Origin of the sequence: Flavobacterium gillisiae (assembly GCF_900107635.1) — a bacterium.
GTDB lineage: Bacteria > Bacteroidota > Bacteroidia > Flavobacteriales > Flavobacteriaceae > Flavobacterium > Flavobacterium gillisiae.
Genome location: NZ_FNRD01000011.1, coordinates 115344 through 164867, shown reverse-complemented (window position 1 = coordinate 164867; position 49524 = coordinate 115344). Strand labels below are relative to the sequence as shown.

General features: G+C 35.6%; 33 protein-coding genes and 1 tRNA gene (1 of these 34 cut by a window edge). 20 read left to right on the top strand and 14 right to left on the bottom strand.

What is annotated here, in order from left to right; translation table 11 throughout:
- The first annotated feature begins 44 nt into the window (after positions 1-44).
- The 3 genes from BLV35_RS15135 (at position 45) to BLV35_RS15125 (ending at position 18811) form a co-directional block, all read left to right on the top strand.
- Positions 45-5456, top strand: coding sequence for a LamG-like jellyroll fold domain-containing protein (locus BLV35_RS15135; protein ID WP_218133011.1), 5412 nt, complete (start codon positions 45-47; stop codon positions 5454-5456).
- Between the two features lie 435 nt (positions 5457-5891).
- A complete protein-coding gene (locus BLV35_RS15130; protein WP_091092138.1) occupies positions 5892-18347 on the top strand; it encodes a PKD-like domain-containing protein in 12456 nt (4151 codons plus the stop codon).
- Positions 18348-18457: 110 nt separating this feature from the next.
- A complete protein-coding gene (locus BLV35_RS15125; protein ID WP_091092135.1) occupies positions 18458-18811 on the top strand; it encodes a hypothetical protein in 354 nt (117 codons plus the stop codon).
- Positions 18812-18891: 80 nt separating this feature from the next.
- Here the strand turns inward: BLV35_RS15125 and BLV35_RS15120 are convergent, their stop codons facing one another.
- Entirely contained in the window at positions 18892-19347 is a 456-nt protein-coding gene (locus BLV35_RS15120) for a DUF4442 domain-containing protein (RefSeq protein ID WP_091092132.1), read from the bottom strand.
- Positions 19348-19543: 196 nt separating this feature from the next.
- Between BLV35_RS15120 and BLV35_RS15115 the strand changes: the two genes are divergently transcribed.
- The 5 genes from BLV35_RS15115 to BLV35_RS15095 all read left to right on the top strand — a co-directional run bounded on the left by BLV35_RS15115 (position 19544) and on the right by BLV35_RS15095 (position 23909).
- Positions 19544-19999: a DUF4870 domain-containing protein gene (locus tag BLV35_RS15115; RefSeq protein WP_091092129.1), complete on the top strand. Its 456-nt coding sequence runs from the start codon at positions 19544-19546 to the stop codon at positions 19997-19999.
- A 203-nt stretch (positions 20000-20202) separates the two neighbouring features.
- Entirely contained in the window at positions 20203-20535 is a 333-nt protein-coding gene (locus BLV35_RS15110) for a PadR family transcriptional regulator (RefSeq protein ID WP_091092127.1), read from the top strand.
- A 2-nt stretch (positions 20536-20537) separates the two neighbouring features.
- Positions 20538-22247, top strand: a complete 1710-nt coding sequence (locus tag BLV35_RS15105; RefSeq protein WP_091092125.1) for a PspC domain-containing protein — start codon at positions 20538-20540, stop codon at positions 22245-22247.
- Between the two features lie 2 nt (positions 22248-22249).
- Positions 22250-22990, top strand: a complete 741-nt coding sequence (locus BLV35_RS15100) for a head GIN domain-containing protein (protein ID WP_091092122.1) — start codon at positions 22250-22252, stop codon at positions 22988-22990.
- A gap of 85 nt (positions 22991-23075) precedes the next feature.
- The gene (locus BLV35_RS15095; RefSeq protein WP_091092120.1) at positions 23076-23909 is read left to right on the top strand and encodes a GIN domain-containing protein; all 834 of its coding nucleotides are present in this window, start codon (positions 23076-23078) and stop codon (positions 23907-23909) included.
- A gap of 95 nt (positions 23910-24004) precedes the next feature.
- On the opposite strand, the gene trxB is transcribed toward BLV35_RS15095, so the two are convergent.
- The 7 genes from trxB to BLV35_RS15065 all read right to left on the bottom strand — a co-directional run bounded on the left by trxB (position 24005) and on the right by BLV35_RS15065 (position 31248).
- Entirely contained in the window at positions 24005-24952 is a 948-nt protein-coding gene (gene trxB, locus BLV35_RS15090) for a thioredoxin-disulfide reductase (RefSeq protein ID WP_091092117.1), read from the bottom strand.
- 291 nt (positions 24953-25243) lie between these two features.
- Positions 25244-26410 carry a pyridoxal-phosphate-dependent aminotransferase family protein gene (locus tag BLV35_RS15085; RefSeq protein WP_091092115.1) on the bottom strand — a complete coding sequence of 389 codons (1167 nt, stop codon included), beginning with the start codon at positions 26408-26410 and terminating at the stop codon, positions 25244-25246.
- Positions 26411-26417: 7 nt separating this feature from the next.
- On the bottom strand, positions 26418-26897 hold the full coding sequence (gene rraA / locus BLV35_RS15080; RefSeq protein ID WP_091092112.1) for a ribonuclease E activity regulator RraA: 480 nt from the start codon (positions 26895-26897) through the stop codon (positions 26418-26420).
- Positions 26898-26995: 98 nt separating this feature from the next.
- Positions 26996-28621 (bottom strand): isocitrate lyase, encoded by a 1626-nt coding sequence (locus BLV35_RS15075; protein WP_091092110.1) that lies wholly within the window; start codon positions 28619-28621, stop codon positions 26996-26998.
- A gap of 85 nt (positions 28622-28706) precedes the next feature.
- Positions 28707-30305, bottom strand: a complete 1599-nt coding sequence (gene aceB / locus BLV35_RS15070) for a malate synthase A (RefSeq protein WP_091092107.1) — start codon at positions 30303-30305, stop codon at positions 28707-28709.
- A 293-nt stretch (positions 30306-30598) separates the two neighbouring features.
- Positions 30599-30724 (bottom strand): hypothetical protein, encoded by a 126-nt coding sequence (locus BLV35_RS19655; RefSeq protein ID WP_262488535.1) that lies wholly within the window; start codon positions 30722-30724, stop codon positions 30599-30601.
- A 449-nt stretch (positions 30725-31173) separates the two neighbouring features.
- A tRNA-Pro gene (locus BLV35_RS15065) sits at positions 31174-31248 on the bottom strand.
- A gap of 443 nt (positions 31249-31691) precedes the next feature.
- Here BLV35_RS15065 and BLV35_RS15060 point away from each other — a divergent pair.
- The 6 genes from BLV35_RS15060 (at position 31692) to BLV35_RS15035 (ending at position 37026) form a co-directional block, all read left to right on the top strand.
- Positions 31692-32459 (top strand): ParA family protein, encoded by a 768-nt coding sequence (locus BLV35_RS15060; RefSeq protein ID WP_091092104.1) that lies wholly within the window; start codon positions 31692-31694, stop codon positions 32457-32459.
- Between the two features lie 4 nt (positions 32460-32463).
- Positions 32464-33366: a ParB/RepB/Spo0J family partition protein gene (locus BLV35_RS15055; protein WP_091092102.1), complete on the top strand. Its 903-nt coding sequence runs from the start codon at positions 32464-32466 to the stop codon at positions 33364-33366.
- A 23-nt stretch (positions 33367-33389) separates the two neighbouring features.
- The gene (locus BLV35_RS15050; protein ID WP_091092099.1) at positions 33390-33926 is read left to right on the top strand and encodes a DUF5683 domain-containing protein; all 537 of its coding nucleotides are present in this window, start codon (positions 33390-33392) and stop codon (positions 33924-33926) included.
- A gap of 58 nt (positions 33927-33984) precedes the next feature.
- Positions 33985-34686: a 4-hydroxy-tetrahydrodipicolinate reductase gene (gene dapB, locus BLV35_RS15045; RefSeq protein ID WP_091092096.1), complete on the top strand. Its 702-nt coding sequence runs from the start codon at positions 33985-33987 to the stop codon at positions 34684-34686.
- A 64-nt stretch (positions 34687-34750) separates the two neighbouring features.
- The gene (lepB, locus tag BLV35_RS15040) at positions 34751-36325 is read left to right on the top strand and encodes a signal peptidase I (protein WP_091092094.1); all 1575 of its coding nucleotides are present in this window, start codon (positions 34751-34753) and stop codon (positions 36323-36325) included.
- 68 nt (positions 36326-36393) lie between these two features.
- Complete coding sequence (locus BLV35_RS15035; RefSeq protein WP_091092092.1) at positions 36394-37026, top strand: WbqC family protein; 633 nt, start codon at positions 36394-36396, stop codon at positions 37024-37026.
- A gap of 114 nt (positions 37027-37140) precedes the next feature.
- Here the strand turns inward: BLV35_RS15035 and BLV35_RS15030 are convergent, their stop codons facing one another.
- From BLV35_RS15030 to BLV35_RS15005, 6 genes are all read right to left on the bottom strand, one after another.
- Complete coding sequence (locus BLV35_RS15030) at positions 37141-38187, bottom strand: endonuclease/exonuclease/phosphatase family protein (RefSeq protein WP_091092090.1); 1047 nt, start codon at positions 38185-38187, stop codon at positions 37141-37143.
- 83 nt (positions 38188-38270) lie between these two features.
- Entirely contained in the window at positions 38271-39134 is an 864-nt protein-coding gene (locus BLV35_RS15025; protein ID WP_091092087.1) for a rhomboid family intramembrane serine protease, read from the bottom strand.
- 52 nt (positions 39135-39186) lie between these two features.
- The gene (locus BLV35_RS15020; protein ID WP_091092085.1) at positions 39187-39933 is read right to left on the bottom strand and encodes a rhomboid family intramembrane serine protease; all 747 of its coding nucleotides are present in this window, start codon (positions 39931-39933) and stop codon (positions 39187-39189) included.
- Positions 39930-41786 carry a DNA mismatch repair endonuclease MutL gene (mutL, locus tag BLV35_RS15015; RefSeq protein ID WP_091092083.1) on the bottom strand — a complete coding sequence of 619 codons (1857 nt, stop codon included), beginning with the start codon at positions 41784-41786 and terminating at the stop codon, positions 39930-39932. Before mutL ends, BLV35_RS15020 begins: the two co-directional genes overlap by 4 nt.
- 162 nt (positions 41787-41948) lie before the next feature.
- The gene (gene ribH, locus BLV35_RS15010; protein WP_091092080.1) at positions 41949-42524 is read right to left on the bottom strand and encodes a 6,7-dimethyl-8-ribityllumazine synthase; all 576 of its coding nucleotides are present in this window, start codon (positions 42522-42524) and stop codon (positions 41949-41951) included.
- Between the two features lie 104 nt (positions 42525-42628).
- Positions 42629-43402, bottom strand: coding sequence for a tetratricopeptide repeat protein (locus BLV35_RS15005; RefSeq protein ID WP_091092078.1), 774 nt, complete (start codon positions 43400-43402; stop codon positions 42629-42631).
- A gap of 246 nt (positions 43403-43648) precedes the next feature.
- On the opposite strand from BLV35_RS15005, the gene recF reads away from it, so the two are divergent.
- The 6 genes from recF to murB form a co-directional block, all read left to right on the top strand.
- Positions 43649-44728 (top strand): DNA replication/repair protein RecF, encoded by a 1080-nt coding sequence (gene recF / locus BLV35_RS15000; protein WP_091092076.1) that lies wholly within the window; start codon positions 43649-43651, stop codon positions 44726-44728.
- 82 nt (positions 44729-44810) lie between these two features.
- Positions 44811-45206: a rhodanese-like domain-containing protein gene (locus BLV35_RS14995; protein WP_091092073.1), complete on the top strand. Its 396-nt coding sequence runs from the start codon at positions 44811-44813 to the stop codon at positions 45204-45206.
- A 243-nt stretch (positions 45207-45449) separates the two neighbouring features.
- Positions 45450-46127 (top strand): DUF2461 domain-containing protein, encoded by a 678-nt coding sequence (locus tag BLV35_RS14990; RefSeq protein WP_091092071.1) that lies wholly within the window; start codon positions 45450-45452, stop codon positions 46125-46127.
- A gap of 9 nt (positions 46128-46136) precedes the next feature.
- The gene (locus BLV35_RS14985) at positions 46137-47204 is read left to right on the top strand and encodes a glycosyltransferase (RefSeq protein ID WP_091092069.1); all 1068 of its coding nucleotides are present in this window, start codon (positions 46137-46139) and stop codon (positions 47202-47204) included.
- A 2-nt stretch (positions 47205-47206) separates the two neighbouring features.
- On the top strand, positions 47207-49054 hold the full coding sequence (gene asnB / locus BLV35_RS14980) for an asparagine synthase (glutamine-hydrolyzing) (RefSeq protein ID WP_091092066.1): 1848 nt from the start codon (positions 47207-47209) through the stop codon (positions 49052-49054).
- Between the two features lie 47 nt (positions 49055-49101).
- A protein-coding gene (murB, locus tag BLV35_RS14975; protein WP_091092063.1) for a UDP-N-acetylmuramate dehydrogenase crosses the window boundary here: on the top strand, positions 49102-49524 show its 5' end (the start). Its footprint extends 591 nt past the window's final position; 423 of the gene's 1014 nt are visible here — the first part of the coding sequence; its start codon is at positions 49102-49104; its stop codon lies beyond the right edge, outside the window.

Here is a 49524-nt window from a genome sequence, read left to right as displayed (position 1 = left end):
TCACTCCAAATCCAACTATTAATGACAACTGCTCCGTTACCAAATTGACTTGGGCTTTAACTGGTGCAACTACAGGAAATTCTTCAGCTTCTGGTATCAATAATTTAGGAACGCAAGTCTTTAATCTTGGAACGACAACAGTAACCTATACTGTTTCTGATGCAGCAAATAACAGTGTTAGCTGTTCTTTTACTGTAATTGTTAGTGACAATATCAATCCAACTATAACTGCTCCCAGCAATATCACAACAATAACCAATTCTGGTTGCAACGCCACGGGAGTCACTTTGGGAACTCCAGTGACATCGGACAATTGTTCGGTCGTCTCGGTTACCAATAACCATCCATCGACAACCTATCCTTTAGGGACAACAACTGTGATATGGGCCGTAACTGATGGTTCCAGCAGAATAGCGACTGCCATACAATTAGTAACGGTATTCGACACAACACCACCAACTATCTCTTGTCCATTTAATGTAACGGTTAATACTTCTGCGGATGGAAACGGTAACTGCAGTACTACCGCAAATATTGGAACGCCAACTATTAATGATAATTGTTCTGTAAGTTCTGTAATCGCTCAAGTAAATGGTTCAACAATAAACGCTGTTACTTATTTATTTTCTAAAGGTGTCACATCAGTTAATTGGATCGTGACTGACGGTGCAGGAAACAAAACTAACTGTACACAAAGTGTTACGGTACTTGATAACGAAAAGCCAATTGCACCCTCTCTACCCGATATAACTGCTCAATGTTCAATAACAGTACCTTTCCCAGTAGCAACTGATAATTGTGATGTTTCGGTTACAGCAACAACGAGTGACAATAGAACTTTTAATTCACAGGGAAGTGGAACCATAACGTGGTCCTTTAAGGACAGTAGTGGAAACGAAACGATTGCGAGTCAAAAAGTTATTATTAAAGATGTAACAGTTCCAGTTCCAAACGTCGCAAATTTACCGGCCCTAACCGTTTCAGGTTGTCAAATTGACAGTTTAACTCCCACTAAGGCAACAGACAATTGTGTTGGAAGTATCAATGGAACACCTAATATTACTTTCCCATTTACAACTCAAGGAACTACTTTAATTACTTGGACGTACAATGATGGAAATGGAAATATAAAAACTCAGACACAAAATTTAACATTAACCGCTCCAGCTATTTCTGAAGGAAATTTATTAGGCAACATTAGTGAAACCTATACATTTACGGCAGCGGAGGCGAAAGACAATATAGCAATAACTTCTTGCCCAGATGACCTGAATCCAATAACATTGCACTTAGAAGGTGAAGTAGGAACTATAGTACGATGGGAAAAATTTGAGGCAGGAAATAGCAATTGGGTAGTTATTCCAAATACAGAGAACACTGACACATTCAATACTGTCTTTGATTTTCAAAATACAAAATCCACTTTATTTAGAGTCTTGATACAAGTGGGAACCTGTACAAAGTATACAAATATGGTTAATGTACACGCAATACCCCCTGATGTCCCTCCAATTTTAGAACAGAATCTTTTTACAATATGTCTAAATGATCCTGTAACTTTAATGGCACATAACGGTTATGAATCGACAGTAAATGTGGGCAATGGTGGAGATTTTAATACAGGTCAATTCCCTGATAAATGGAATCCAACTCAATGGCGTATTGATGGCCAAACCGCAGGAGCTCAATGGACTGCTTCCGCAAATGCCACAAAATTTAATAATTGGTCAGGTACGAATGACGCTAAACTAGTAGGTACAGACTATATCATATTATATGATAACGGAAAACCTGGAAAGAAGTTTGGGATAGCACACGGTAATTATAATAGTACGGAATATGTAACTAAGTATCCGGGCAGAGGAGGCTTTCCAACCACGCTTGAAACTCCAATATTTAGTCTTGTTGGTTTAGGAACAGCAGCAGTTGCATTTGACCAAGCATATAATCTTAGCGCAGGAGATTATGCCAAATTAGAACTATCATTAGATGGCGGAGCTACTTATACCATTACTTTGCAAGAATTAATAGGTAAAACCCCATCTTTAACTTGGGATTGGGCAAATCATCCTCCATCAAAAGCAAATAATTATAAGTTTGAAAATGACGATTCGTCTTTTGATATCTCAGATTATATCGGAAATGATAATGTAAGGGTACGATGGTCCTTTTTTGGAACTACTGATGAAAGTGTCTGGGCAATAGATAATATTACAATCCCAATCAGGCCTTATAGCGATCAACTAGAATGGACTGATGGCATAGGTGATCCAGGGACGCCACCATTAGCAAGCGGTTCGATTGATGTTGCCTACAACTTCACTCCATCATCACCAGGTGTCCATCAATACGGAGCAACGAGTTTGATTAATGCCTGTAGAGCTTATGACCCTACAGGGACCGCTATTGCAACGGTAAATGTAAATTATTCCTATGCTGGGATAGATGTTCTTCCAGCAAATGGTAAATGTGGAGGAACCATAGTGTCATTGAATGCCTATGATAATACTAAAACTGCCATCCAAAATAAAACAGATGGTGCTTATACCAGAATCCTTGATAAATTTAGTGACGATCCCGGTACAGGAACTAAAGGAACATGGTCAGTAGTTTCGTCAACAGGTAACTGTGGAGCAGGCACTTTTTCTAATGTCAACGATTCAAAAGCAACTTTTACAGGTACAGCAGGGACCTATACACTTAGATGGACGGTAGCTACCTGCTCTGACGATGTTCAAGTGACATTAGAAAATTGCAATGTCGTTGATTTTGATGGAGAAGATGATTTTGTAAATTTTAACAATAATTACAATCTAAATAATTCGTTTACCATTAGCGTATGGGTTAAACCAGAAACTCAACCTTCTATGGGAACAACTATTCAAACTATTTTTTCAAAAAGAAATGGAGATAACCTTGCCGAAACAAATGGATATGACTTAAGACTTGACAGCAATAATTTTATTTCGTTTAATTGGAACAATGGAAGTTCGATAAAATCATCTCATCCAATTAGTACTTCGAGATGGTATCACATAGGAGTTACCTATACGAGTGGAACCTATAAATTATATATAGATGGCTTAGAAGTTGCCTCCGCTGCAGGAAGTAATCCAGTCGCCAATAATTTTAATTCTATTTTGGGAGCCATGTATCACAATGGAACTCAGAATGAATCTCTAAATTATTACAGCGGCTGGATGGAAGAACTTCGCATTTGGAATGTTGCTCTTTCTCCTGATCAACTTCATCAAATGATGAATCAGGTAATTGATCCAAATGGTACTGGAGTAAGAGGAGCTATTATTCCTATTGATGTCAACGGATTAACTTGGTCGAATTTAATAGGATATTATAGAATGGACAACTTAAGTTGTGGCTACTTAAAACCATACAGTGGAATAGGAAGTGACGGAAGACTAATTAATATAAATACTGGGCAATCAAAAACAGCTCCATTGCCTTACACTACCATAAGAAATGGAAATTGGAAAAATAGAAGTGGCTCTACAACTCCTTGGAGGTATGGCGACACTGTTTGGGATTATCCAAATAGTACTGGAGTAAACGGCAACGCAATCGATTGGAATATTGTAGTGGAGTCTCATGATTTAAACTCGGATGATAAAGACATCACTTTATTGGGGCTAATTACAAATGCAGGTACAAAATTAAATGTAGTGGCTCCAGGCACACAGAATGAAATAAATAGCGGCCATATGTTATGGTTAACACACTACTTAAAACTGGATGGTTTTATTGATTTGGTTGGAGAATCTCAACTTATTCAAAAAAGATACTACCCTTACCCCGAACAATACAGTGAAAGTATTTTTGCAGAAACTAGTTCTGGATATATTGAACGTGACCAACAAGGTAAAAAAAATAGTTTCAATTACAATTACTGGTCATCGCCCGTAACAATACGAGGAGGAACAAATAATGCACCCTACTCCATTCCAAATGTTTTAATGGATGGTACAACTTCATCTACTCCACGACCGATAAACTTTCAGTATGGGGCATTTGATGCAGATGGAGCAGTCACAATTCCTATTAAAACGACCTACAGATGGATATGGACCTATAATTCAACTACGCCAGATTCTAATTCAGACTGGGATAATTATTATCAATGGAATTATGTGGGAGGTACTGGTACCATAAGAACAGGAGACGGCTTTACCATGAAAGGAACCGGTGGAACTGCAGACGTAGATGAGTTACAAAATTACGTTTTCTCAGGAAAACCAAATTCAGGGGATATCGAAACTACATTTCTTGCCGTCGACCAGACGTATTTAATAGGAAACCCTTATCCTTGTGCCCTGGATGCCGATGAATTTATAAAGAATAACTTGAGTAAAAGTAGCAACAGTAATTTTACAGGAAGTGCCAATGTATTTAATGGCGCGCTCTATTTTTGGGATCATTTTGGATTGACAGATAATCATAATTTAGCTGAATATGAGGGCGGGTACGCAACTTATTCTCTATTGGGTGGTGTTGTAGCTATTTCACTAGGGGACCCATTAACTGCGAATACCGGTGAGTCTGGAACAAACGAACCACAACGTTATATACCAGTAGGACAAGCCTTTTTTGTTGATGCAACTTTGGACCCTGCTACAGAAGGGACAACCTCGGAGGCAACAACGCCTGGAAACCTGTATTTCAAAAACGGTCAACGAGCATTCATACGGGAAACTTCCGGAACTTCTCAATTTATGAAAACAAGTGGCTCTAAAACAAAAATAACCGAATCAGTAACTGACTCTAGACAAAAAATTAGATTGGGCTTTGACTCCAGTATTGGTGCACACCGACAGTTATTAATTGGAGCAGACAGTAATACGACTAATGGATTTGATATCGGATACGATGCAGTCATGTTTGACATGAATGACAATGACATGTATTTGGAGATTAATAACAGTGAGTTTGTAATTGAAGGTATCCCTGATTTTAATAGTAATCAAATAATTCCATTGGGTATTGCAGTAGCTAATGAAGGGCCTATAACTATAAAAATTGATGCCTTGGAAAACATTCCTGGAAGCACTGAAATCTATTTACAAGACACTTTAAGTGCCGTTTATCATAATCTACGGGAAAGTGACTTCGAAATCTCGTTAGATATCGGCGAGTACAACAAACGTTTCTTTTTGCGATTTACGGGAAAAACCCTTAATCAAGATACTAAAATAGAAAACGGTCTATATGTTTACTATTCTGATGAGAATGAAAACTTAATCATTAAAAATAATATTGTCAATTTATTAGTGAATGAAGTTTCACTTTTCAATATATTAGGTCAAACTATTTCAAATTGGGAAATTGAAAATAAAGATCAGACCCAAATTGTTTTACCAGTTAAAAACATAAGCACAGGAATCTATATTGTAAAAATGAAAACTACAAATGGTGAATTAAGTAAAAAAATAATTATTCCTTAACTCGCAAAAAAAAAAGCATCGAAAAGGAAAAAAACTGTCTGAAAAGGCAGTTTTTTTTTGTTATTATTTGGACAAAAAAAAAGAAAATTCTTCCTTCTTTTTTTTTAACACGTGATTCACCGATGGATAAAATCCTTTAATCGGAAATAGGAAAAATATTCAAGCAATATAATCATAAATGCTTAATTTTAAGGTATATATAGTAATTTTTACTTGCAAAAAATAGAAAATTATAAATTTCTAATATGCATCTGCCTTTGTTCTTTCTAGAGGTAAATCATTTCTATTTTGAAATAACATTCGAGCAGATTACTAATTGTTCATTGAAAACAATACCAGTTAAAAAAACGGTAATTCACTTAAAAAACAGCATAGACTTCTCTTGGCCGCTTTTAAAGGAAACTATCAATTGTTTGATTCTAAAATGTAGGTGCCATGAAAAGAAACTACTCTAAATTACATAAAAATTCAACATTAGTAATCTCTGCATTAAGAGCATATCACATGTTTTTATTAGTCATGATTGCTTTATTTATTTGTGACAACGGTATTGCGCAAACAATATCAAGTTTTACTCCTGCTAGTGCTTGTGCCAGTTCAGGAACATTGGTGACTATTAATGGAACAGGATTCACTGGAACATCATCTGTTAAATTTAATGGCGATTCTTCTTCATTTACAGTCGATAGTGATACTCAAATTAGCGCTTCACTTCCCCTTACCGCTACAACAGGACAAATTGAAGTTACTTCCTTATCTGGATATGATACCAGTTCAATATTTACAGTAAATACATTATCAGTTGCTCCAACAAGTATTTCTGGAACTACAATTATTTGCAATGGTAACTCAACTACTCTTACTCTCAATGGAGGATCAGCTGGGACTACAGCTATTGCCGAATGGTTTTCTAGTTCTTGTGGAGGAACTCCTATAGGAACAGGAAACAGTATTCTTGTTTCTCCTAGTACTGCTACAACTTATTTCGTGAGATATAATGGAACCTGCAACACAACTATTTGCGCTTCAACAACTGTTACGGTTAATCCAATTATATTTCCAGCAGTCTCTATCGCAGCCAATACTGGAAGTAGTATTTGCGCAGGAACCACCGTCATATTTACTGCAACTCCAAGTAATGGTGGCTCTTCTCCATCATATCAATGGTTTGTTGGTCCTACTCCAGTTGGAACTAATAGCGCAACATATACAACTTCCACCTTAACTAATGGTAATCAGGTAAAAGTGGTTATGACTTCCAATGCAACTTGTCCTATTCCTACTACTGCAACAAGCAATATATTAACGATGACCATAAATACTTTGCTAGTTCCATCGGTTACTATAGCAGCTACACAAACTACATTTTGTGTAGGAACTTCTGTTACATTTAACGTAAATACTTTAATTAATGGAGGATTAAGCCCAACTTATCAATGGCGTTTAAATGGTAACCCTGTAGGAACAAACAGTGCCTCTTTTACTTCAAACGCGCTTTCAAATAATGATAACGTTACTTTGGATGTTACTTCTTCTGCCACATGTCCGTCTCCTTCGATGGTAACTAGTAACGCTATTCAAGTAACAGTCAATCCAGAGGCGGCAATCAGTTTAACGTCTGGAGGCGGCAGCAACAATCAAACTTTATGTGCTAATTCGCTACTTCCGTCAATTACATTTGCTATTAGTGGTGGAGGAACTGGAGCAGTCGTGACTGGTCTACCAGTAGGTTTAATAGGTAGTTTTAGTGGAGGGGCAGTTACAATTAGCGGCACACCAACAGTGAGTGGCTCTTTTACATACACAGTTACAACAACCGGTACCTGTGTCCAAAAGACAGCAACTGGTGTAATAACGGTCAATCCTATAGCAACAATTAGTTTGACATCAGGATCAGGAACTAATAATCAAAACAGATGTATAAACGTTCCGCTAAGTACTATTTCATTTGCGATAAGTGGTGGAGGAACCGGAGCAGTAGTAACAGGTCTACCTGCAGGCGTAAATGGAACTTTTAGTGGAGGTGTCTTTACCATAAGTGGAACACCTACTGCGATCGGGTCTTTTCTTTATACAGTAACAACTACCGGTTCTTGTGCTCAGACCACAGCAACTGGAACAATTACAGTAAATCCGGATGCGGCAATTAGTTTAGCTTCAGGACCTGGCACAATTAATCAGACATTATGCACCAATACTTTACTAACAAATATTAGCTACGCGATAAGTGGTGGTGGGACCGGAGCTAATGCAACGGGGCTTCCCGCTGGCATATCAGGCAGTTTTAGCGGAAGCACATTCACAATTAGCGGAACTCCAACAGTTAGTGGAACTTTTCCTTATACAGTAACAACCACAGGATCTTGTGTCCAAATAACGGCATCTGGAACAATCACCGTTACTCCAGATGCAGCAATCACATTAGCTTCTGGAGGAGGTACAAATAATCAAACAAGATGTGTTAATGTTGCAATAAGCAATATCACTTTTAGTGTAAGCGGTGGAGGAACTGGAGCGGGAGTAACAGGTTTACCAACAGGTTTATCAGGCAACTTGAGCGGCAGCACATTTACAATTAGTGGAATCCCTACAACAGTAGGAACTTATAATTATATAGTAACCACCACAGGTACTTGTGCTCAGACTACTGCAATAGGAACTATTATTGTAAGTCCAGACGCAGCAATAAGCTTAACATCAGCAGCAGGTACAAATAATCAAACATTATGTGCCAATACCATATTGCCAAATATAAGCTATGCCATAAGTGGTGGTGGAACAGGAGCGGTTGTAACAGTCTTACCTGCTGGTTTGACTGGGATTTTTAACAGCGGAATATTTACTATTAGCGGAACGCCTACAATAAGCGGCTCTTTTCCTTATACAATAACAACCACAGGCTCTTGTATTCAAGCAACAGCAACTGGAACAATTACGGTAAACCCTAATGCGGCAATTAGTTTAACTTCAGGAGGAGGTACAAATAATCAAACAAGATGTATTAACGTAGTAATTAGTACTATCACATTTGCAGTTAGCGGTGGAGGAACTGGCGCAACCGTAACAGGTTTGCCATCTGGCGTAAATGGTATTTATAGTGGTGGGATATTTACAATTAGTGGTACACCAACAGTAGCAGGAATTTTTAATTATACAGTATCAACCACAGGTTCTTGTGCTCAAACAACAGCCACTGGAACAATCACCGTCAATCCAGATGCAGCAATTAGTTTAACTTCAGGTCCAGGCACAAATAATCAAACTTTATGTGCCAATACCTTAATGACAAATATTAGCTTTGCGATCAGTGGTGGTGCAACTGGAGCAGGAATCACTGGCTTACCGACAGGTTTAACAGGTAGTTATAGCGGAGGTGTATTTACTATAAATGGAACACCAACAGTGAGTGGATCCTTTCTTTACACGGTAACAACTGCAGGCTCTTGTGCCCAATCAACAGGAACAGGAACTATAACTGTAAATCCTATTGCAGCAATCAGTTTAACATCAGGAGCTGGAACGAATAATCAAACAAGATGTATTAATTTTGCTGTAAGCAATATCACATTTGCTATAAGCGGTGGAGCTACCGGAGCGGGCGTAACAGGATTGCCAACAGGTCTTTCAGGCACGTTGAGCGGCAGTACATTTACAATTAGTGGTTCATCAACTGCAGTAGGAACATTTAATTATATCGTAACGACCACAGGTTCTTGTACTCAAACTACTGCTAATGGAACAATTACGGTAAATCCAGTACTTGTACCTTCTGTAACAATTACATCGACTACTACATCTATTTGTTCAACAGCAGGAGCAAGCGTTACATTTACTGCTACACCTGTAAATGGAGGCACAACCCCCACCTATCAATGGAGAAGAAATGGAACTGCTATTTCTGGCGCTACAAGCTCAATCTACACAACCTCTTTACTAGCAGATCCTTCAACTATTTCAGTAGTATTGACCTCTAATGCTACCTGTGCATCACCCTTAACTACTACTAGTAATGATATCCTAATGACTGTCTTTAGTGGCTCACCATCAGTTCCCAATGGAAATAATGCCAGTAATAAACCTAGCGGCCCTACCTCAATTTGTCCTCCAGCTACTGGATTAGTATATAACATCCCTAGTAATATGACAGGAGGGGAGACTTATGTATGGTCTTTACCTGCAGGGTTCAATATAACTTCAGGAGCTGGAACTTCTCAGATAACAGTAAGTATTGCAATAAATGCTGCAATAGGTAATAATAATATTTCTGTAACTGCTTATAATCCTTGTGGAAATAGCGGACCTTCACGTGATCTAGTTGTTAGTGTCAATAGTTTCAATGGAGTTACTGTACCATCAGCAACACAATCTGTTTGTTCTAATGGGTCAATCACCGTTGTTGGAACTTTAACAGGCGCGGCAGCATCAGGGACCTGGTCCGCTCCAAGCGGGACTTTTTCAAACATAATAAGTGATTATATTAGTAACCCAAAAACAGTTACTGCAACTTATACTCCAGCAATAACAAGTGGAAATGTCATATTAACAATTACCACTAATACACCTTCTGGTGGAGGCTGCCCAAATGTTGCTGGAACTTCTCAAATTAATCTAACTGTAAACCCGAGACCAACATCAATTATAAGTGGTTCAGCCACTCTTTGTAATAGTTCTTCTACCCCTTTAAGTGTTGCTTTAACTGGTACACAACCTTGGAGTTTAACTTATTTTGACGGAACTACCTCAACAAATGTTACCGGAATTACCACTAGTCCTTATGTATTTAATCCTTCCCCTTCATCGACTAAAACGTATACTGTTACTGCCTTATCAGATGCTAATTGCATCTCTATTGCAGGGGACAGAACTGGAAGCGCTATCGTTACAGTGAACCCACGTCCTACATCTTTAATTAGTACGACAGCCGGGCCTATTTGTAATGGAATTGCAAAACAAATTAGTATTGCACTTACTGGATCTCAGCCTTGGAGTTTAACTTACACGGACGGAACAACACCTGTTATTGTGTCAGGTATTACAACCAGTCCATATACATTTAACGCATCACCTTCAACAACTAAAACTTATTCTGTCACTTCTTTAGCAGATGCAAATTGCAGCTCACAATCAGGAGATAGAAGTGGTAGTGCGATTGTTACGGTCAATCCACGTCCAACTTCTATTATTAGTACACCAGCTTCTGCAATTTGTAATGGAGGTTCTAAAACTATAAGTATTTCACTTACAGGTTCTCAACCTTGGAACCTTACATATACCGACGGAATAACACCTGTAACTGTAACAGGTATCGCAAGCAGTCCCTATACTTTTAATGTGTCGCCAACAATTGCTTCAACGACTTATACAGTGTCAGCTTTAAACGACACTAATTGTACTTCACAAGCAGCTGATAGAACTGGAAGTGCCACTGTTTTAGTTAACGCAAGACCAACATCTATTATCAGCGGGTCAGCCACCGTTTGTAATGGCTCAACAACCCCATTAAGCGTTGCTCTTACAGGGTCACAACCCTGGAGTTTAACTTATTTTGACGGAACCACCTCAACAAATATTACTGGAATTACAAGCAGTCCTTATGTGTTTAGTCCTTCCCCATCTTCAACTAAAACGTACACCATTACAGCTTTATCAGATGCAAATTGTACCGCTATTGCAGCAGACAGGTCTGGCAACGCTTTGATTACAGTAAACGCACGTCCTACAGCTTTAATTAGTACCACAGCTGGAGCAATTTGTAATGGAATTTCAAAACAAATTAGTATTGTGCTAACAGGTTCACAACCCTGGAGTTTAACGTATACTGATGGTGTAACACCAGTACTAGTTTCAGGAATCACAACAAGTCCTTACACCTTTAATACATCACCTTCAAATACTACCACATATACAGTTTCGGCATTAGCAGATGCAAATTGCAGCTCTCAATCAGGAGATCTAAGTGGCAGTGCGATTGTTACTGTCAATGCCCGTCCAACCTCTATTATTACTACCACAGCTGCGGCAATTTGCAATGGAGGGACTAAAAATATAAGTATTACTCTTTCAGGTTCACAACCCTGGAATTTAACATATACAGATGGAATTACTCCAGTATCGGTTATAGGAATCACATCTAGTCCTTATACTTTTAATGTCTCACCGACAATTGCTTCAACAATTTATACGGTGACTGCATTAAATGACGGTAATTGTACTTCGATGGCAGGAGATAGAACAGGAACTGCGACAGTAGTGGTGAACCCACGACCAACCTCAATAATAAATGGATCAGCTACGATTTGTGATGGTTCATCAACCCCTTTAAGTGTTGCGTTATCAGGAACGCAGCCTTGGAGTTTAACTTATTTTGACGGAACCTCCTCAACTAATATTACTGGAATTACAACTAGCCCTTATGTTTTTAACCTGTCGCCAACCACAACCAAAACGTATGCCATTACAGCATTATCAGACGCAAATTGCACCACTATTGCGAGTGATAGAACTGGTAGTGCAACTGTAACGGTTAACCAACCATCTATTGCTTCCACATCGATAGCTACATCCATTTCAACAATATGTAATGGCAGCAGTGTTACATTAACGCAAACTGGGGGAAGTTTAGGAACAGGTGCGAGCTGGAACTGGTATTCTGATGCTTCATATTCAACTTTGGTAGGAAATAGTGTGGCAGCCAATGCTAGCTTATCAGTAAATCCTACCACCACCACAGCATATTATTTACGTGCTGAAAGCTCAACAGCTACGCCATGTGCAACCAATGTTCCAGTAACAGGAAGCGTAACTATTACAGTCAATCAACCGGTAATTATATCTGCCCACCCAGCAGCAGCCCAAACTTTATGTTCAGGAGGCACAGCCTCTTTTAGCGTCTCTGCATCAGGTACAGGTTTAAATTACCAATGGAGAAAAGGCACAATTAATTTGGTGAACGGAGTCAATATAGCTGGTGCAACTTCACCAACTTTAACGCTCTCTAATTTACAAACTACAGATGCTGCAAATAATTATAATGTACTAATTACAGGAACTAGTCCTTGTACTTCTGCAACATCAAACAATTCAATATTGATTATAAACCGTTTAGTAGCTATAAATACTCAGCCATCTAATGTAGGTGTTTGTGTTTCCAACCCTGCAACCTTTGGTATAGTAGCGAGTGGAGACGGATTAACTTATCAGTGGTACAAAGGAACCATAGGTAGTGGAGTCGCTGTTGTAAATTCGGCTAATATAACTGGCGCTACTACTAATGTTTTAAATTTCGCACAAGCTGCTTTAACTGATGACGGCCCATATTATGCAATTGTTAGCGGAATTGCACCTTGCTCAGCTATTACTTCCAACCAAGTAACGTTGAATGTTGATCAATCCATTACCATAACATCTCAGCCAATTTCGAAAACTGTTTGTGAAGACACTCCAAATGTTAGTTTCTCAGTAATAGCAAATGTTGGCGGCGACCCTTTGACTTATCAATGGAGAAAAAATAGCGTAAACATTGTAGGTTCTACAGCACCTACCTTCACAATTTCAACGGCAACATTAACGGCTGCTGGTAATTATGATGTGGTAATTTCTGGCCCTTCAGGTTATACTTGCTCCTCGATACAATCTGTAGCAGCAACATTAACAATCAATCCAAAACCAATAGGATCTGCCACTGCACAAACTATTTGTAGCGGTTCTGCAACAAATGTGGCGTTAAACTCAACCGTTATCGGCACAACATTTACTTGGACTGCAGCCATTCAAACTAATCCAACTGCAGGAACAATTACTGGATTTAGTGGTAATTCAGGAAATCCAATTATACAAACTTTAATTAATACTGGTACAACTACTGGAATTATTCGTTATACTGTTACTCCTACTGCAAACTCTTGTATAGGAATAGCTTTTACAGTTGATGTTACAGTTAATCCAGCGCCAATAGGTTCTGCTAGTGCTCAAACTATTTGTAGTGGTTCAACAACAAACGTAGCGTTAAATTCTACTGTTATTGGCACAACATTTACTTGGATACCAGCCATTCAAACTACTCCAACAGGCGGTACAATTACGGGTTTTAGCAATGGTTCGGTAAATACAATTGCTCAATCTTTAAGCAATACTGGGACAACGGCAGGAATTATTCGTTATACAGTTACTCCTATGGCAAACTCCTGTCCAGGAACAGCTTTTACAGTTGACGTTACCATTAATCCAAATTCAACTATTGTTTTGTCATCCGTTTCAGGGTCAGACAATCCAACAAATTGTGTCAATACGGTACTAAATATTAGTTACGCTATTGGAGGTGGTGGAACTAACGCTTCCATTACAGCTGGTGCATTACCAGCAGGTGTTAGCGGTACATACAATTCTGGTACTAGAGTTTTTACAATAAGTGGAACTCCATCTTCAGTAGGAACTTTTAGTTATACCGTAACTACACAAGGACTTTGTAGCAACCCTTCTTTGAGTGGAACCATCACAGTCAATCCAGATTCAACTATCAATTTGTCCTTAGGGACCGGAACAGACAATCAAACAAAATGTATTAATACTGCAATTACTCCAATCAAATATACCATAAATAATGGCGGAACCAATCCTACCATTTCGTGGAACCCAGGACCGGCTAATTTTACAGGATCATACGATACTGCTGCTGGAGTTTACACAATTAGCGGTTCTTCACTTGTTGCTGGTAATTATAATTATACCGTAACAACAGCCGGTACTTGTATTAATAGTTCATTAAGTGGAACAATAACTGTTAATCCTAATCCAGCTGGCTCTGCCACTACTCAAATAATATGTAGTGGTTTAGTTACTAACGTGCCACTAAACTCAACCGTTAGCGGTACAACATATACTTGGACCGCAGTAAGTCAAGTCGCTCCAACTGGTGGAACAATTACAGGATTTGGTAGCGGTTCAGGAGCTTCAATTGCACAGGTTTTAACCAATACTGGAACATCCGCAGGAACGATTCGTTATACAGTTACTCCTACGGCCAACTCCTGTCCAGGACCAGCTTTTACAGTTGATGTTACTGTCAACCCGAAACCAAGCGGTTCTGCTACAGCTCAAACGATTTGCAGTGGATTGTCAACAAATGTGGCTTTAAGCTCAATAGTTACTGGTACAACATTTACGTGGACCGCAGCAATTCTTACTACTCCTTCAGGCGGCACAATTAATGGATTTAGTGATTATTTTGGAAATACAATTACACAGAGTTTAACCAATAATGGTACAACGGCTGGTGTCGTTCGGTATACGGTTACTCCCACTGCAAATTCTTGCTCAGGAACAGTCTTTACGGTTGACGTAACTATTAATGCAGCAACGGTTGGCGGAACAACCACTATTTCATCTACTACTAACCCTAGTAATGGCAACAATGGAACTACTAGATTAACGGACTGCCATTCTTCTGCGGGAGTTATTAACTTAAATGGGAATGTAGGTACTGTAATACGATGGGAATCCTCTACTGATGCAGGAAATACTTGGATTCCAAAAGGAAATGCAGGAAGCTTAACCTATGCCTATACCGGAATAACAGCAACCACTATTTTTAGGGCGGTAATTCAAAACGGAACTTGTACAATTGCAAATTCTGGAATCTCTTCATTATTCATTATTCCGAATATAAAACCATCACCAGTAAGCGCAATTCCATCGACAATATGCGAAGGGGAGTCCTCACAATTAACTTCTGACAGTGGATTTTCAAGCAGTCAAAATTTAGCATCTGGAGGTCTTTTCAATACAGCTAACCCCCCTGGCTGGACAGTAGATAATGGAAATTTTCCTGCTAATGGTGATAATGGAACAAATAATGGCTTTTCGGAAACAAATGGAAATGCTGGCGATGAATATGATTCAGGAGATGGTAAATTTGCTATTGTTCGTGGTAATCGAGATTCCTTCTTACGAACTCCTACCTTCGACCTTATCGGATTGGCATCGGCCAATTTAACCTTTGACCATGCTTATAAATTAAATGACCCTGGAGCCTACGCCGAAGTAAGACTTTCACTAGATGGTGGAGCAACATTTCCAGTGAAGTTAACCATTTTGACTGGTATTCTTGGGCCTAAAAATAAGTTTACTACCCTTCCAAATAAAATGAGTTTGGATTTGAATCCCTATTTAGGTTATACGAATTTAAAATTAGAATTTTTCTTCCATGGAACAGTAAATAATGCAGGTAAACAAGCATCTAATATTGGAAGTACATGGGCACTTGATAATGTTCAAATTCCGCAAGCACCGGATCCCTTGTTAACGTCACAATGGAAAAATTTAAATACTAATGCAATTATAAGCGTCACTAATTCCACCCGTGTAACTGTTACTCCTCCGGTAACAACAACTTATGAGGTAACTTCTTTCCTAAATGGCTGCACTAGTTATGGAGTCGATGGAACATCTTACGTAACCGTAACTGTCAATAAAAGACCAACGGCAAATATAGGTCCAGACCAGACTATTTGTTATGATGGTACAGCTACTTTCTCTGTGGCTTTAACTGGAGTAGCACCTTGGACAATCACCTATACAAATGGTACAACTCCTACCACAGTTACAGGAATAAATGCAAGCCCTTACATCTTCAGTGTTCCTAATCTTAAAGCCAATATTACTTATACTATTACATCCTTAAATGACAAAAACTGTACTCCTTTTCCAGGAGGAATAACCGGTTCTGCAACCGTAAATGTTCTAACTGGTAGAGCAGGCTGGTGGACAGGACTTGTAAGTACGGACTGGTTTGATTGTAAAAACTGGGAACAAGGATTACCATCATTCACTATTGATGCCAACATTCTACCATATTCGACCAATGGCAATAGATTACCCGTTATAGATAAAACTTCACTAAAAGCTGTCCCATATGCTGGGATTGCAAGTGCCAAGGACATGATTATAAATAGTAATGGCTCTGTTACCATGGTCAATAATTCAGAATTACAAATTAGCGGTAACTGGAGAAATAGTGGTGTTTTCATTCCTGGCACAGGAACGGTAACCTTTAATGGAGCAACAACGAATCAAATTCAAACCATCAACAATACAATTAAAACCAATGAAACTTTCAATAATCTTACAACCAATAATACCGGTGGAGCCAAGGGAATTAGCTTGGTGGATAAATTTGAGTTAACTGTTTCAAACAATTTATCGTTACTAAGTGGAGACATCCGATTGACCGGTGAAGCTCAATTAGTACAAGCTGGAACATCAGCAAATCCTGCTAGCGGGACTGGAAAACTTTTAATAGACCAACAAGGACAAAAAAATAGTTTCAATTATAATTATTGGTCATCCCCCGTAAGTACAAACAATTCTACGTATTCTATTGGAGGTATATTGAGAGATGGCTCGTCTATTACAAATACTTTTACTGATCTTTCAAATTATAGTCCTGGCTTGATAACCTTTGGAGACGGCGCTTATTTTGCTGATTTGTTAAACTCAGGATCTATAAAAATAAGTAACAGATGGTTATGGTCCTACAATTCACAAACACTGAATTCAAATACTGATTTGCAAGATTATAATCTATGGAATTATATTGGAAGTACCGGCACTATAAAAATAGGAGAAGGTTTTACCATGAAAGGAACTGGTGGAACTGCCCCAATTACATCATTGCAAAACTATGTATTTGTTGGAAAACCTAATTCTGGAACAATTCCTTTGAGTTTACTCTTAAACCAAACCTATCTAGTAGGAAACCCCTATCCTTCCGCACTTGATGCCAATGAATTCATATTGGATAATTTGCAAGGTAGAGCAGGAGCCAATATTTTTAATGGTGCACTCTATTTCTGGGATCATTTTGGGTTATCAAATAATCATTTATTAGCCGAATACCAAGGTGGCTACGCGACTTATTCCTTAACCGGAGGAGTTCCTGCCATCGCAGACTCACCTTTAACCGCAACTACTACTAATTCCGCAGGAAAAGTACCCGGGCGTTATATTCCAGTAGCCCAAGGATTCTTTGTTGATGCTGAACTAGACCCTGCTATATCAGGGACAACAACTTCAGTTCAAGGAACAAGTCCAGGTTTCAACTTAAATTTCAAGAATAGTCAAAGGAAATTCTGGAGAGAAAGTACTGGTAATTCTCAATTTATGAAAACAGTTGGTTCTAAAAAAACAATAAAACAAGAAACGGTTTCTGACACCAGATCAAAAATCAGATTGGGATTTGACTCCCCTATTGGCGCACATAGACAATTATTACTAGGGGCAGACAGCAATACTACTAATGCTTTTGATATTGGTTACGATGCTCCAATGTTTGACATGAACGATAATGACATGTATTGGGCATTGAGTAATAGTCAGTTTGTGATACAAGCGATACCAAACTTTAATGATGATCAAATAATCCCTCTAGGTATTATAATTGCTAATGAAGGAGAAATAGGTATCAAAATTGACGATTTAGAAAATGTTCCATCTACAACTATTATTTATTTGTATGATAACGTTACGGAAGAGTATTACAACATTCGACAAAATCCTTTTAAAATAAAACTAGTAAGTGGTGATTACAACAATAGATTTTCTTTGCGATTTACAGACAGAAAACTTACTGTAGAAGATTATACAAGAACCGGAGGAATCATAGTGTATTTCACGAATAACACTAAAGTCTTAAACATAAACAACCCCTTCATAGACGCAACTATAAGTACTGTATCACTATTTAACACATTGGGTCAATCAATTAATAATTGGGATGTCGAAGACAGAAATCAAGGAAATATTAAGATCCCTATAAAAAACTTACCGTCAGGTGTTTATATTGTAAAAATGAAAACTACAAAAGGGGATGTGAGTAAAAAAATAATTATAAAATAGGGTTCTGAACTATAAAGTGTAGTCTATTTTAAAAATTAAATAACTATTAAAAATTAAAGTAATTAAATTATTTATACATTTGATATTGAAAACCAGTTAAAATTAAAAAAATGAAAAAAATACTATTAATCTTAGCAATTGCTTTATTCACGGTTACTGTTGGAGCTCAAGAAGCTAAAACAGTTGTAAAAGCAACTGCAAATAAGGATGCCTGTTGCGCAAAAAAAGAATCTGCAAAAACAATGACTGCAGATGAAATTGCTAAATGCAAAGTAAAATGCAAAGCCGAAGGGAAAAAATGTGATATTGCAATGGCAGATACACATGGTGAAAAATGCAGTTCAAAAGCAATGACTGCTGCTGAAGTTGCAAAATGTAAAGCAAAATGTAAAGCTGAAGGAAAAACATGTGATGCTACAATGGCTGGAACAGAAGAAAAAAAGTGTTGTGCTAAAAAAGCATAATTTACTTTTTACACAAAATAAATGCCTCCATATGGAGGCATTTTTATTTTATAATACGTTAACAAAAACATCTAACTGATTTATTTTTTAATTCTAACACTCCATTCGAAATCCATTTCAGATACTTGAACTCCTTTTTCGTCAGTTCCTATAGATTTCATCCAGAAAGTCTGTCCCTCGCCTGTTGCTACCGATTCTTGAATAGCACGCTCTATTAAATGACCGTCCTTACAGACAAATGTTATTCTTCCAGTGGCTTTTTTAGTAAAGTTCCCTTTATTATTAGCAACCAACATCGATATTTTTTTTCCACTTTTTTGAATTTGATACATCACCAAAGCCCCTGTTGAGAGCTCAGCTGCCATAGCTTGAACTGCAAAATACATAGAGTTAAATGGGTTTTGATTGATCCAACGGTGTTTTACCGTTACGGTACAATCTGTTTCATCAATCTTCTTTACTCTAACTCCACAGATAAATGCGGCAGGCAATTTGAAAAGCAAAAATTTATTAAGTTTAGACGCTGTAAGTTTCATTATCAGTGGTTTTTTTGCTAATATACAAAAAAATACTATGCGTACATATAATATTATTTTGTTAAAAATATGTTAACTTTCACTACTATGTGATACAAGATACCTTCTTTTAGATATATATTTGCATAAGAAATTACTATGTACAGCTATTTAACAATTACTAAAAGTTTCAATCATCAATCAAAAATCAAAAAAAATGGAAGCAACTACCGAAAAAAACATCGCCACTTTTACTCACCTGAGTGCATTGACTCAATATTTTATTCCTTTTGGGAATTATATTTTCCCAATAATACTTTGGACTTCAAAAAAAGACAAGTCTGAATTTGTAGACTACAGTGGGAAACAAATACTTAATTTCCAGCTAAGCGTATTGTTATATACAATAGCACTTGCTCTAATCGCAATTCCTATTTTGATTATAACGATTTTTAATAATGTCTCTATGAATGCGATGCTTCACGAGGAAAGTTTTGTAATCAATCATTTAAATTTTGAAAACAACATAGCATTAATCACGCTTGGTTTAACAACTGTATTTGTTTTTATTTGTTTAAAAATAGCCGAGTTTTTTCTAATCATTTATGCTTCTATAAAAACATCTAATGGAGAAAAATATAAATACCCAATTACGATTCCTTTTATCAAATAGTGAATCAATAGCCCTGATGGAAGCGGCATCTCCCGAAATAGAAAAACAAGGCTTTTTCAGCCGTAGTTTTTATTAATCGGGAATAAAGCGGACAGCGGGAAAGAGCTCCAGAAAATAATCATCACCCGAGCTAGAATGGCGAACTGGCGCAGCAATCAAAAAACGAATAGTTTAATCAACACAAAAATCAAAAAAAACGAATTATGAATATTGAAAACACAAAAGCCCAGATGCGCAAAGGTGTTCTCGAGTTTTGCATCTTATCTGTATTGAAAGAAAAAGATGCCTACACATCGGAAATATTAGACACTTTAAAAAACGCAAAATTATTAGTGGTGGAGGGAACCATTTACCCGCTGCTTACCAGACTAAAAAATGACGGATTACTAAGCTACCGTTGGGAAGAATCAACATCGGGACCACCTAGAAAATATTATGGACTGACCGAAATAGGACAAACATTTTTAAACGAACTTACCAGCACTTGGACTGAATTGTCTGATGCTGTAAACCTAATCACAAACCAAAAACAATAGCCATGAACAAGACTGTAAATATAAACCTAGGCGGAATGTTCTTTCATATAGACGAAGATGCATACCTAAAATTAACACGATATTTTGACGCCATAAAACGATCTTTATCTACATCATCCGGACAAGACGAAATCATAAAAGATATTGAAATGCGCGTTTCGGAATTATTAACCGAAAATCAAAAAACAGACAAACACGTTGTGGGTCTAAAAGATGTTGACCAAGTGATTGCTGTTATGGGACAACCCGAAGACTATATTATAGAAGAAGACAATCATACTTCTCAAACATTTAGTAATGCTGCACCCAGAAGAACTAAAAAACTATACCGAGACACAGACAAAGGGATGGTTAGCGGAGTTTCTGCCGGACTAGGTCATTATTTTGGAATTGATGCTGTATGGGTTAGAATAATCTTTATCCTATTAGTATGGGGAGCAGGAACAGGAGTTCTTGCCTACATCATCCTCTGGATCGTTGTTCCTGCCGCAGTGACAACATCAGAGAAGTTAGAAATGACTGGAGAACCAGTCAATATTTCGAACATCGAAAAAAAAGTAAGAGAGGAATTTGAAAATGTTTCTGACAAATTTAAAAATGTAGATTATGACAAATATGGTAACCAAATAAAAACTGGAGCGGGAAAAATAGGAAGTTCTTTTGGCGATTTCATAATGACTATTTTTAAAATTTTTGCTAAATTTCTTGGAGTTATCTTGATTATGACAGGCTTAGCAACCTTAATGGCATTATTTATTGGAATGTTTACATTAGGATCTTCTTCCTTTATTGACTTTCCTTGGCAAGGATTTATAGAAGCTGGGAACTTCACTGACTATCCTATCTGGGCTTTTGGACTATTAATGTTCCTTGCAGTAGGGATTCCATTCTTCTTTCTAACCGTATTAGGTTTCAAACTATTGGCTCCCAATATGAAGTCTATAGGAAACATTGCTAAATATACGTTGCTTGCGCTATGGTTGATTTCAGTTGCCTTAGCCATTTCAATAGGAGTAAAACAAGCATCCGCTTTTGCAGCCGACGGACGTGTAGTTCAAAAAGAAAATATTATGCTACTACCAACAGATACGTTGCAAATTAAATTCAAACACAATGACTATTATTCAAAGAACGTTGATGATCGCGATGATTTTAAAATAGCACAAGATCCAAACGGCACAGAGGTAATGTATTCTAATGACGTTAGTTTGAGAATAGAAAGTACAGATGAAAAACTACCATATATACAAATTGAAAAAGAAGCAAAAGGAAAATCTCTTTCTGAGGCGAGACAAAGAGCGGAACAAATAAAATACAGCTATAAAATTGACGGAAATCAATTAATATTAGACAACTATCTAACTACTGATTTAAAAAATAAATTTCGCGATCAGCAAATAGAAATTACTTTATTCTTGCCTAAAGGGACATTGTTAAAACCAGACGACTCAATGAAAAATTATGATCGTACAGATGGGGATTACTTCCTTTGGAACCCAAATTCCAATAATGACATCTACAGAGTAGAGGATAATAAAGTGAGATGCTTAAACTGTACTTCTAATGAAAATGCGCATAATGATGAAGAGAATAGCTCAATAAAGATTACTAAAGATGGTGTTTCTATTACAGATGATACAGTTAATGTATCGAATAGTAATATTAAAGAGTTGAAAATAAACAAAGATGGTATAATTATAAAAACGAGATAATCATGTTGAAAATCATCACAATAATAACTAAATTCATTCTAGTAGCACTAACTGCCCTGTTATTTACATCCTGTAACCATTCGATAAACATCAAATCTATCACGGGAAGTGGCCACGTTACTACTGAGAAAAGAAATGTAGATGGAGATTTTAAAAGTATTGAAGTTAGCAATGCTATCGATTTGATAATTGAACAATCAGACAAAACGGAGATTATTGTTGAAGCTGATGATAATTTACAAAAAAGCATCACTACAACTGTAGAAAATGGAGTACTTATCATAGCCTGTGATTATAATTCGTTTATAAATATCGAATCAAAAAAAGTTACGGTTAAAATGCCAATTATTGAATCCTTACGCGCTTCTAGTGCTTCATCGATTACAAGTGTACATACACTTAAAGGGGAAAAAATTAACCTCAGAACTTCTTCTGCTTCAAATATAAATCTAAATATTGAATCAGATTATATTGAATGTAAAGCCAGTAGTGGGAGTTCAATAACTATTGAAGGAATGGCGCTAAATATGGAGGCAACAGCTTCCAGCGGAAGTGATATTGACGCAAAGGACTTACTTGCTAACGAAGTAAATGCAACAGCATCAAGCGGAGCAACAATTAGTGTTCATCCTATTGTAAGTTTAAAAGCCAAAGCTTCAAGTGGTAGCAATGTTGACTATAACACTACCCCAAAATCAATCGAAAAAAGAGCGAGTTCTGGAGCAAGTATAGACAAGATTTAACTTTTTATTTGACAATTAATAACTGAATCATCCATCAAAAGTGGATGGTTTTTTTATATTTGTAATAATCATAACAAAAAATAAAATGAAAAAATATATAGTCATCACGCTTCTTGTACTATCGACAACTATTGTTTCTGCACAAAAAAAAGAAAAAATAAAAGGTTCTAAAACAGTAACGACTGAGCTAAGGGAAGTCGGTTATTTTGACACCCTTGAACTAGAAGATAATCTTGAAGTCTATTTAGAAAAAGGAGAAAAGCCAGGAATAAAGATTGAAGCAGATGACAATCTTCATGATATTATCTCAATGGACTTAAGAGATAAAACTCTTCGCATATACACTTCTAAGGAGGCTATAAAATATAGAAAACTGATCGTAAAGGTTACCTATACAAATGACTTAAAAAGTGTTTCTTCAAAAAATGATGCTGTTGTTAACGCAATACAAGAAGTACAATTGGACTCGATCATTTTTAGAAGTATCGATTACTCTAAATTGTTTTTAAACATAAATACAAAGAATTTTGTACTACAAGCAGATGATAAATCAAAAATCGAACTGAATGCAAAATCTGAAAAAATAAAAATTGTATTGAGTAAAAATGCAGCTTTGAAATCCTTAATTACTACTCCTGACTTAACATGTGACTTGTATCAAAAATCAGAAGCAAATATTGAAGGTACTGCTACTAATGCCGTGATTCGTCTAGATAACAATTCTGATTTAAAAGGAGATAAATTGACGATTAAAGATCTAGAATTAATTACTGAGAGTTACTCTACCGGTAGTATAAACGTAGAAACATCCATTAGTATAAGTGCTGGTGAGAAATCTCAAATTGAACTTTACGGAAACCCTAAAATTGAAATGAGGAAATTTGCTGATGAAGCCAAATTACTTAAAAAGGCAAAATAAAAAAACTATAGCAACGAAAAGCCCCATCTACTTATGTAAATGGGGCTTTTTTTATTGAAAATTTATTATTTCGAATATTAATTATTCTTTCGAAATTAGTCTTTAGCAGCTAAGTATCTTTCTGCGTCTAACGCTGCCATACAACCTGTACCTGCAGCCGTAATGGCTTGGCGATACACATGATCTGCTGCATCTCCAGATACAAAAACACCTTCTACATTTGTTTTTGAAGATCCCGGAGTATTAATGATATAACCCGTTTCGTCAAGAGCAATAAAATCTTTAAAAATATCAGTATTTGGTTTATGTCCAATGGCTACGAAGAAACCAGTTGCTGGAATCTCAAATTCTTCATTTGTAGTTTTGTTCAAAGCTTTTACACCGGTAACTACTTGTTCGTCTCCTAAAACTTCAACGGTATCGTGATTCATTAAAATCGTAATGTTTTCTGTTTTACGCACACGAGCTTCCATTATTTTTGACGCTCTAAATTTTTCACTTCGAACTAACATCGTCACTTTTTTGCAAAGTTTAGACAAGTAATGCGCTTCCTCACAAGCTGAATCTCCAGCTCCTACAATAACCACTTCTTGATTTCTGTAGAAAAAACCGTCGCAAACTGCACAAGCAGAAACGCCACCACCCATTTTCAAATAGTGCTGCTCAGAAGGCAAACCTATATATTTAGCGGATGCTCCAGTAGAAATAATTACAGTTTCGCAATGCAATTCCTTCGTTCCATTAATCCAAACTTTATGGATATCTCCTGAAAAATCAACTTTAGTTGCCCAACCGTCACGTACATCAGTACCAAAACGCTGTGCTTGAGCTTGCAAACCCACCATCATTTCTGGACCAGTTATCCCTTCAGGATTTCCAGGCCAGTTTTCCACTTCATTAGTTGTAGTTAATTGACCTCCAGGCTGCATTCCTTGGTATAAAACCGGATTCATATTTGCTCTTGCAGCATATATTGCAGCAGTATATCCTGCAGGACCAGAACCTATAATAAGGCATTTTATTTTTTCGATTGTATCTGACATAGTGAAATTTTATAATTATTTTAAACAGTACAAAAATAAGTCTTATTTACTGGAATACAGAAACGGAATAATCAGTTTTTGCTATTCTACAATAAAAAAATCCCCTCTGTTGAAACAGAAAGGATTTTTCATTAGGCGGGAAGAGGCTAAACAACTCCTCTATCTTATTGTAAATTAATTACATACAGTTTTAATCGCACTATTAATACCTTACCAAGTAACTTATATTTTTAGAAAAATTGTATTGACTATATAAATATTGAAAAATGAATTTTAAAGCGCTAATTACTTTTATTTTAAAAGTTCAATTTGAAAAGTCTGCAAACTTTTTCCAATTTCTAATGGGTGCCCTAATTCTGATAAAGCACGTTCCAAAGCTCCTAGTACAGCCAAAAGATCATTTGGAGAAACCGAACCCATATGCCCTATTCTAAAATAAGTGGCTTTGATTTCTGGCAGTAAACCTCCTGCTATAATTACATTACTATCCACCATTTTAGAACTTAATGCGGCTCCGTCTACACCCTCAGGATAATATACTGCTGTCAAGGTATTCGCAGCTATTTCAGTTGTTTTAGGTAATATAGTTAGGTTCAAGGAAGCTATTGCGGCTCTAAATGCTTTTGCTAAACTTTGATGTCTCTTCACCCTTTTTTCGATGCCTTCTTTACATATAATTTTCAAGCTAGTTTCTAAAGCTACAATTAAATTAACTGCTGGTGTCCCAAAATACGAAGGTCTTCTTTCTTCATACGCTTTCATTATAGGTAACCAATTAGTCCAATCTGCATAATAGTTAGGTACAGGCGTTTTTCTGTTTTTCCAAACTTGCATCGCTTTTTCTGAAACCATTAAAAGCGCCAATCCTGGCGGAACACCAATTGCTTTTTGAGATGCTGTTAAAACCACATCAAGTTCCCACTCGTCCTGATTTAACTCTTCACCCGCAACCGAGCATACACCATCTAAAATACTTAACGCATTGTATTTTTTGGCTAACTGGGCTATAGGCTTCGGATCTACTATTATGCCCGTCGAAGTGTCTACATGTGTAATTGTCAACGCTTTGTACTGTTTGTTTTTCAGTTCGTTTTCTATAGCTTCAAGAGGTGCAATTTCACCTAATGGCGCTTCTAAAAGCGTTGTATTTGCTCCATAGCGATCTAAAATGTCTTTAAATCGTTTACCAAAATAACCTGAAGAAATAACCAAGACATTATCTCCTCGTTCGATGAGGTTGGCGGCAGCCATATCCATAGCCAGTGTCCCAGTTCCTGCAACGATAAAGGGCTGTCCCTTTGGAGACATCCAAACTTCTCTCATTAACTCAAGGCTCTTTCCGAAAATTTCAATAAAATCTGGAGCTACATGACTCGTCGTAGGTATTCCCATTGCTTGTAAAACTTCTGGTTCAAATTCGATAGGACCAGGAATCATCAGTAATTTTCTAGCTTTCATGTGGTTTTTATTTTAATAAATTATTTTTACTTACCAATATTCCGTCGGCATCTGCATAGATGTATTCACCCGGAATAAAAGTAATCCCTCCAAATTTAATTGGAATATTAATCTCTCCCAAATTACGCTTCACACTTTTAACAGGAGAAGTGTTCAGCGCTTTTATGCCTATATTCATTGAGTTAATGACTTCACTATCGCGAATGCAACCATTTGCAATAATGCCCTCCCAATTATTTTGTATTGCCAAAACAGCTAATTGACCACCTACTAATGCACAACGTAAAGAACCTCCACCATCAATCACGAGCACTTTACCTTTTCCATTAAGCTCTAATTGTGTTCGAACTAATGAATTATCTTCAAACAACTTTATCGTCGTTATTTTACCTGAAAATGCTTTTTTGTTACCAAAATGATTAAAAATAGGGTCAACACAACTAAGAAGTGTTTCATATTCATCCCAAAGATCTGCAGTTGTAAACATATTTGCAAGTAATTATTTAAGGAAATTGTTTTAATTAACTAAATTTAAAAAGGCAACATGCGTACATGTTGCCTTTATCTGTAAGATAGAATAAAATATTATTTTTCTAATACTAATTCTCTTTTTTGCTCTGTTTTTTTACTTTCAAACTGATCACTAGTATTTTTAGCTCCATCCGCTTTTAAAGCTTTGTCTCCAGCAAAGAATGTTTTATGATCATCACCTAGGTTTGATCCTGCCATTCTTTGATGTTTTACACAAGCAACACCTTTACGAATTTCTTGTCTTTGAACTCCTTTAACATAAGCTAACATGCCTTCTTTACCAAAATAACCTTGAGTTAAATCATTCATGTGAAGTGCTGTAGTATGATATGTTGGCAATGTAATTAAGTGATGGAAAATTCCAGCTTCTTTTGAACTATCTAATTGGAACGTCCTAATTTTATCATCTGCACGATGACACAATTCCGAATTATCATATTGTACGTCCATTAAATTATTTCTATCGTAAGCTGTCATGTTTTCACCTTCTGCAAGCATTTCATCATAAGCTTGATTACGGAAATTCAAAGTCCAGTTAAAAGAAGGAGAGTTATTGTAAACCAATTTCGCAGTTGGTACCACTTCTCTAATTCTGTTTACCATATGAGCAATTTGCTTCACATTTGGTGTTGGAGTTTCAATCCATAAAAGATCGGCTCCATTTTGTAGACTTGTAATACAATCTAAAACAACTCTATCGATATTCGAACCCTCTTTAAATTGGTACAAACCGTTTGGCAATCTCACAGGACGTACTAATTTTCCATTTCTTTTAAGAAGAACATCGTCTTCTTTAGCATCATTAATCGCGATTTCTTCTGCTTCTACAAAAGCTAAATATTGAGAAGCTAAATCTCCCGCTTCAGTGCTAACTGGTAACTTTTGAGTTAAACTTGCTCCTTCAGAATCTGTTCTTGCAACAATAATTCCATCATCTACTCCTAATTCTAAAAAGGCATAACGAATAGCATTAATTTTAGCGATAAAATCTTCATGCGGCACAGTAACTTTTCCATCTTGATGACCACATTGTTTAGCATCAGAAACTTGGTTTTCAATTTGGATTGCACATGCACCAGCCTCAATCATTTTTTTTGTTAGCAAGTAAGTCGCTTCTTCGTTTCCAAAACCTGCATCAATATCAGCAATAATAGGAACTATATGTGTTTCAAAATTATCAATTTGATCTTGTACATTTTCGCCTTTTTCAAGTCTTCTGAATAAATCATTTAACTCAATTGCATCTGCTTGACGCAAGAAATCATAAATTTCTTTTATTAAAGCAGGAACAGTAGTTTTTTCGTGCATAGATTGATCTGGCAACGGCCCAAATTCCGAACGTAATGCAGCAACCATCCAACCTGATAAATAGATATAACTTTTGCTAGTCGTTTTATGATGCTTTTTAACGGCTATCATATTTTGTTGAGCAACAAAACCATGCCAAGAACCTAGCGATTGTGTATAATTAGATGCATCTGCATCATATTCTGCCATATCTTTTCTCATAATAGCAGCTGTATATTTAGCGATGTCTAAACCTGTTTTAAAGCGATTTTGAGTAACCATTCTAGCTGCGCTTTCCGGGTTTATGGCATTCCATGTACTTCCGTACTTTGCTTTAAGATCAATTACAGTTTGTAATGCAGAACTATAGTTACTTTGTTCTAAATTTTTCATAATTTTGTTTTTTTATTATTAAGATTTTCTAGATTTTGATAATTACGTCTCGTAAACTATTCCAGTAGTTGCGAGACATTTTTTTTTAAATATATTGGTATGCTGGTAGTGTTAAAAATTCTTCAAACACTTCTGAGATTACTAGTTTATTAAATAGTTCAATAGCTAATTCAAACTTGCTATTCTTTATGTTCTCTTCACCAAATTCAGTGATGAGTTTTTCTATCTCATCATCAAAAATAGCTTCGTATAACTTCCTATCAAAAGTTCGTCCGTCTTCTATAACAACCTCATTATGTAGCCATTGCCACACTTGAGTTCTAGAAATTTCGGCTGTTGCAGCATCTTCCATTAGATTATAAAGAGCTACTGCACCATGACCTCTTAGCCAAGCTTCTGTATATAAAATACCAACATTAATGTTTTTTCTAATTCCATCTTCTGTTACAGTTCCTTTAGGTATTTCGACTAAATCTTGTTCCGTTATATTTACATCGTCACGTGTCACATGTAATTGATTCGCTGTTGGCATGTATTTGTTGAATTCTGCCATAGCAACTGCTACTAGTGCAGGATGTGCAACCCAAGTACCATCATGCCCATTTTTCACTTCACGTTCCTTATCTGTTCTTACCTTTTCTAAAGCAGCAGCATTCGCTTTTTCATCATTTTTAATCGGAATTTGCGCAGCCATTCCGCCTATAGCAAGTATTCCTCTTTTGTGACAACGTTGAATTACTAACTTTGAATACGCATCCATAAATGGAGTTGTCATAGTGACTTGATCGCGATTTGGAACTACAAAATTTGGATGGTTTCTGAATTTTTTGATGTAAGAAAAAATATAATCCCAACGACCACAGTTTAAACCAACAATATGATCTTTTAGTTCGAAAATTATTTCGTCAAGTTGAAAACTAGCTGTAATGGTTTCTACCAAAACAGTTGCTTTAAAAGTTCCGTTTGGCACTTCTAAATACTCTTGAGCAAATTCAAATACTTTGTTCCACCAACGCGCTTCTAAATAATGCTCTAATTTTGGTAAGTAGAAATACGGTGCAGTTCCATTTTGCAGCATTGTTTGTGTGTTATGGAATACATACAAACCAAAATCAACTAAACTACCAGAGGCTTTTTCATTGTTAATGATAATATGTCTTTCATCTAAATGCAAACCTCTTGGTCTAACCAATAAAACAGCCGTTTCTGGATTTAATGTATATGATTTATTGCGTTTTGTATCAACTAAAGAAATTGTTTTTTTATTAGCATCTATTAGGTTTTGCTGACCTTCAATAGCATTTTTCCATGTAGGAGCATTACTATCTTCTAAATCTGCCATAAATGTTTTGGCTCCTGAATTCAAAGCATTGATAATCATTTTTTTATCAACTGGGCCTGTAATCTCTACACGTCTATCTTGTAAGTCATGCGGAATGTTGCCAGCAGTCCAGTTTCCATCTCTTATCGATTTAGTCTCAGTAGGAAATATTGGAAATTTACCTTCATCAAAAACCTTTTGTTGAATTACACGACTTTCTAACAGAGATAATCTTTCTGGATTAAATTTTTCATGAAGAGCAGTAATAAAAATTAATGCTTCATCAGTTAAAATTTCTGGATAGTAATTATTAACCTCTTTAGAAAAGTTAATTTTAGATTGTTTTAAATAGGTGCTTTCCATGTTGTTATATATTTATAATGCAATAGTATAACAAAGTTTTTAATAAAACAAGCGAACGTACGCTAAATATTTGTTTTTACTAAAAAAACACATGTTCACAATAAAATTTCAATTCCCTCCATTGAAGATGAACGTATTAAATTCAGAATCCAACTCCGGTAAAAACAGAGCAGTGGCAGGATTCTTTATCTTTACAAAAATAGAAATACACTCCCAAACAGTAGCAAACTTCTTCCACACCGAATAACGTAACACCAATTTTACATAGTAAACATGAGACTTGACCCCATCAATTAGCGTAAATCGTATTCAATACCACCATTAAAAATATATTTTTTTTCTAAGACATCGAAGCCAACACAGTTTCTTTCCCAACCACATTCTTGACTAGCTTCAGAAAGCCAAACCGATATATTCATAATACATAACGACTTATTTGTGTGTCACCACTAAAAAACGTCAAATCATCATGCTTTATACGCCATTCTGAAATAATAGACTCTTGCTTTAATAAAAAATTTGCACGGCTATCGTCAGATTAACAAGAAGATGGCCTTTTTACGTTTTCCGCAGTAGCAAACTCTAACCATAAATTCCAAAAGACATTCAAAGCATTTACTCGGCTTTACTTTAAAAACCGAATGATTGCCCTAAAACAATAAAGCTTGACAATCATATGATCATCAAGCTTTACTATTAAATTATTTACTAAAATCTAGAAATGACAGAGTTTACACTAAAAACACAAAGTCGAACCTACAACCTTCCTGATTTTCAATCGACATCTCAATACAACAACTATTTCGAAATCAGATTGGAAATTATTAGACATAAAAAAAAACCTTCTTGGTTCACAAGAAGGTTTTAGTCGGGGTGGCAGGATTCGAACCTGCGGCCTCCTGCTCCCAAAGCAGGCGCGATAACCGAGCTACGCTACACCCCGAAAGCGAGTACAAATATAAAACTATTTTTTGCTTAAACAACACTATTTGAAAAATAAGAAATAAAAAACAATTGTAAAAAAAGAACGCTGTGACATTATTACCCACATCGACTTCATCTTTTGCAGTTTAGCCTCCTTCTTCATAAATCTATCGCCACAAAAAAAAATCTCTTTCTCTAAACTCAGTATTAAATGACCTATAAACAGCCATAGCGCGCCTCAGTATAAACTAACAAAACAGTCAGAACTCCAAATTCAAACTCTATAATCAGCCCATCAAGCTGACCTCGTTGACAATCCAAAAAATTCCTGAAATAAAAATTAAGAAGCACATAATAAAACACAGCAATACGCCCCTAATCAAGCTTTAACAAATGTTAACAAAATAGATTTTTAGAAACCATAATAAATTGTATTTTTACGGTTCAAAATTTATAAAATAAATGGGCAAAATCATTGCGATTGCTAATCAAAAAGGAGGAGTTGGAAAGACTACAACATCTGTAAATCTTGCCGCTTCCTTAGGAGTTTTAGAAAAGAAAGTATTACTTATAGACGCTGATCCACAAGCTAATGCGAGTTCTGGATTAGGAATCAATGTCGACGAAGTTGAAATCGGAACATACCAAATTCTGGAACATAGCAATACCCCCAGAGAGGCAATTATAAAATGTTCAGCACCAAACGTAGATGTAATTCCATCACATATTGACCTTGTTGCCATCGAAATCGAATTGGTAGATAAGGAAAATAGAGAATATATGCTTAAAAAAGCACTAGAGAGTGTAAAAGACGATTATGATTATATTATCATTGATTGTGCGCCTTCTCTTGGACTGCTTACGTTGAATGCATTAACAGCAGCTGATTCAGTAATTATCCCTATTCAATGTGAGTATTTTGCATTGGAAGGTTTGGGTAAACTACTAAATACCATAAAAAGCATTCAAAAAATTCACAATCCAGATTTAGATATCGAAGGATTATTATTAACCATGTTTGACTCCCGACTTCGTTTATCGAATCAAGTTGTCGAAGAAGTGCAAAAGCATTTTAACGATATGGTTTTTGACACTATTATTCAAAGAAATGTAAAATTGAGCGAAGCGCCTAGTTTTGGAGAAAGCATCATCAACTATGACGCAACCAGCAAAGGAGCTGCTAATTATTTACATTTAGCGCAGGAAGTTATAAAGAAAAACAGCAAATAGTTTTATGGCAAAAGCAATAAAAAAACAAGCCTTAGGCAGAGGATTATCTGCATTACTAAAAGATCCGGAAAACGATATTAAATCAGTAAACGATAAAAATGCCGACAAAGTTGTAGGTAATATTATTGAGCTTGAAATAGATGCTATTGAGATAAATCCTTTTCAACCCCGTAGTAATTTTAATGAAGAATCATTAAGAGAACTTGCCACTTCTATAAAAGAATTAGGAGTGATACAGCCTATTACTGTTAGAAAACTAGAATTCAATAAATACCAGTTGATTTCAGGGGAACGCCGTTTGCGCGCTTCTACCCTAGTGGGATTAACAACTGTTCCTGCATACATTCGTATTGCAAATGACAATGAATCGTTAGTTATGGCTTTGGTTGAAAATATTCAACGTCATGATTTAGATCCAATAGAAATTGCACTGTCTTACCAAAGGTTAATTGATGAAATTCAATTGACTCAGGAACAAATGAGCGAGCGTGTAGGAAAAAAACGTTCTACTATTGCCAACTATTTACGTCTTTTAAAACTAGATCCGATTATCCAAACAGGAATTCGTGATGGTTTTATCAGCATGGGGCATGGTCGTGCAATTATCAATATCGAAGATTTAGACATTCAAACTGATATTTACCAAAAAATAGTAAGTCAAAACCTTTCTGTACGTGATACAGAGGCTTTGGTAAAAAACTATCAGGAAAGTTTAAAACCAAAACCAGCAACCAAAGCGAAATCATCATCAGGATTTGAAATTGAAGAAACACAGAAAAAGGTTTTCACTAATTATTTCGGAGCCAAAGTAGATGTAAAAGTTGCCGGAAACGGAAAAGGAAAGATTACAATTCCATTTCAATCAGAAGAAGACTTCAATAGAATCATGGAAATAATAAAAGGATAGTGAATAAATTTCTTTACATAGGAATGTTCTTTTTTATTATAGGACACACCACTATTTTTGCTCAAGTAAAAACAGATGCTGTTCTCGTGGCTAAAGACACAGTAAAGACAAACGATATAGATCCGCTTACCCCGGCAAAGGCAGCTTTCTATTCTGCCGTTTTACCCGGTTTAGGACAGGCGTATAATAAAAAATATTGGAAAATTCCTCTTGTTTACGGCGCTATTGGAACTAGCCTATATTTCTACTTAGATAGCAATACAAAATACCATCAATATAGAGATGCTTATAAACGTAGGCTTGAAGGATATAGTGATGACAAATACTCCTACCTAGATGACTCCAGATTAATTGCCGGACAAAAATTCTATCAACGAAATCGCGATTTATCTGCCTTGTTTGTTGTAGCTTTTTATGCTTTAAACATTATCGACGCTAACGTAGACGCTGCCTTATTGCAGTTTAATGTGGACGAAAACTTATCAGTACGACCTGTAATTTATCCTAATGATGTAACATTAAAGACAAATGTAGGTCTAACCTTTAATTACAATTTTTAGATCATAAACGAGACAACTCGTTTACCATCTGAATTTTTAATTTATAAATAAACACCAAATGAAAATTGCGCTTTTAGGATACGGGAAAATGGGTCAGGTAATCGAGAGAATTGCACAGGAAAGAGGTCATGAGATTGTTTTGAAGAAAGATGAAAACAACACTTACGATGGGCTTTCAACTGCTGATGTCGCCATAGATTTCAGCGTTCCTACTGCGGCTGTACCTAATATTTCAAATTGTTTTCTTGCTAATGTACCTGTAGTTTCAGGCACAACGGGTTGGCTGGAACATTATGACGAAATGGTAGCGCTATGTTCCGCTAAAAACGGTGCTTTCATATCCAGTTCAAACTTTAGCTTAGGAGTTAATATATTTTTTGAAATTAACGAATATCTGGCTAAAATGATGGCTAAACTGGACAGTTATAGTATTGAAATGGAAGAAATTCACCATACTCAAAAACTGGATGCTCCCAGCGGCACTGCTATCTCATTAGCCAAAGGAGTAATTGAAAATAGCAATTACACGAATTGGACTTTAGACGAACCGAGAGCAGATCAAATTCATATTAATGCAAAAAGAATTGGAACTGTTCCTGGAACACATACGGTAACTTATAATTCAGCTGTTGATAGTATCGAGATAAAACATACGGCACACAATCGTGAGGGATTTGCTCTAGGAGCCGTAATTACAGCAGAATGGATTGTAGGCAAACATGGCGTTTTCTCAATGAAAGACGTTTTAGAATTAAAATAAATCAAATACACTTTTGGGGAACACTTACTAAACTTCCCGCCCTATAAAACTAAAAAATTAAGCTATGTCTATATATCAATGGTTTGTGTTTTTCCTATTTGTACAAATAGTTCACTTTTTAGGAACTTGGAAATTATATGAAGCTGCCGGCAGAAAACGTTGGGAAGCAGCAATTCCTGTTTACAACGCTATTGTATTAATGAAAATAATAGGACGCCCTACTTGGTGGACGTTGTTGCTTTTTATTCCAATCATAAACCTAATTATGTTTCCAGTAATCTGGATCGAAACATTAAGGAGTTTTGGGAAAAAATCAACCTTAGACACTTTTTTAGGGATAATTACTTTTGGCCTTTATATCTATTACATTAACTATACTCAAAAACTAGATTACGTTGTCGACAGAAGTATCCATCCTCAAAATAAAACTGCAGACACTGTTAGTTCATTGCTGTTCGCTATAATTGTAGCTACTTTGGTTCACACTTATCTTGTACAGCCCTATACTATTCCAACATCGTCTTTGGAAAAATCGTTATTGATTGGAGATTTCCTATTTGTTAGTAAAGTAAATTATGGAGCCAGAGTACCAATGACTGCTGTAGCATTGCCAATGGTTCATGATTCAATTCCCGTTGTTAAAACTAAATCCTACTTGAACTGGCCGCAAATACCTTACTTAAGATTACCCGGAATTGAAGACATAAAACGTACTGACATTGTCGTTTTTAACTGGCCTGTGGATACAGTTCATTACTTTTTTGAAGCAAAGGGAAGCCCTGGCGTAATCAAACCAATCGATAAAAAATCGAACTATGTAAAACGATGTGTAGGAGTTCCTGGAGACAGCCTGTCCATAAAAGATGGTATTGTTTATATAGATGGTAAAGTACTACAACTGCCAGAAAGAGCAAAACCTCAGTTTTCTTATTCAGTAGCCTTAGATGGTAAAACGCCTATTGATTTTGAATATCTATTAAAAGATATGGACGTAACCGATGGCATTGGTTATAAAGGCCCCTCAAAAGACACTTTACTATTCAGAGCATTAACAGCTGCAGGAGCAGCAAGACTGCGCAATGTTCCCGGAATAACTGCTGTTACCCAAGAAATTTTTCAAGGAACAGAAGGCGGGATATTCCCACACATAAATAAATGGAACCGCGATAATTTTGGTCCGATCTACATTCCTCAAAAGGGACAATCAGTAGCGCTTACCACAGAGACTTTACCGTTTTACAAAAGAATTATCACTGATTATGAATTGAATGATAACGGAGATAAAAACGATCTTAAAGTCACAGGAAACGAAATCAGATTAAATGGTGAAGTAGTTAACAATTATACTTTCAAACAAAATTACTATTGGATGATGGGTGACAACCGCCACAACTCTGAAGATAGCCGTTATTGGGGTTTTGTACCTGAAAATCACATTGTAGGAAAACCAGTATTCATCTGGTTGAGTTGGGATACTAATGGAAAAGGATTGAATAAAATACGCTGGGATAGAGTTTTCACAACCGTTAGCGGTGAAGGGCAACCACAATCGTATTTTAAATATTTCTTAATTGCATTAGCAGCCTTTTTCGTGGGTGAGTATTTTTGGAAAAAAAGAAAAGACAAAAAAAATATCTAGTTTAAAGGTTCAGGTTTAAAGTTACTAGTACCAATTGAAGCTTTAAACCTGAAACAAAAAATAAAACTATGAATACACTCCTCCATCCTACCTACTTCCCTTCGATAAGCCATTTTGTTGCCATGTCGCAATCAGACGGTATTACATTTGAAATAGAGGATAATTTCCAAAAACAAACTAATAGAAATCGTACTTATATCTATAGTCCTAATGGAATTCAGTTACTGAACATTCCAGTTAAGCACTCTAAAGCCAACCATCAATCAACCAAAGACATTCAAGTCGACGCTGATTTTGACTGGCAGAAACAACATTACAAATCGCTGGAAACGGCTTACCGAAGCTCACCATTCTTTGAATTTTTTGACGATGATATTCGTCCCTTCTATGAAAAAAAACACAAATTTCTATTGGATTTAAACTTTGACACCTTAGAAATCATCTCTAAATGCATGCGAGTAAAGATTGACTATACAACGACTACTGAATATGTACCAGAAGTTGATTCCACTCTAATTTTAGACTACAGGTCGCTCGCAGATGGGAAAAAAGACCCTTCTTCTTTTGAAAAATACATTCAAGTATTTGATGATAAACATGGATTTATAAATAATCTAAGCGTTCTTGACTTACTATTCAATGAAGGTAAATTTGCTTTAGATTATATGAAAAAACAAAAACTGGTTATTAATACCATTTAAGCATAGAGATTACTGTGAAATTTTTCACACCCTAAATCTAACATTTAGTTTTTGGTTATGTTATATTGTAGTATTTTTAAAAGCCTTATTATACAAATAAAGATTGCTATTCTTTTATTCTAATGATAATTGTGCCATAATGGGATAATGATCGGAATTTTCGAATTCAGGAAAGCTTTCAAACATTTTGACAGTCATCTTCTCATCAGCAAAAATATAGTCAATTCTGGTAGGATAATACTTGAACTTATAAGTTGCTCCAAATCCTTTACCAGCTTCTTCAAAACTATCTTTTAGCGTTCCTTTTATATTTCTATAAACATAGGAAAACGCACTGTTATTCATATCACCACATATGATAATAGGGTATTCACATTCCTTTTCATGCTTCTTAAAAATTTCTGCTTGTTGCTGTTGTAGCTTAAAAGCTTTACTGATTCTTATAAGCATCATTTGAGATTTATTCTTATTAATCACATCAATATTCTCTGATATTTCATTAACATCAGGTGAAATCTTAATAGATTGCAAGTGCATATTATAAACCCTAATAATATCCTTTCCTTTCTTTATGTCAGCATAAATAACATTATTATTAGAGCTTGGAAATATAATACTCCCTTGATTTATTATGGGAAATTTAGAGAAGATAGCTTGACCTGTTTTAATCTTGTTTCCCTCCATCAAAATATATTTATGGCGGTACACTTTTAAATCAATAACAGCAGAGGACGAAAACTCTTGAATGCACAAGATATCAGGGTTTTTGTCATTTATAAATTCAAGAATTTCTCCCGGAACATCTGCCTTATCTAACCATTTAAACAAATTGAACAAGCGGACATTGTAACTCATAACAGTGAAATTCTTTTCATCTGGCGGATACTCTTTGGCTGAAAACTTGTAGAATTTATTAATAAAGGTAATCCCAATCAAAAGTACCAACCCAGATAAGATCATGCGTTTTTTAAACTGCAGTCCCCAATACAAAAAAAACAAACCATTTAAAATAAAAAACAATGGCATGAAAAGAGTCAAAACAGATAAAATTGGAAATATTTTCGGAGCCAGAAACGGCAAAATATACGCGACAAAAGTGACAATAATAAGAACAACGTTTAAACTATACATTGCTTTATTGAACCAGGAAAGTTTTTTCATATTTTTACTTGTTCCATTAATTAGATTGTCAAATTACTAACGGCTAACTATTTAATTTATTTCTAAAATATGCTGTAAAATTCTTATTTTCCAGCTTTAAACAAAAATTCTTTTTCATCCTTAGTTAAACTATCATATCCTGACTGACTAATTTTATCCAAGATTTCATCAATTTGTTGCTGCGCTTTATCTTTTGTAATAATCTTGGAAACCCTTTTTTCAACCGGTTTACCATAATTTTTATGAACTTTTTTAAATGGAGTTGAGCTTGATTTTTTAAACAAATTAGCAAAAAAAGTAATAACTCCCGTTACTATTTCACTCAAATCAGTTCCTTTTTGCAATAATCGGATAAAAAGAAAACCAAACAAAGCTCCCGCCAGATGAGAGATGTGCCCTCCAGTATTGTCCAAGCGAAATTGCATTAGGTCCAAAATTAGAATCACTGCTGTAATGTGCCATAACTTAACATTCCCTATCAGCAACAAACGAACATGCATCAACGGCTGATAAGTCGTAACAGCTACTAAAACAGCCATAATCGCTGCAGATGCCCCTACGATAGAAGCACTTAAATTCAAAATATAATAACCTAACACAAAAGCTACACCTGCAAAAATAGCCCCTAAAATATACAGACCTAATAATTGCTTTTGCGTGAAAAATGTCAAAAACAGCGAGCTGGCAAAGTTAAAAACCATCATATTAAAAAGTAAATGCCAAAATCCGTCATGAAAAAACGAATAGGTTAAGAATGTCCACGGCATCAATCCAAAAACAGAAGGCACTGTTGACAAAGCGACCCAATTAGGGAAATGAAATGATCCAGACTTAAACTCATAGAAAAATACCAATGAAACGAGAAAGCAAGCAACATTCCAATAGATTAATCTATGGGCTACACCACCTAACTTATACTGCATTTTTAAGTCATCTATAATATTCATTCTTTGTATTTACGTTTTTTATGAAATAATATCTTTTACGAGCAGAAACATTTTAGTTCCACCTGTTGTCATTAAACTGATTCTTCTTCCAATACCACATAATCAGAAAGCCAAATAAAGCTCCACCAACGTGAGCAAAATGTGCGATACCACCACCGCCAAAAATAGATTGTCCAGAAACTCCTAAATACAAATCTACTAAAACTAAACCAGGTACAAAATATTTTGCTTTTATAGGCACAGGAATAAACATCAAAGCCAACTCAGCATTAGGAAACATAAATGCAAATGCGACAATTACACCATAGATAGCACCAGAAGCACCCACTACAGTTCCCATATAAGCACTAAGAAAATTTTTGTATTCTGAAGGAGTCAACAACTCTTGCCATTGCGTGTTAATTTTACCTTCGTTTAAAAGTTGTATAACTTCAGTCTTAGAAAAACCGTTGGAGACTAAAGTACTTATAGCATCATTAAAGTAATAATAATTAATTCCTGTATGAAGCAATGCCGCACCTAAACCACAAGAAATATAAAAGAATAGAAACTTTTTACTTCCCCAAAAACTTTCCAAAGCAGATCCAAACGAATACAAAGCAAACATATTAAAAAAGATATGCATATACCCACCGTGCATAAACATATGCGTGATAGGCTGCCATAATTGAAAGTCTTTATTTTCCGGAAAAAACATAGCTAACATTTTGTAAGCAGGATCTCCAACGATTAAAGTTCCAATAAAAAAGAGAACATTAATTATAATTAATTGTTTTACCGTTTCGGTTACATTTCTCATAGTGCAAATTTTTTATCTAAATCTTCCACACGCATTGTGATGAAAGTTGGTTTTTGAAAAGGGGAAACATTAGGATCTTTACAGGCAAAAAGACCGTTTACCAAGTTTTCCTGCTCTTTTAATGTTAAAGCCGTCCCTGTTTTTACAGCTAAACTTTTGGCCATTGATTTCGCAATCGTGTCATTCTGACTAAAACTACTGTCGGGAATTCCATCTTGTAAATCGCTTAATAATTGTTCTAAAACTAACGAAACTTCGCTTTCAGTTACATTTACTGGAATCCCTGAAATAACGACATGATCTATACTAGTCTCTTCAAAAACAAAACCGGTATTAACCAGTGACAATTTTAAATCCTGGATAAGCTCCATTTCTGTAGCCGAAAAGAACAAATCTAACGGGAATAACAATTGCTGACTTGAGGCTTGATTCACCGTCATATTAGTCAAAAACTGCTCATACAATACTCTTTGATGAGCCCGCTGCTGATCCACAATAACCATTCCTGATTTAATAGGAGATACGATATATTTTTTATGAATTTGGTAGGCATTATTAACGGTTTGTTCGACTTCTTCCTCATTGAACAAAGAACCTGTCACTTCTTCACTTTCAAATGAAAAATCAGTATTTCCGGAAATAAACTCTCCCTCTTGTTTTAATCCTACGTACAAACTTTCCCAAGAAGCTGTTGGTTCAGGCTTTCTATAACTAGAACCTGAATAGTGTTTATTTACTTTATCATCCGAAAAAGGATTAAAGCTTCCATCCACTTGTATTGTTGGTGTAGCTCCTTCTAAATCTTTGTAATGGTAAGGCGTATCTAAATTAGAATCTCTGTCGAAATCTAAAACTGGCGCCACATTAAACTGACCTAAACTATGTTTAATCGAAGCTCTTAAAATAGCATACATGGCATGTTCATCATCAAATTTAATCTCTGTTTTAGTAGGATGTATATTGATATCAATCGTATTTGGCGGCACCGTTAAATATAAAAAATAACTAGGCTGGGCTCCATCTCTCAAAATACCATCATAGGCAGCCATTATTGCATGATGCAAATAACCACTTTTAATAAATCGATCATTAACAAAGAAAAACTGCTCTCCTCTATTTTTTTTAGCAAATTCAGGCTTACTGACAAAGCCTTGAATTGTCACGATTTCAGTCTCTTCTTGAACCGGAACTAGCTTTTCATTGGTTTTACCAGCAAAAATATTAACGATTCGCTGCCTCATGCTTGAGGGAGGCAAATTGAACATTTCGCTTCCATTATGAAAGAAAGTAAAATAGATGTTTGGGTGTGCTAAAGCGACACGTTGAAATTCATCAATGATATGACGATACTCTACCGTATCCGACTTTAAAAAGTTGCGTCTAGCAGGAATATTGAAAAACAGATTTTTGACCGCAAATGACGTCCCTTTAGGCAGCACAGCAACTTCTTGAGAGACAAACTTACTACCTTCGACAATAATTTGCGTTCCTAACTCTTCTTGATCTTGTTTCGTCTTCATCTCCACATGAGCAATCGCAGCAATTGAAGCCAATGCTTCCCCCCGAAACCCTTTCGTATGCAATGAAAATAAATCCTCTGCCTTACGTATTTTTGAAGTCGCATGGCGTTCAAAACACAAACGCGCATCGGTAACGCTCATTCCCAGTCCATTATCAATAACCTGAACTAATGCTTTCCCGGCATCTTTTATAATCAATTTAATATCACTTGCCTTTGCATCAACTGCATTTTCAAGTAATTCTTTGACAACGGAAGCAGGTCTTTGTACGACTTCTCCAGCAGCAATTTGGTTGGCAACATGATCAGGAAGCAATTGAATGATACTCGACATTAAAAAATATTTATTTAAAGTTTACGTTTTATTTTTAAAACCAAAGTGCACAAATTTAATGAATTTATGTTGGGTTTCAGGGTTTACTCAGTCATAAATAAAACAAAAAAAACCTATACTATTAACTAAACAGTATAGGCTTTATTATAATATATTATTGCTTTATTCCTTTAGTTCTAAAGGCGTCCCCTCCTCTATTCTCAAAGGACCTGTTGACAATAAATTTTGATTTCCTTTTTGATGCGTTAACGAAGCCTGCTGACGAATAAAAGCCATTTTAATAGCCGCTATAGCCGCTTCTGTACCTTTATTACCATGAATCCCACCACTTCGATCGATCGATTGTTGCATTGCATTATCAGTAAGCACACAAAAAATAACAGGAATATCCGTTTGAATATTCAAATCTTTTATTCCTTGAGTAACTCCTTCACAAACAAAATCAAAATGCTTAGTTTGCCCTTGAATCACACAACCTATAGCTATTACAGCATCTACGTTCTGAGTTTGCAACATTTTTTTGCATCCATAAATAAGTTCGAAACTTCCAGGAACATTCCAACGAATAATATGTTCCTGCGGAACACTATTTTCTAAAAATGCCTGTTCTGCTCCATTGTATAATCCTTCAGTTATAGCTTCGTTCCATTCAGCAACAACGACTCCAAAACGAAAATTTTTCGCTTTTGGAACACTGTTTTTATCATAAACGGATAAGTTTTTATTTAAGGTCGCCATTTGATATAGTTTTTAAAATTGAATTTTTAGATTTTATAAGTTAAAGATAGAATTTTGAAATCAAAAAACTGCAGTCTTAAACCAGAATCTTAAATCCTTTTTTACTATTGTGCTAAACCGATCAAAACATCAACTGAAGAAGCCTCTGGAGACGCTTCATAATTGTCTTTAATATCAGTAAAATATTTTAATGCATCCTCTTTCTTACCTAAAGCCAAAGCTGTTTTTCCAGCTTTTAGCAAGAAACGTGGCGTAGTAAAATCATTTTTATTTGTTTCAGCAGCTTTAACGTAATTTTTCAACGCCTCTTCTGGCTTGTTGTTTTCTGCATAAGCATCTCCCATTGCACCAATTGCTAAACCACTTAAAACAATATCTTCCGACTTGAATTTACCTAAATAATCAATAGCTTCTGCATATTTACCTGTGTTCAAATAAGCCATTCCAGCATAATAGTTAGCTAAATTTCCAGCATCAGTACCAGAATACTCTTCTGCAATTTTAATAAATCCAAATTTACCTTCTGAACCGTTTAAAGATAATTTATATAATGAATCGCTCGCAATACCATCTGTAGCTTGTTGAAAGTTTTGTTGTGCAACAAACATTTCATCTGCAGCTTCCAGTTGTTTTGGCTCAGCAATAAATTTTTGATACACTAAATAACCTATAGTTACTATAGCAACAGCTCCTACAACACCAATAATCCAATTTTGATTTTTAGCAACAAAAGCTTCTGTTTTTGAAGCAGTTTCGTCTAATGTTGAAAAAACACCAGCAGTCGTACTGTCTTTTTCATCGATAATTACATTCTCAACAGTATCTTTTACTTCTTTTTCTTTTGGTGCTTTATATCCTCTTTTACTGTAAGTAGCCATTTAATTTTAATTTAGTGAACGGCAAAAATAAAATTTTTATTCAAACCGACACAAAAAAACTAGGATTTTATATTTAAATAAAAAAAAATAATTTTTTTTAGGCACCTCCCATTCAATTATAAGTAAAAATAATTAGCACAGAAAAAGTTCAAAACGGCTTTATATCAATATTTTTCAATAATTTGCACCCACTTTAAAAAAGCCTTTCAAAAACAACAAACTCCTCAATACCAGTAAGCCCTAAAGATGTATTTAAAAAAGATTTCATTATTCAATTATAAAAATTTTTCAGAAGCAAACTTCGAATTTGACGGAAAGATAATTTGTTTTGTAGGTAAAAACGGCATTGGAAAAACAAATGTATTGGATGCTATCTATCATTTATCCTATGGCAAAAGTTATTTCAACCCATTAGCAGTCCAAAATATCAAACACGGCGAAGAATTTTTTGTTATTGATGCTGAGTTTATAAAAAACGAAAGAAACGAGCAGGTGGTATGCAGTTTAAAGAAAGGTCAAAAAAAAGTATTAAAACGCAATGGCAAAGCGTACGACAAATTTTCAGACCATATTGGCTTTATTCCCTTGGTTATCATCTCCCCGGCCGACCGGGATTTGATTGTTGAAGGCAGTGAAACCAGGAGGAAATTCATGGATAGCGTCATATCACAATTAGACCCTCAATACCTACAACAGCTCATACAATACCAAAAAGTCCTAAATCAACGCAATGCATTACTTAAATATTTTGCCTTAAACCGCGTTTTTGAAATCGACACCCTTTCCATATATAATGAACAACTTGATGGTTATGGAAAATCTATTTTCGAAAAAAGAAAAGAATTCATAGCGCAATTCATCCCTATTTTCAATACACATCACCATGCCATCACCGGATCGCAAGAAACAGTTCAGCTGGTTTATGAAAGTCATTTATTCGAAAATAATTTACTAACACTTCTACAAGAAAACATCAATAAAGACAGAGCGTTACATTATACAAGTGTGGGCACGCACAAAGACGACTTGTCATTTGAAATCGATGGCCACCCAATTAAAAAATTCGGTTCCCAGGGACAACAAAAGTCCTTCCTAATTGCTTTAAAGTTGGCGCAATTTGAATTTCTAAAAAAACAAAGTGGTGTAAAACCCATTTTACTGTTTGATGATATCTTCGACAAGCTAGATGAAAGTCGTGTAGCTAAAATAATAGAGATGGTCAATAGCGATACTTTTGGACAACTTTTTATTTCAGACACACACCCAGAACGCACCGAAGCAATTGTAAAGTCGACACACCAATCCTATAAAATATTTAACTTATAGCGGTGTTTATTTTATGATATAAAACCCTTCTATCCTTATAAATTACTTATTTTAGCCTAATCAATTTTTAAATTAAATTCTAATGAAATTTCGTTCCATATTATTCTTACTAATTTCCTTCGTTATACTATCATGTGATGGTCAAGCCGCAAAAAACATAAAAACGATTGAAGCAAAAGATTTTGCTGAAACAATGAATACAACCCAAAACCCGCAAATCCTCGATGTACGTACTCCTGAGGAATTTACAGAAGGGCACATCAAAAATGCTGAAAATGTAAATTGGTTAGGTGACCGTTTTATTGCTGATGCAGAAAAATTTGACAAGACAAAACCAGTTTTTGTTTATTGTAAAAGTGGCGGAAGAAGTAAAAAAGCAAGTCAAAAGCTTCAGGAATTAGGATTTACAAACATATATGAACTAGAAGGCGGCTTTATGAAATGGAGCGCTGAAGGTCTTAATATGTCAACAGACTAAATTATCCACGTGAGCAGCTAGGAATATAGTGAAAAAGTATTCATTTATTTATATGCAGATTGGCCTACGTCCTTGTAAATTTGTGAATTAGGATTTACTGATAGCATTGTCATTATTAATCTAAATGCAGATAAAAACAAGACCTTCCTGTCACAAATAAAAATCTACAAACTTCCTATTCTTTTAGCATCCAAAAACAAAGAAACGAAGAAGATTTAAAAACACAATTACAATAGTAACAGCATGCTTTCAAAAGATTCACTACAGTTCCTGAAAGATTTACAAGCAAATAACAACCGGGATTGGTTTTTAGATAATAAAAAAAGATACGAGATTTTCAAAAAAGACTACCATCAACTAGTTGCTGATTTTCTTGATATCATGAAACCTTTGGACCCCACATTAGAACTGCTAGAAGTAAAAAACTGCACTTTTAGGATTAATCGGGACATTCGGTTTTCCAAAGACAAATCACCTTACAAGTCTCACATAGGAGTTTGGCTGTCATCAGGAACAAAAGGACAAAGCCGTGCTGGCTATTATGTTCATATCGAAAAAGGCGCCAGTTTTATCGCCGGTGGCTTCTATGCACCGTTAGCAGACGATTTGAAAAAAGTTCGCAAAGAAATCGCTTATTTTTATGATGATTTAGAAGCAATTTTAAATGAAAAAGAATTTAAAAAGGTATTTGGAGATTTTGATCGAAATGAAAAAAGCACACTCAAAAACCCACCTAGAGGATACGACAAAGAACATCCCGCAATTGAACTTTTAAAACTAAAAAGTTTTGAAGCTAGTGTTAAGTTTGACCTATCAGAAATCCTGAATAAAGATTTCGTTTCTAAAATGAGTAAAAAACTCATCCTTTTAAAACCTTTGAATGAGTTTATCAATCGGGCATTGACTACTGACGAATTTTAATTTATTTCGATGAAAAAAAGAAAAATACTTTTTCTTGGCGAATCTTATAGAGCTGATGCCATAACTTGGACGAATGGACTAAAAGAATTTGGTGATTTTGAAATAATCAGTTGGGAATTAAAAACACCAAGCGATACTTTTTTCAACAGAATAAAACGGCTTTGTGAATACAACTTTGCTTTGTTTAAAATTAAGAAGATAATAAAGCTGCACCAACCAGATATGGTCATTGCCGAAAGAACCACGAGCTACGGCCTTCTTGCCGCTTTATCTGGTATAAAACCGGTGGCTATTGCACAACAGGGCAGAACCGACTTATGGCCAGAAGACTCTATTCTATTGCCGCTCAAAATAATAATTCAAAATTACGCCTTCAAAAAAGCGACCCTTATTCATGCTTGGGGGCCGGTAATGACTCTTTCAATGACTGAAGCGAATGTGGAGATGAACAAAGTCTTGGTTCTTCCAAAAGGGATTGACTTATCGAAATTTGACAATAAAAACACCGCAAATCCCGAAAAAATTACTGCAATTGTCACTCGTTCTCTATTGCCTGAATACCGTCATGATGCCATTTTAAAATCATTTGACCTTTTAAACAAAAAAGGGATTGACTTTATCCTCACTATCGTTGGCGACGGAACACAGCTTGCTAACTTACAAAATTTAGCAAAAAAATTAAATATTGAGAAGAAGGTTTTTTTTACAGGGAGAATTCAAAATACGGAATTACCTAAATTACTACAAGAGTCTAACTTTTATATTAGTATGCCAACAACCGAAGGCGTATCAGCATCATTATTTGAAGCAATGGCCTCTAATTGTTATCCTATTGTTTCCAATATTCCCGGTAATCAAAGCTGGATTACCCATCGTGAAAACGGACAATTAATCAATGTCGATGATTCAAAAATGCTAGCTGAAGAAATAGCATGGGCCTTCGAACACACTGATTATAGGAAAGAATCCGTTTTGAATAACAGAAAATTTATCGAAGAAAACGTCGATTATAAAATCAATATGAAAATAATTGCCGCCAAATACCACGAATTAATTAACACTACTAAAACAAATTAGCTATGTGTGGAATTAATGGAATCTTACATATACAGTCACAAAAAAAAGTGGATAATCGTCTTCTGACCAAGATGCGTGATTCACTGGAACATCGCGGCCCTGATGATTCCGGCGTTTTTATTGAAAATAATATTGGTTTCGGTCATAGAAGGCTTTCAATTCTTGATGTATCGGCTGCTGGTCATCAACCTTTTCTTTCTGATAACGAAAGATATGTAATGGTGTACAATGGTGCAATTTACAATTTCAAGGAGTTCTATCCTGAACTAAAAAGTAATGGATTTGATATCAAGACAAGCTCTGACACTGAAGTTTTAATGAAACTTTATGAACTCTATGGCTTAAAAATGCTTTCTCGTCTCAACGGAATGTTTGCATTTGCCATTTGGGATAAATTAGAAAAAAAGCTTGTCCTCGTGCGAGATAGAATGGGTGTCAAACCTCTATATTATTCATTTTATAACGAAACATTCTATTTTGCATCTGAACAAAAAGCGCTTTTCACAGCTGGGGTTCCACTTAAAATTGCTCAGGACGGACTAGAAGAATATATTTTTAACAGATTTGTAACAGGGAAAAATACTTTATATCAAAATGTAAACAAAGTACTTCCCGGACATAGTATGACCATCCATGAAGGAGGAAAAATCACTAGTAATAAATGGTGGAATTTAAAAAAGGAAATTCAAAATCAACCTAAAATTAAAAATCCAGTCGAATGGTTTAAAGAAACTTTTGATGATTCAGTAAGATTAAGAATGGTAAGTGACGTTCCTGTTGGTGTTTTACTGAGTGGAGGCCTCGATTCTTCATCAATTCTTACTTCCTTAAACCACCAAAATTACAAAAGCGTACAAACCTTCAATATCGGTTTCAAGGAGGAAGAACACAACGAATCACATCTAGCAAAAAAGATGGCTGAAAAATTCGGATATGATTTTCATACTATGCAACTCGAGGGCACAGCTCTTTATGACAATCTAATAGAGTCAACCTACCTTCAAGACGAACCCATAATGCATTTAAGTGAGCCGCATTTACTAGCTCTCTCAAAAATGGCAAAACCACATGTGAAAGTCTTACTATCTGGTGAAGGTGCTGATGAATTGATGGGTGGTTATGTTCGATACAAAACATTACAATACCCATCCTTACTAAATTCAATTGCGACGATAGGAAATTTGGATCTTTTTGAAAAAAATCCACGTTATGAAAAGCTCATTCGATATTCGCAGATCAGTAAAAAATCTGATTTAATATTCTATAATGGTTGTAATATTTATCCTGAAGATATTTCAAAAACTTTCGGAATTCATGCTACACCCAAAAATGAATATAGAAGGAAAATATATAAAGAAGCAAAAGCTTTGTATCCGGATAACTTAAGAAGACAAGCGCTCTATTTTGATCAGCAAACGTATTTACGCTCACTTCTTTACCGAAATGATCGTGTCACTATGGGCGCATCAATAGAATGCCGCGAACCTTTTTTAGACCAAAGACTAATAATAGGTTTAGGTTCTTTGGAAGACAAATGGATGTTCACCGGAAAAAAAGGAAAATTCATTCTAAAAACAGCAATGCAAGACCGTCTACCCGAAGAAATTCTAAAATTCAAAAAAGTAGGACTAAGTGCTCCATGGGGAGATTATTTAATAAAAAGCCCCGCTTTCAAAGACGAATTAGAATCTTTTTCGAAAAGTGATCTTTTTCGAATGCCTTACTTCGAAAATATAAACATCAAGCAACTAATTCAGAATTTAGAAAAAGGAGATATCAGAATGATTCCATATATTATGCCATTATTTATGATGCATATCTGGATGAAAAGCTATGCAAATAAATTTTAATTCTTACTTTTGGACCCGAAACTCATTCATAAAAAGCACTTTCTTTCATGGAAATACAAACTGATTTTTCTCTAAAAAACTATAATACTTTTGGCATTGAAGCCAAAGCAAAACAATTTGTGGCAGTACACAGTATCGCCGAATTGACGACTATTTTAGTGCAAAACAAATCCGACAGTAAATTCATCCTTGGTGGTGGTAGCAACATGCTTTTAACTAAAGATATTGAAGCTTTAGTAATTCACATTGACCTGAAAGGAAAAAAAATTGTAAGTGAAAATGAAGATTACGTTTGGGTAGAAAGCCAAGCTGGTGAAAACTGGCACGAATTCGTATTATGGACAATTGATCAAAATTTTGGCGGACTGGAAAACATGTCGCTTATCCCGGGAAATGTAGGGACTACTCCCGTACAAAATATCGGGGCATATGGAACCGAAATGAAAGATACTTTTGTGTCTTGTGAAGCG

Bases quoted from the DNA above. Each gene is read 5' to 3' on its own strand.
- BLV35_RS15130 (WP_091092138.1), top strand. From the start codon at position 5,892: ATGAAAAGAAACTACTCTAAATTACATAAAAATTCAACATTAGTAATC.
- BLV35_RS15125 (WP_091092135.1), top strand. From the start codon at position 18,458: ATGAAAAAAATACTATTAATCTTAGCAATTGCTTTATTCACGGTTACT.
- BLV35_RS15120 (WP_091092132.1), bottom strand. From the start codon at position 19,347: ATGAAACTTACAGCGTCTAAACTTAATAAATTTTTGCTTTTCAAATTG.
- BLV35_RS15115 (WP_091092129.1), top strand. From the start codon at position 19,544: ATGGAAGCAACTACCGAAAAAAACATCGCCACTTTTACTCACCTGAGT.
- BLV35_RS15110 (WP_091092127.1), top strand. From the start codon at position 20,203: ATGAATATTGAAAACACAAAAGCCCAGATGCGCAAAGGTGTTCTCGAG.
- BLV35_RS15105 (WP_091092125.1), top strand. From the start codon at position 20,538: ATGAACAAGACTGTAAATATAAACCTAGGCGGAATGTTCTTTCATATA.
- BLV35_RS15100 (WP_091092122.1), top strand. From the start codon at position 22,250: ATGTTGAAAATCATCACAATAATAACTAAATTCATTCTAGTAGCACTA.
- BLV35_RS15095 (WP_091092120.1), top strand. From the start codon at position 23,076: ATGAAAAAATATATAGTCATCACGCTTCTTGTACTATCGACAACTATT.
- trxB (WP_091092117.1), bottom strand. From the start codon at position 24,952: ATGTCAGATACAATCGAAAAAATAAAATGCCTTATTATAGGTTCTGGT.
- BLV35_RS15085 (WP_091092115.1), bottom strand. From the start codon at position 26,410: ATGAAAGCTAGAAAATTACTGATGATTCCTGGTCCTATCGAATTTGAA.
- rraA (WP_091092112.1), bottom strand. From the start codon at position 26,897: ATGTTTACAACTGCAGATCTTTGGGATGAATATGAAACACTTCTTAGT.
- BLV35_RS15075 (WP_091092110.1), bottom strand. From the start codon at position 28,621: ATGAAAAATTTAGAACAAAGTAACTATAGTTCTGCATTACAAACTGTA.
- aceB (WP_091092107.1), bottom strand. From the start codon at position 30,305: ATGGAAAGCACCTATTTAAAACAATCTAAAATTAACTTTTCTAAAGAG.
- BLV35_RS19655 (WP_262488535.1), bottom strand. From the start codon at position 30,724: ATGAATATATCGGTTTGGCTTTCTGAAGCTAGTCAAGAATGTGGTTGG.
- BLV35_RS15060 (WP_091092104.1), top strand. From the start codon at position 31,692: ATGGGCAAAATCATTGCGATTGCTAATCAAAAAGGAGGAGTTGGAAAG.
- BLV35_RS15055 (WP_091092102.1), top strand. From the start codon at position 32,464: ATGGCAAAAGCAATAAAAAAACAAGCCTTAGGCAGAGGATTATCTGCA.
- BLV35_RS15050 (WP_091092099.1), top strand. From the start codon at position 33,390: ATGTTCTTTTTTATTATAGGACACACCACTATTTTTGCTCAAGTAAAA.
- dapB (WP_091092096.1), top strand. From the start codon at position 33,985: ATGAAAATTGCGCTTTTAGGATACGGGAAAATGGGTCAGGTAATCGAG.
- lepB (WP_091092094.1), top strand. From the start codon at position 34,751: ATGTCTATATATCAATGGTTTGTGTTTTTCCTATTTGTACAAATAGTT.
- BLV35_RS15035 (WP_091092092.1), top strand. From the start codon at position 36,394: ATGAATACACTCCTCCATCCTACCTACTTCCCTTCGATAAGCCATTTT.
- BLV35_RS15030 (WP_091092090.1), bottom strand. From the start codon at position 38,187: ATGAAAAAACTTTCCTGGTTCAATAAAGCAATGTATAGTTTAAACGTT.
- BLV35_RS15025 (WP_091092087.1), bottom strand. From the start codon at position 39,134: ATGAATATTATAGATGACTTAAAAATGCAGTATAAGTTAGGTGGTGTA.
- BLV35_RS15020 (WP_091092085.1), bottom strand. From the start codon at position 39,933: ATGAGAAATGTAACCGAAACGGTAAAACAATTAATTATAATTAATGTT.
- mutL (WP_091092083.1), bottom strand. From the start codon at position 41,786: ATGTCGAGTATCATTCAATTGCTTCCTGATCATGTTGCCAACCAAATT.
- ribH (WP_091092080.1), bottom strand. From the start codon at position 42,524: ATGGCGACCTTAAATAAAAACTTATCCGTTTATGATAAAAACAGTGTT.
- BLV35_RS15005 (WP_091092078.1), bottom strand. From the start codon at position 43,402: ATGGCTACTTACAGTAAAAGAGGATATAAAGCACCAAAAGAAAAAGAA.
- recF (WP_091092076.1), top strand. From the start codon at position 43,649: ATGTATTTAAAAAAGATTTCATTATTCAATTATAAAAATTTTTCAGAA.
- BLV35_RS14995 (WP_091092073.1), top strand. From the start codon at position 44,811: ATGAAATTTCGTTCCATATTATTCTTACTAATTTCCTTCGTTATACTA.
- BLV35_RS14990 (WP_091092071.1), top strand. From the start codon at position 45,450: ATGCTTTCAAAAGATTCACTACAGTTCCTGAAAGATTTACAAGCAAAT.
- BLV35_RS14985 (WP_091092069.1), top strand. From the start codon at position 46,137: ATGAAAAAAAGAAAAATACTTTTTCTTGGCGAATCTTATAGAGCTGAT.
- asnB (WP_091092066.1), top strand. From the start codon at position 47,207: ATGTGTGGAATTAATGGAATCTTACATATACAGTCACAAAAAAAAGTG.